Raw genomic sequence first — 57,671 nt, 5'->3', positions numbered from 1 at the left:
TGAGCAGCCACAGCCCGCGTCGAGCCAAGAGGACCACGCGGTCCGCTTGTGCGGGAGTCTAGTCGATCTGCCGCCGCGAGGGGTTGCCCAACATTGAGCAGAGCCCCCTTTCCGGGCCCGGTTAGCGTGGCCGCACCGCGGAGCCGGGTGTGCGGACCGGCCACCGGCCCCATCCGCGGAACCGGGCAGAAAGGAATCCCCCCATGGCGTGGACCGATAGTGCGCCGGCCGCCGAACAGGTCGCCGAGCCGCCCGAGCAGCTCCTGCACACCGGGAATTCCGGGCTGATCATCCACCGGGTCGGACAGCTCACCTACGAATTCCGGACCGAGGGCCGCTCGTTCGCCCGGGATCTGCAGTTCTTCACCAACAAGGCCCTGCACCCGAACGCCACCACATTCGTCTACGAGGAACTCTTCGGCACCCAGGACCGGCTGCACTGGCTGATCCACATGCGGGCCCCCAACGACTACGGCCAGCTGCTGGAAATGGTCGACCACAACACGGAGTTCCAGGAGGTCGCCACCAACGACCGCCTCACCGAGCAGGGCGGCGGCAACTGGGAGCGGATGTTCGTCCAGGGCTCCTTCCAGGAGAAGGTGATCGTGCCCCAGCACGGCCTCACCCACGCCGGCCACGACGAGGACCTCGGCGGCCTCTTCGCCGTGCCGGCCCGCTACCAGAGCCGGCAGCCCGTCGAGCAGCAGCTGAACAGCGCCAACGCCGGCGTCATCGTCCACCGCGCCGGACAGGTCAAGTTCGAGTTCCGCAAGGACGGCCGCAACTTCGCCTTCGCCTGGCTCGACCGGATCAACGAGAAGCTCGCCGGCCACGCCACCGTCTTCCTCTACGAGGAGCAGTGGGGCACCCAGGACCGCATCCACTGGATGATCCACCTGCGCAGCCTCGACGACTACCGCCTGATCGTCGAACTGGAGCAGACCGACCCCGAGTTCCGCGAGATCCTGACCGGCCCGCGGATCCCGGCCGGCCGCGGCGGCGGCACCTGGGGCCGGATGTTCCTGGACGGCACCCTCCAGGAGACCGTCCTGGTCCCGCACCACGCGCCGGCGGCCGGCTAGATGGAGGTCGGCATCGAGGCGGTCAACGCCTACGTCGGCCGGGCCTCGCTCGACGTGCGGACCCTGTTCGAGGCCCGCGGGCTGGACGTGCGCCGCTTCGGCAACCTGATGATGCGCCAGAAGTCGGTCAACCTGCCCTGCGAGGACGCCGTCAGCAACGCCGTCAACGCCGCGAAGCCGCTCGTCGACGCCCTCACCCCGGCCGAACGGGACCGGATCGAACTGGTCGTCGTCGGCACCGAATCCGGCCTGGACTACGGCAAACCGCTGAGCACCTACGTCCACGACGCCCTCGGCCTGGGCCGCCGATGCCGCTCCTTCGAGACCAAACACGCCTGCTACGGCGGCACCGCGGCACTGCGCAGCGCCGCCTCGATCCTCGCCGTCGGCGCCGACCCCGACGCCAAGGCCCTGGTGATCGCCGCCGACGCGGCCTCCGCCGCCGCCCGCGACACCTACTGGGAGCCCTCCCAGGGGGCCGGCGCCGTGGCGATGATCGTCGGCGGCCGGCCGCGGATCCTGGCCCTCGACCCGGGAGCCAGCGGCTTCCACAGCTTCGAGGTGATGGACACCCTGCGCCCCCGCCCCGACCTGGAGGCCGGCAACTCCGACCTCTCCCTGCTCTCCTACCTGACCTGCCTCGAACAGAGCTACCGTCACTACGCCGAGCGCGTGGCCGGGGCGGACATCGTCACCACCTTCGACCGCCTCGTCCTGCACACACCCTTCGCCGGCATGGTCCGCGGCGCCCACCGCACCCTGCTGCGCACCCTCAAGGGGTACAGCGCCGCCAAGACCGAGGCCGACTTCGAGCAGCGCACCGCCCCCTCGCTCGACTACTGCACCCGGGTCGGCAACGTCTACTCCGCCGCGCTCTACCTCGCCCTGTGCTCGATGATCGACCACGACGGACCCCTCGCCGGGGCCCGCCGGGTCGGACTGTTCTCCTACGGATCGGGCTGCGCCTCGGAGTTCTACAGCGGCGTGGTGCCCGAGGGAGCCGGCGCACAGCTCGCCGCCCTGGGCATCGACGCGGCCATCGAGGACCGCTACCCGCTCTCGATGCCCGAGTACGAGACGATCGCCGACGGCGGCGCGCTGCGCATGGCCGGCGTCCGCGACCAGGCCTTCGACCCGGCCGACTACGGGCCCGTCTACGAGCAGGCCTTCGCCGGCCGGGGGCTCCTGGTCCTCGACGAGATCAGCGGATTCCACCGGAGGTACCGGTGGAGCTGACCACGCCCGCCACGGGCGGCCCGCGCACGCTGCGCCTGGAACGGGACCGCGGCCGGCTCACGGTCACGCTCACCAGGCCCGCCGAGCGCAACAGCATCACCCGCGAGCTGATCACCGAACTCGGGGCCGCCCTGGACCTCGCCGAAGAGGCCGAGGACTGCCGGGTGGTCGTCCTACGGGCCGAGGGCGACACCTTCTGCAGCGGCATGGACCTCTCCGGCGTCGCGGAGGCCGCCCGCCCGGACGCCGCGGACACCCGGCAGGGCGGGGACGACTACTTCGCGCTGCTGGAACGCCTCACCACGATCGGGCGGATCGTGGTGGCACAGGTGGACGGCCAGGCGGTCGGCGGCGGCGTCGGCCTGGCCGCGGCCAGCGACTTCGTGCACGCCACCGGCCGCAGCCGCTTCAGCCTCCCCGAGGCGCTGTGGGGGCTGCTGCCCTGCTCGGTCCTGCCGTTCCTGATCCGCCGGGTCGGCTTCCAGCGGGCGTACGCCATGTCGCTCGGCACCCTGCCGGTCACCGCGGCGGAGGCCGCGGCCCACGGGCTCGTGGACGAGCTCGCCGACGACCCGGCGCCGGCGCTGCGCCGGCTGCTCTTCCGTGCCTCCAAACTGCCTCCGGACACGGTGGCCGACCTCAAGAGCTACATGCGCCGGCTGTGGATCCTCGACGACGGCACCCAGCGGACGGCGGTCGACGAGTTCGTCCGGCTGATGACCACCGGCCAGGTCCGCGAGCGGATCGCCGGCTACACCGCCGGGACGGGCCCCGCCGCGCCGCTGCCGCCGCGCTGAACCCGGCCCCGGCGGGCGCGGCACGGCGCCGGTCCGAGGCTCTGCCCGTCCGAGGCTCTGCCCGTCCGGGGCTCTGCCCGTCCGGCGCCGCACCGGCCGGGTGCTCATGCGGCTCCAGCGACCCCGGCGGCTGCTGTGACCCCGACGGCCGCTGTGACCCCGACGACTCCGATCGACTCCGACGACGAGAGGACACCCGTGCGCGCCTGGATCTTCCCGGGACAGGGATCGCACCGGCGGGGCATGGGCGCCGGGCTCATCGAGCGCTTCCCGCAGCTGCTGGCGACGGCCGACACCGTCCTGGGCTTCCCGCTCGCACCGCTCCTCCTGGACGACCCGGACCAGCGGCTGACCGACACCCGCTACGCCCAGCCGGCGCTCTTCACGGTGGAGGCGCTCACCGTGCTGGCCGCCCGCGCCGACGGCGAGCCCGGGCCCGACGTCCTGGCCGGCCACAGCCTGGGCGAGTACGCGGCGCTGTTCGCGGCCGGCTGCTTCGACTTCGAGACCGGGCTGCGCCTGGTCAAACGGCGTGGCGAGCTGATGGCCGGCGCCGCGGAGGGTGCCACGGGCGGTGGTGCGGCGGGTGTTGCGGACGGTTCCGCGGGCGGGCGGGAGGACGCGGGGATGCTCGCCGTCGTCGGCCTGCCCGCCGAGCAGCTGGCCGAGGCCCTGGCCCGGTACGGCGCCACCGCGGTGGACATCGCCAACCACAACGCGCGCACCCAGCTGGTCCTCTCCGGCCCGGCCGCCGAGCTGAGCGCGGTGGCCGCCCGGCTGCGCGAGGACAAGGCCGCCAGGACGGTGCCGCTGGCCGTCCGCACGGCCTTCCACTCGCGGTACATGCGCGACGCCGCCACCGCGTTCGCCGCCCACCTGGCCGGCTTCACGCTGCGCCCGCCCGCCGTGCCGGTGATCGCCAACGTCACCGCCGCCCCGTACGGCAGCGACGTGGCCGCGCTGCTGGCCCGTCAGATCGCCGAACCCGTCCACTGGGCGCAGAGCATGGCGCGGCTGATCGACCTCGGAGTGCGGGAGGCGCGCGAGTGCGGGCCGGGCACGGTGCTGACCGGGCTCTGGCAGACGGCCCTGAAGGACCGCGGGGCCACCGCGACGCGGCCGCCGGAACCCGCGCCCCCCGCCGGCCCGCGGTCCGCCCGCCCGGCGCCCGCCGGCCCGCGGTCCGCCCGCCCGGCGCCCGCCGGCCCGCGGTCCGCCCGCCCGGCGCCCGCCGGCCCGCAACCGGCCCCGGCCCGGGTGGAGTTCCGGCCGGAGAGCCTGGGCAGCGCCGAGTTCCGCGCGGACCACCGCGTGCGGGCCGCCTACCTGGCGGGCTCGATGTACAAGGGCATCTCCTCGGCCGACCTGGTGCTGCGAATGGGCCGGGCCGGCCTGCTGGGCTTCCTCGGCACCGGCGGCCTGGGCCTCGACCGGATCGAGCGGGATCTCGCCCGGATCGCCCGGGAGCTGGGCCCCGACCGCCCGTACGGCGCCAACCTGCTGCACACGCCCGCCGACCAGGCCAGGGAGTGGGCGCTGGCCGGGCTCCTCGTGCGCTCCAGGGTGCGCTGTGTGGAGGCGGCCGGCTTCACCCGGATCACCCCCGCGCTGGTCCGGGCCCGGTTCAGCGGAGCCGGCCGCGACGCCGCTGGCCGGCCCCGGGCCGGTCGCCACGTCGTGGCCAAGGTCTCCCGGCCGGAGGTCGCCCAGGCCTTCCTGGCGCCGCCGCCCGCCGCGCTGGTCGGCCGGCTGCTGGCCGAGGGCGCCCTCACCGAGCCGGAGGCGCAGATCGCCCGGGAGCTGCCGGTCAGCGGAGACCTCTGCGTGGAGTCCGACTCCGGGGGCCACACCGACGGCGCCGTGGCGCTGGCCCTGCTGCCCACCGTCGCCCGGCTGCGGGACCGGGCGGGCGCCGAGTACGGCTACCACCGGCGGGTGCGGGTCGGGGCGGCCGGCGGGCTGGGCACCCCCGAGGCGGTGGCGGCGGTGTTCCTGATGGGCGCCGACTTCGTCCTGACCGGCTCCGTCAACCAGTGCACCCCCGAGGCGGGCACCGCGGACGCGGTCAAGGACATGCTGGCCGGGCTGGACGTCCAGGACACCGCCTACGCGCCGGCCGGCGACATGTTCGAACTGGGCGCGCGGGTCCAGGTGGTCCGCAAGGGCACGCTGTTCCCGGCCCGGGCGAACAAGCTCTACCAGCTCTACCGGCAGCACGACGGCCTGGACGGTCTGGACGCCGCGACCCTGCGCTCGCTGGAGGAACAGTGCTTCGGCCGCCCGGTCGAGGAGGTCTGGCGGGAGACCGAGGCGCACCTCGCCCGCACCGCTCCCGAGGAGCTGGCCCGGGCCGCCCGCAGCTCCCGCCACCGGATGGCGCTGGTCTTCCGCTGGTACTTCGTCCACTCGACCAGGCTGGCCCTGCACGGCACCCCCGACCAGCAGGTCAACTACCAGATCCACTGCGGCCCGGCGATGGGCGCGTTCAACCAGCTCGTCGCCGGCACCGAGCTGGCCGACTGGCGCCGGCGCCATGTGGACGTCATCGCCGGCCACCTGATGACGGGCGCCGCCGCGGTGCTGGCCGACCGGACGGACGAACTCCGGCGTGCGCAATTGTGAGCAGGAAATCGGCACCCCGCTGAATAGTCTCTGACAGGCGAATTCCAGAATGCTCGGGAATTCGCTCGCATTCGATCAGGAGGGCCCCATGTCGACATCGGAGACCGGAGCACCGGAATCCATTGGAAACGCCCGGGCGGCCGTGCCGCCGGCCGGCGGCCAGACCGTTCTGGCGCCGGAGCACATCCTGCACTCCGGGAACTCCGGAATGATCGTCGAACGCACCGCCCAGGTACGCGGCGAATTCCACTCGGAATCCCGTGAGTTCGCCCGGGAACTCGCCGAGTACATCAACACCACCCAGCAGGGCGTGGCGAGCGTCTTCGTCTACGAGGAGACGTTCGGCACCAAGGACCTCGTGCACTGGCTGATCCACCTGAAGTCGATGGACAGCTACGAGACGCTGGTCCGCATGGGCAGCCAGGACGAGGGCTACCGCAACCTCTTCGGCAAGATCAGGATCGGCGAGGAGAAGGGCGGTGGCAGCTGGGCCCGTATGTTCGTCGACGGCACCCTGCGCGAGGCGGTCCTGCTGCCGCAGTTCTGGGGCATGTACGGCACCGCGGTGGACGGCACCCTGGAACGCCAGAGCTCCGTCTTCAAGGACACCGGCACCGCCGTCGTGCTCCCGTCGGCCCGTCACCAGACCGGCCAGGGCGACGACCAGCTGCTGCACTCCGCCAACGCCGGGCTCCTCATCCACCGCACCGCCCAGATCGAGTACGACTACCGCTCCGAGGCCCGCCAGTTCGCCCGCGAGGCCGCGGCCGCGATCAACGACAACCTGGCCGGCGAAGCCACCGTCCTCCTGTACGAGGAGGCCTTCGGCCCGGCGGACCGCATCCACTGGCTGATCCACCTGCGCTCGCTGGGCACCTACCAGCGCCTGCTCCAGCTGCACGTCCAGAACGAGAGCGTCCGGGAGATCTTCTTCCGGGAGCGGGCACCCGAGAAGGGCGCCGGCGGCACGTGGGCCCGGATGTTCGTCCAGGGCACCATGCAGGACGTCGCCCTGACGCCGCACCACTGGGGCCTGTACGCCACCCAGTACCCGTCCGCGGGCTGACCCGCCCGCCGAGGACCAGGAGGTGTCGGCCATGAGCGGCCGGACGCTGCACGAGATCTTCCAAGACCGGGCCCGCGAAGCGCCCGACCGGATCGCCGTCACCGCGGCCTCCGGGCAGCTGACCTACGGCGAACTCGACGCCCGCGCCGAGGAGCTGGCGGCCCGTCTGGCGGCGCGCGGAGTCGGCTCCGGCGCGCTCGTCGGGCTCGCCGCCCACCGCGGCGCCGACCTGGTGGTCGGCCTGCTCGGCATCCTCAAGGCCGGCGGGGCCTACGTCCCGCTCGACCCCGACTACCCCGAGGCCCGGCTGCTCCACCTCGTCACCGACACCGGCGTCGAGGTGGTGGCGGCCACCGGCCAGGCGGCCAAGGCTCTGCCGGACGCGCTGACCGCCCAGGTCGTGCCGATCACCGCCGAGGCCCCGCCGGCCGGCACCGGAGCGCGCGAGCGCACCCCGGTGGCCGACCGGGACCTCGCCTACGTGATCCACACCTCCGGATCGACCGGCCTGCCCAAGGGCGTCCTGGTCGAACACCGCCAGGTGGTCCGCCTGTTCGACACCACCCGGGACTGGTTCGGCTTCGGGCCCGACGACGTCTGGACGCTCTTCCACTCCGCCAGCTTCGACTTCTCCGTCTGGGAACTCTGGGGCGCCCTGCTGCACGGGGGCCGGCTGGTCGTGGTCGACAAGGACGTCACCCGCCGGCCCGCCGAGCTGCACGCACTGCTGCGCGCCGAGCGGGTCACCGTGCTCAACCAGACCCCCTCCGCCTTCCGCCAGCTCGCCGCCGCCGACGCCGAGGCGCCGGGGCCGGACGCCCTCGCGCTGCGCCTGGTCGTCCTCGGCGGGGAGCGCCTGGACGTGCGCGACCTGGCCGGCTGGCTGGAGCGGCACGGGGACGCGTCGCCCCGGCTGGTCAACATGTACGGCATCACCGAGACCTGCGTGCACGCCAGTTACCGGCCGATCACCGCGGCCGACCTGGCCACGCCCGAGCACAGCCCGATCGGCGTGCCCCTGCCCGACCTGGACTTCGTCCTGGCCGGCCCGGACGGCGCCCCGGTGCCCGACGGCACCCCCGGCGAGATCCTGATCGCCGGCGCCGGTGTCACCCGCGGCTACTTGAACCGCCCGGAGCTGACCGCCGAGCGCTTCACCACGGAGTCCTTCGGCGGCGGGCCCGTCGCCCGGCACTACCACTCGGGGGACCTCGCCGTGCGCGCCCCCGACGGGCAGCTGCGCTACCTCGGCCGGATCGACGACCAGCTCAAGGTCCGGGGCTTCCGGATCGAACCGCGCGAGATCGAGCACCGGCTGCTCGGCCACCCCCTGGTGCGCGCGGCCGTCGTCCTCGCGCACGACGTCGACGGCGACGTCCGGCTGGCCGCGTTCGTGGTGCCCGAGCCCCGCCGCACCGCCGACCCGGCCGTCGACCCGGCCGCGCTGCCGGACGACCTCGCCGGGCACGCCGCCGCCGGCCTGCCCGCCCACCTGCGGCCCGCGCTCTACCGGGTGGTCGACGAGCTCCCGCTCACCCCGCAGGGCAAGACCGACCGGGACGCGCTGCGCGGGCTCCTCGACACCGCGCCCGCCGCCCTCCCGGACCAGGACGCCCCCGGCGGGCCGACCGTCCTGGACGCCGTGACCACGATCGTTCACGAAGTCCTGCGCGGCTCCCGCCCGCCCGCCCCCGAGGCCGACCTGTTCGACACCGGGGCCACCTCGCTCGCGTTCACCCGCATCCTCGCCCAGCTGAACCGGCGCTTCGCACTGCGCCTGACCGGCGCCGAGCTGGACGGCGAGGCGAGCATCGCCCGGCTGGCCGCCGCCGTGGCCCAGCAGACCGGCCGCCACCCCGGGCAGAACGCCGGCGGCGACCACGACAACCCCGTGAAGGAGCAGGCATGACCCGGGCAGCAGACGGCCGCGCGTTCGCGCTGTCGGCCGAGGAGCTGGAGAGCTTCCGCACCAACGGCTTCTTCGGGCCTTTCAAGGTCTACGAGCCGGAGGAGATGACCGCCCAGTGGCGGCGCGAGCGGCTGGCGCTGATGGACCGCTCGATGGCCGTCTACGGCGACGAGGCCTCCTCCTCCGGCAACACCAACATCTCCAACTACGACCGCCACCTGGACTCGCCGTTCCTGGCCGACCACATCGGCCGGGCCGAGATCGTGGACCGCGTGGTCGGCGCCCTGGGCCCGGACGTGCTCTGCTGGCGCACCGAGTTCTTCCCCAAGTACCCCGGCGACGAGGGCACCGACTGGCACCAGGCGGACACCTTCGCCAACGCCTCCGGCAAGCCGCAGATCCTGTGGCCGCCGGAGTTCAAGGAGTTCGGCGGCACCATCACGGTCTGGACCGCCTTCACCGAGGCCACCGTCGACAACGGCTGCCTGCAGTTCATCCCCGGCTCGCACGAGCAGATGAACTACGACGAGGCCAAGAAGATGCACTACGACCCGGACCGGATCAACCAGCAGGACAAGGACGGCGTGCGGCGCGGCTTCTTCGGCTACGACTACCGCGAGCTGCGCAAGGACGAGAACTTCGTCCCGGACGAGACCAAGGCCGTCTCGATGGTGATGAAGCCGGGCGAGGCGATCATGTTCTGGTCCACCCTGATGCACGCCTCGCACCCCAACGACGGCCCGGAACAGCGGATGCGGATGGGCTTCGCCTCCCGCTACGTCCCCACCTCGGTGCGGGTCTACCCGGGCACCGAGGTGATCGAGGAGTACGGCGGCCAGGTCTCGCTTGACCGCTACGGCGCCGTCCTGGTGGCCGGCCAGGACGTCCACGGGCACAACCGGCTGACGGACCGTACCACCCGGGGCCATGTCTTCCCGGTCTGCTGACGCCGGCGCCGGAGCGGGCCCCGCGCCCGCTCCGGCGGCCCGGCTCGCCGAGGCCGTGCTGTCGCTGCGCCCGCTGCTCGACGTGCTGGCACCGGTGACCGTCCCGGCCGGGCCCCGCGCCCGGTCGCTCGGCCCGCTGCTGGCGGCCGTCACCCGCCGCCTCGGCGCCCCGCCCGTCGCGGTGGCCGCCGAGACGGCGGAGACGGACACCTTCGCCCGGGTGGTCGCCGCCCGGCTGGACCTCGCGGGCCTGGCGGTCACCGCGGACGGCACGGCCGACCCCACGGCCGACCCCACGGCCGACGCCGTCGTCGACGCGGCGGTCGACGAGGTCGTCGCGGCCGACTTCGAGGGGTTCTGCACCCGGCTGGACGCCACGGCGCCCGACGGCGTGCCGCTGCGGGTGCTCACCGCGGGCCGGCCCTCCGAGCGGGCCGTGGTGCTGGCCCTGGCCCCCGGGATGCCCGCCCGGCTGGCCGAGCGGTGGATCCGCGAACTCGCCCGCACCCACTACGTGGTGACCTGGGAGAGCCGCGGCCTCTTCGCCGGCCAGGACGGCCCGGCACCGCCCGGCTACGACGTCACCGCCCAGGCCGGCGACCTGCTGGCCGCCCTCGACCGCGCGGGCGCCGTCCGCGCACACGTGGTCGGCCTGTGCGGCGGCGCCGTGGCGGCGGTCACCGCCGCCGCGCTGGACCCGGCGCGGATCACCTCGCTCAGCCTCTGGCACGGTGACCTCCACCTCGGCCCGGACAGCCCCCGGACGGACCACCAGCGCAACCTGCACGCCCTGCTGGAGATGGCCTGCGAGGACCAGGACCTGGCCGGGACGATCCACGCCACCCTCTGCCGCTCGATCGGCGACAGCGTTCCGGCCGACCTCGCCCACCTGGTGCTCTACCCGTACGCGACGGTCGAACTGTTCGGCCGCTACTGCGCGTTGAACAACGCGGTGATGGGCACGGACCTGCGCCCGCACCTCGCCCGGGTGAGCGCGCCCGCGCTCGTGGTGACCAGCGCGGACGACGACACCGCCCACCCCGGCGCGTCCGCCCTGGTCGCCGCCGCGCTGCCGGGCTCGGTGAGCGTGGTGCGGCCGCACGGCGACCACCTCTCGCTGTTCCGCGGCGAACCCGCGCTCTTCGAGACGCTGGACGCCTTCCTCGCCGAGCACCCGATCTGACGCCCCGCCTGTTCTGCGCCCGCCCCGCCCCGTGTCTGCCCCGCGCGTGCTCTGCTCTGCGCCTGCTCTGCCCTGCGGCAGCGCCTGCGTCTGCATCTGCATCTGCGTCTGTCCCGTGTCTGCCCCCGCCCCGCTGCGCCGCGCCCTGCCGGGCCCGTCAAGGAGGAACCCATTGAACCGCGACGAGATCGCCGCAGCGGTCACCCGTCTCGTCGATGAGGTCGGGCCCGCCGGAGCGCCACGGCCCGCCCCCGACCTGCCGCTGCGCGAGCACGGGCTCGCCTCGCTCGCGGCGACCCGCCTGGCCATCGGCATCGAGGCCGTGTGCGGGGTGAAGATCGCGGTCGACTGGATCGGCGGTGGTGCCACGACCCGGCAACTCATCGACAGGATCGACGAGTTGACGGAAGGGTTCGACGGCGGCCGACGGCCGGTGCCGGAGCCGGCCGCCGCCCCCGGCACGCCGGGGCACGACGAACCGTTCCCGCTCACCCCCGTCCAGCAGGCCTACCTGGTCGGCCGTGACCCGGACCTCGGCACCGACCCGGTCGGCTGCCGGATCTACCGCGAGTTCGCGCCGCCCGCACTCGACCCGGCACGGCTGACGGAGGCCTGGCAGCGCGTGGTGGCCCACCACGACATGCTGCGCATCCTGGTCGACGAGGACGGCCGCCAGCGGATCGCCGCCGCCACGGCGCACCCGGCCGTCCCGGTGCACGACCTGACGACCGCCGCCCCGCAGGCCTTCGCCGACCACCTGGGCGCCGTCCGCGACCGGCTGGCGGACCCGGCCTGGCAACGGGACACCGGCTGGCAGCCGCACCACGTCGAGGTGTCGCTCGGCCCCGACGGCGTCGGCGTGGTCCACCTGGACATCGACGCCATGCTGACCGACGGCCAGGGCCTCCACGTGCTGCTGGACCACTGGTGGCAGTGCTACCAGCAGCCCGGCCACCCGCTGCCCGCCCCGGCCGTACCGCTGCGCGAGGCCGTCCTGGCCCTGCACGGGCGGCGTTCCACCCCCGCCCACCAGGCCGACCTGGACCACTGGTGCGCCCGCCTCGCCGGGGCGACGGCCGCCCCTGCGGCCGCCCTGGTCCGGCCGCAGGCCCGCCCCGGCGGCCACCCGCGCCGCTCGCTCGGCGCGGCCCTGACCCCGGCCCAGTGGAACGCCCTCAAGGCGCACGCGGCGCGCCTGGGGGTGTCGCCCACGGCGCTGGTGCTCACCGCCTTCGCCGAGGTCCTGGCCGCCGACGCCCCCGGCCGGCCGTTCACCCTGGTGCTGACCACCACCGACCGGGTCCGGCTGCCGGCCGGCACCGAGCAGCTCGTCGGCCCGTTCACCTCCACCGCGCTGCTGGCCGTCACGCCACAGCCCGACCACTCCTTCGACGACGCCGCCCGCGCCCTGCACGACCGGCTCTGGGCGGACCTCGCCCACACCGGCGTCTCCGGGGTGGAGGTCCTGCGCGAGCTGCGCGCCCGCGACAGGTCGGCGCCGCCGGCCGCGCTGCCGGTCGTCTTCACCAGCCTGCTGGACACCGGCACCGGCACGCCGGACGGCCTCTCCGCCCACCTGACGCACGCGGCCGGCCGAACCGCCGGCATCGCGCTCGAACACCAGATGTGGGAGACGGGCGGCGCCCTGCACTACCGCTGGGACGTCGCCGACACCCTGCTCGCCCCGGGCGCCGCCGACACCCTCTTCACCGCCCTCGGCAACACCCTGCGCGACCTGGCCTGCGGCGCCGGCACCGACGAGGAGTCCCGGCCGCTCAACCAGCTCCAGCAGGCGTACTACGTGGCCCGCGCCCAGGGCGCCGCCCCCTGGGACGGCTGTCAGGTCTACCACGCCTTCGAGCTCGACCAGGTGGACATCGGCCGGCTGGAGGACACCTGGCACGCCATGACCGAGCGGTACGACGTGCTGCGCAGTCACCTGTCCTCCGACGGCGAACTGCGGGTGCGCCGCACAGCGGGCCCGCGCCGCCGGATCCCGGTCATCGACCTCCCCGCGGACGGCATCGACGGCCCCGACGGCACGGACGGCCCTGGCAGCCCCGGAGGCCTCGGAGGCCCCGACGGCGGGGACGTGGTGGACGCGCTGCGCGACCGGATGGCCGGGACGGCCTTCGCGCTCGGCCGCTGGCCGCAGTTCGACCTCCGGGTGACCCGGGCCGCGACGGGCCGGGCGACCCTGCACTGCGCCATCGACCTGGCCGTCGTCGACGGCCGCAGCCTCCATCTGCTGCTGCGCGAGCTGGTCGCCGGATACGCGGGGCGGACCGCCGTCCGGCCCGCCCCGCCGGCCCCCGCCGCCGAAACCGCGGCGCCGGACCAGGCCGCCGTCGCCTACTGGCGCGAGCGCTTCGCCGCGCTGCCCGCCGGCCCGGTCCCGGCCGGGGGAGCCGACCGCCGCCGGATCCGCCACTCCGGCGTCCTGACCGGCTGGCGGCGCACCCGGGCGGCCGCCGAGAGCCGCGGCCTGAGCCCCGACGCCGCGCTGCTCGCCGTCCTCACGGAGGCTCTGGCGACCCGGGTGGACGGCGACTTCACGGTGGTCGCCGCCCGCTGGCACCCTGACGACGAACACCGCCGCCCGGGCGAGCACACCCGGCTCAGCTGGCTCGACCACGGGCCGGCCGCACTCCCGCTCGCCGAGCGGGCCGCCGCCCACCAGGCGCGGATGGACCGGGACGACACGCTCGGCGCCGGCGCCGACGGGCTCGCCGAACTGCGCCGCGTGGTCATGCGGGAGCGGGCCGGCGCGGGCCTGGCCTTCCCCGTCGTCCACACCGGCCTGCTCGAACTCACCGAACACGCGCCACCGCCCGGGGCACGCACCGCGCGGTGGATGACCTACACCCCGGACGTGAGCCTGGACAGCATCTGCGTCGAGGACGGCGACGAACTGCACTACCACTGGGACGCGGTGCCGGGGGACTTCGCCCCCGCCGGGCTGGAGGCCATGTTCGCGGCCTACCGGCACCTGCTGGCCGGCCTCGGCGAGGCCCTCACGGCGTCCGCTCCCACGGCTTCCGCGGCGGCGTCGGCCACGGCGACAGGGCCGGCCTCCGCGACGGGGCCGGTCTCCGCGACGGGGCCGGTCTCCGCTACCGGTCCGTCGGTCGAGCCGGCGGCCGGGCCGGAGCCCGCTCCGGCCCGGGCGCTCAGCGCCCAGGAGCGGGAGCTGGTGCTGCACACCTGGAACGACACCGCCGTGCCCGTCCCCGACGAACGCCCCGTCCACCTCTACGTCGAGGACCAGGCCCGGCGCACCCCGGACGCGCCCGCCGTGCTGCACCCCGGCGGCACCGTAAGCCACCGCGAACTCGACCGCTGGGCCAACGGCATCGCCCACCGCCTCCGCGCCCTCGGCGTCGACACCGGCCAGGTGGTGGCGATCGGCGCCCGGCGCGGCCCGGCCCTGGTCGCAGCCGTCCTCGGCATCCTCAAGGCGGGCGCCGCCTACCTGCCCGTCGAACCCACCGCCCCCGCCGAGCGGACCGCCGGCATGCTCGCGGACACCGGTGCCACCCTGCTGCTCACCACCGCGGACACCGGGCCGCTCGCCCTCCCGGACGGCGTCCGGGTGCTGGAGATCGACCACGACATCGTCCCCGCCGCCACCGCGCCCCGGCCGACCGCCCACCTGGACGGCACCGCGTACGTCATCTTCACCTCGGGCAGCACCGGTCGGCCCAAGGGCGTCGCGGTCTCGCACCGCCCGGTGGCCAACCTGCTGCACTGGTGCCGGCGCACGTTCGGCCTGGGGCCCGGCGACCTCGGACTGATGGTCACCTCGCTCGGCTTCGACCTCTCGGTGTTCGACATCTTCGGCCTGCTCGGCAGCGGCGCCGCCGTCTACATCGCCGACGAGGCCCAGCAGAAGGACCCGGCGCTGCTGCTCGACCTGCTGCTGGAGCAGCCGATCACCTTCTGGAACTCGGCGCCCACCACGCTCGCCCAGCTGATGCCGCTGCTGCCCGCCCCGGCCGGCGACGGCACCGGCGGCCCGAGGGGTACGGACGACCTGCGGCTGGTCTTCCTCAGCGGCGACTACACCCCGCTGTCGCTGCCCGACCAGCTGCGGGCGGTCTTCACCCGCGCCGAACTGGTCAGCCTGGGCGGCGCCACCGAGGCGACCGTCTGGTCCAACTACCACCGGATCGGCACCGTCGACCCGGCCTGGCGGAGCATCCCGTACGGCCGGCCGATCGACAACGCGCGGTACTACGTCCTGGACGAGCGGCTGGAGCCCTGCCCGATCGGCACCGAGGGCGACCTCTACATCGGCGGGGACTGCCTGGCGCTCGGCTACCAGAACCGGCCGGAGCTCACCGAGGAGCGGTTCCTGCCCGACCCGTTCGTGGCGCGCCAGGGGCAGCGGATGTACCGCACCGGCGACCGCGCGGCCTTCGGCCCGGACGGGGTGATGACCTTCCTCGGCCGGGCCGACACCCAGGTCAAGATCCGCGGGCACCGGGTCGAGCTGGGCGAGATCGAGCACCGGCTGCGCAGCCACCCCGCCGTCCGGGAGGCCGTGGTGCTGGTGCGCCCGAGCACCTCCGGGGACCAGAAGGTCGTCGGCTACCTGCTGGCCGCCGGTGACCCGCCGTCGGCGTCCGAGCTGCGGGCGTACGCCGCGCTGGCCCTGCCGGACTACATGGTCCCCAACCACCTGGTCCTCCTGGACACCTTCCCGGCGACCGCCAACGGCAAGCTGGACCGGGCCGCGCTGCCCTGGCCGCTGCCGGCCGCCGCACCCGTCGCGGCCCTCGTTCCTGTTGCCGTCCCAGGTCCCGTCCCCGTCTCCGCTGCGGCCCCCGCACCCGCCGCTCCTCCCGCTGCTCCTCCCGCCCCTGCCGCGTCGGCGTCCGCCGCCGGGCTCGCCGAGGAGATCGCGCAGATCGCCTCCGGACTGCTCGACGGCCTGCCGGTCGACCCCGGGCAGGACCTCTGGGACCAGGGTGCGACCTCGTTCACGATGGTCAGGATCTCCCGGACCCTCCAGCAGCGGCACGGGGTGCGGATCCCGGTCAGCGCGCTGCTGGACACCCCGACCGCGGCCGGGATCGCCGACCGGCTCGCGCGCGAACTCGGCGCCGCCCCGTCGCCCGCCCCGCAGGCCCCGGCCGGGCCTGCCCCGCACGCCGTGCCCGAGCCCGCGGCGCAAGCCGTGCCCGAGCCGGCTCCCGCCCCGTACGCCGTGCCCGCGCCGGCTCCCGGACCCGCCGCCCCCGCACCGGTACCCGCGGCGGCTCCGCAGTCCGTGGACGTGCTCTCGCCCGAGGAACGCGCCGCCTTCAAGGACGGCCGCTGGAACCTGCGCCCGCCCTCGCCGGCCGAGCCCGCCGTGCCGCTGCCCGCCCCCGACGCCCCCGCCGAGCGCCACCTCGCCCGCGCCAGCCGGCGGGAGTTCGGCCCCGGTCCGCTGCCGTTCGCCCACCTCTGCGCGCTGCTCGACCGCCTGCGCGCGAGCGAGGCGGACGGCCGCGAGCGGCGCGGTTACCCCTCGGCCGGTGACACCTACGCCGTCCAGACCTACCTGTACGTGCGCCCCGGCGCCGTCGAGTCGCTGCCCGGCGGGGTCTACTACCACGACCCGGTCACGCCCGCGCTGCGCCTGGTCAACCCGGCCCCCGCACTCGACCGCTCCGCGCACTTCTTCTACAACCGGCCGCTGTTCGACCAGGCGGCGTTCGAGCTCTACCTGATCGGCCAGCCCCGGGGCATCGCGCCGCTCTACGGCGCGGACGCGGGCCGCTTCCTGCTGCTGGAGGCCGGCTACGTCGGACAGCTCCTGATGGAGGCCCAGCAGGAGACCGGGGTCGGCCTGTGTCCGATCGGGAGCGTGGCCTTCGACCGGGTCCGCGCCGAACTGCGGCTGGACGACGGCCAGCAGTTCCTGCAGTCCTTCCTCGGCGGCCTGGCCGCCGACCTGCCCGCCGCCGCGCCCATGGCACCCGGGCCCGTGCCGGTGGCCGCCGCCCCGGCCGAGCTGCCGGGCCCGGCCGGGCGGCGCGCCGGTGTCACCCCCGCCGCCGTGATCGGCCTCGCCGGCCGCTACCCGCAGGCCGGCTCGCCCGAGGAGCTCTGGCACAACCTCCTCGACGGCCGCCGCTCGATCGCCGCCGCGCCCCCCGCCCGCGCCGGCGACACCGGCAGCGTCCCCGGCGGCTACCTCGACGACATCGACGGCTTCGACCACGCCCTGTTCCGGCTCTCGCCCGCCGAGGCCGGCACCCTCGACCCGCAGCTGCGCCAGCTGCTGCACGCGGTGCACCAGTGCCTGGAGGACGCCGGGCACACCGCGGACTCGCTGCGCCGGGCCGCCCCCAGGGTCGGCGTCTACGTGGCGACCATGTGGAACGACCACCAGCACGTCGGCGCCGCGCGCTGGGAGCGCACCGGGCGCGCCGAGGTCTCGGCCGTCGCCGCCGACATCCCCAACCGCATCTCGCACCTCTTCGGGTTCCGCGGGCCCAGCGTCGCCGTCAACACCTCCTGTTCCTCCTCGCTCACCGCGCTGCACCTGGCCGTGGAGGCCCTGCACCGGGGTGACTGCGACGCCGCCGTGGTCGGCGCCGCCAACCTGGTCGCGCACCCGTACCACACGGCGCTGCTGGCGGGCCTGGGACTGGTCGCCCCCGAGGGCGTGCGGGGCGCCTTCGACGCCGCCGCGAGCGGCTGGTCCCCCGGGGAGGGCGTGGGCGCGCTGCTCCTGCGCCGGGTCGAGGACGCGCGCCGCGACGGCGACCACCTGCACGGGGTGGTCGAGGGCAGCTGGATCGACTTCGCCGGCGGCTCCCACCGCTTCGGCGCCCCCGACGTGGCCGCCTTCCAGGAGTCGATGGCCCGCGCGCTGGACCGGGCCGGGGTCACCACCGAGGAGGTCGCCTACGTCGAATGCGCGGCCACCGGGGCCGCGTTCGCCGACGCGGCCGAGGTGGAGGCGCTCGGCGGGCTCTTCCGGGACCGCCCGGGCGGTCCCGTGCTGCTCGGCACGCTCAAGCCCGCCATCGGCCACCTGGAGGCCGCCTCCGGACTGGCCCAGCTCACCAAGGTCCTGCTCCAGCTGCGCCACCGCACCATCGCCCCGACGCCCACCGCCGAGCAGCTCAGCCGCCTGGTCGACTGGGACGCCCTGCCGGTCCGGCTCGCCGACCGCCGGCTGCCCTGGCCCGCACCCGAAGGCGCCGCGCCTCTGCGGGCCCTGGTCAACGCGGCGGGGGCGACCGGCTCGCTCGGCCACGCGGTCGTCCGCCCGGCGACGGCCGCGGAACGCTCCCCGGCCGGCGGCGACACCCCGCGCGGTCCGCTGCTGGCGGTGCTCTCCGGGCGCGACGAGGCCGCCCTGCGCGGCGCGGCGGCCCGCCTGGCCGAGCGGCTGCGCACCACCGACCCCGACCCGGCCGACCTCGCGTACACGCTGCAGACCGGCCGCACCCACCACGCGCACCGGCTCGTCCTCGACTGCGCCGAGGGCCTGCCCGCGCTGCGGGCCGCGCTCGCGCACTACCTGGCGGGTGGTCGGCCCGCCGCGCCCTCCGACGGACCCGGCGCCGCCTGGCTGGCGGGCGCGGAGGTGGACTGGCCCGCGCAGTGGGCGGTGCCGGCCCGCCGGGTGCCGCTGCCCACCGAGCCGTTCCCGGTCGCGCCGGTCGCGCCGGTCGCCCGGGAGGCCGGCGCGGCCCCGGCACCCGCCGTGCCCGCCGCCGCGGCCCGGCCGGCGCCGTCCGGCGAGGACGTCGCCCGTGTCGAACGGCGCCTGGTGGAGCTCTACGCCCAGGTGTCCGGCCTGCCGCAGGCCTCGATCGACCCGCACACGCCGCTGGACCAGTACGGCCTCACCTCCTTCCTGGTGGCACGGCTCAACGCCGGCCTGCGCGCGGAGTTCGGGATCACCTCGGCCACCCTCCTGTTCGAACAGCGCGACCTGGCCGGTGTCGCCCGCAGCGTCGCCGCGCTCGCCGCCCCCGCTCCCGCCGCCGGGGCCGCGTCGGGCCCGGCACCCGGCGCTGCGGACGGGGACGACCTCGCCGTGATCGGCCTCGCCGGCCGCTACCCGGGCGCGGCCACCGTGCAGGCGCTCTGGGAACAGCTGCTGGCCGGCGCGGACCTCGTCACCGGCCTGCCCGCCGGGCGGCGCACCGGCCGGCCGGGGGAGGAGCTGATGCAGGGCGGTTTCCTGGACGGGGTGGACCGCTTCGACCCGCTGCTGTTCGGCATCACCCCGCACGACGCCGACCTGATGGACCCCCAGGAGCGGCTGCTGCTGGAGGTGGTGTGGGAGACCCTGGAGGACGCCGGCTGGCCCAGGGAGCGCCTGCGCCGGGCCCACGGCCCCCGGATCGGTGTCTTCGTCGGCTCGATGCACCACGAGTACCCGTACTTCGGCGTCGAACGCACCCTCACCGGTGCGCCCGTCGCCGCCGGCTCGACCCCGGCGGGCATCGCCAACCGGGTGTCGTACTTCCTGGACGCGCACGGCCCCAGCCTGACCGTCGACACCATGTGCTCGTCCTCGCTGACGGCGATCCACCTCGCCGCGCGCAGCCTGCGCGACGGCGAGTGCGAGGTGGCCCTGGCCGGCGGGGTGAACCTCTCGCTGCACCCGAACAAATTCGTGCAGCAGCGGGCGATGGGCATGACCTCCTCCGACCACCGCTGCCGGGCCTTCGGCGCGGGCGGCGACGGCTTCGTGCCCGCCGAGGCGGTCGGCGCCGTCCTGCTCAAGCCGCTGGCCCGGGCGGTCGCGGACGGGGACCGGATCCACGGCGTGATCAAGGGCACGGCCGTCAACCACGGCGGCCGCACCAACGGTTACACCGTGCCCGACCCGGCCGCACAGGGCCGGGTGGTGGCCGAGGCGCTCGCCCGCTCGGGCGTGGAGCCCGGGACGGTCGGCTACCTGGAGGCGCACGGCACCGGTACCGCGCTCGGCGACCCGGTGGAGATCGCCGGACTCCAGCAGGCGTTCGGCGCCCTGGCCCCGGGCCAGGTGGCCGTCGGGACGGTCAAGTCCAACCTCGGGCACGCCGAGGCGGCGGCCGGCATCGCCGGGCTGACGAAGGTGTTGCTCCAGCTCAGGCACGGGCGGCTGGTCCCCTCGCTGCACGCCGACGAGCTCAACCCCGCGATCGACTGGGCGGCCTCGCCCTTCCGGGTGCAGCGCTCGGCCGCCGACTGGCCCCGCCCGTCCGGCGGTCCGCGCCGGGCCGGGGTCAGCTCCTTCGGCGCCGGCGGGTCCAACGCCCACCTCGTGGTGGAGGAGTACCCGCAGCCGGTGCCCGCCACGGCGGCGGCGGCCGACCCGGCGGGGCCGCAGCTGGTGCTGCTGTCCGCACGCACCGAGGAGGCACTGACCGGGCTCGCCGGCCGGTGGGCCGACCACCTGCGGAGCACCCCCGTGCCGGCGGACGGCGCAGCGGAACTCGCCGATGTGGCCCATACCAGCCGGGTCGGCCGGGAGGAGCTGCGCGAGCGGCTCGCCCTGGTGGTCTCCTCGCCGGCCGAACTGGCCGAGCGGCTGGCCGCGTTCGCCTCCGGCCGGGGCACGGCCGAGCTCCGCGGGCGGGTGAGCGGCCCCTCCGGGCCGGGCCTGCCCGCCGAGCGCGTCGACCCGGCCGGGTACGAGCTCACCGAGCTCGCCCGGCGCTGGGTCACCGGGACGGCATGGGACTGGCAGGCCCTGCCAAAGACCGCCGGACGCCGGATCGCCGCGCTGCCCGGCTACCCGTTCGCGGGCCGGCGCTGCTGGCTCCCGGAGCCGGTCGGCCGTCCGGACGCGACCCCGCCCACGGAGCCGCGGACCGCCGCACCGGTGGTGGCGCCCTTGCCCGGCCCGGTAAGCACGGTGGCCGTCCCGTTGCGCGAGCGCCGGTGGACGGCCGGCCCGCAGCCGGCCCCGGGCACCGTCCCGCCCGGCACGGTGGCGGTGCTCGCCGGCCCCGGCAGCGAGGCCCTGGCCGCGCAGACCGTCGCGCTGCTCGGCGCCCGGGCCGACTGCGTGCTGCTGCGCGAGGGCGCGGACCGGGGCGACGGCGTGCCGGCCTTCCACGACGAGGCCTCCGCACGGCGTGCCCTCGCCGGGCTGCCCGCCCTCGCCGGGGTGCTGGACCTCACCGACGTGGGCCGGCCGGCTGACCCGGGCCCGTGGACGGCGCGGATCGCCCTGCTCCAGGAGCTGATCCGCGCCCACCGCGGCGAACTGCGGGTGCTCCAGGTGACCGAGGGCCTCCAGGACGTCCCGGGTGCCCGCCCGTCGCCGGCCGGCTCCCGGGTCGCCGGGTTCGTGCGGATGCTCGGCGTGGAGTACCCGAGGGTCCGCGCGACCCACCTGGACACCGACCTGCCCCGGGCCGAGGCGGTCGCCGCCGAGTGGGCCGCCGGGCAGCCGCCCGCCGAGGTCTGCCACCGGGGCGGCCGACGGCTGCTCCCGCAGTGGAGCACCGTCGAGGCGCCGGCGGCGGTGCCGTTCACGGCCGACCCCGCCCGGGCCTACCTGGTCACCGGCGGCACGCGCGGACTCGGGGCGACGGTCGCCCGTCACCTGGTGGCCCGCGGCGCCCGCCGGATCGCCCTCGCCTGCCTGCGCGAACTACCGCCCCGGGAGCGCTGGGACGACCCGGAGCTGCCCGCGGCCACCACCGAGGCGGTGAGCACGGTCCGCGACCTGGAGCGGGCGGGCGCCCGGGTGCTGGTGTTCACCGGCGCGCTCTCCGACCGGGCCCGGCTGTCGGCCTTCCTGACAGAGGTCCGCACCGGACTGGGCCCGATCGCCGGGGTGGTGCACTGCGCCGGGCTCGGCTCCCGGGGCCCGGCGGCCTTCGTCCACAAGCGGTGCGACGACATCCGGGAGGTGCTGGAGCCGAAGACGGACGGGCTGGAGACCCTCGCGGAGCTCTGCGCCGAGGACGGGCCGGACTCCCTCGTTCTCTTCTCCTCGGCGTCCTCGGCGCTGCCCCGGCTGGCGGCAGGGGTGAGCGACTACGCGGCGGCCAACGCCGCCACGGACTTCGAGGCCGGCCGGCTGGCGCGGCTCGGCCGCGGCCGGGTCCGCGCGGTGCAGTGGCCGGTGTGGGCGGACGGCTCCGCCGGGGACGAGGCCCGGGCGGCGGCCCGGGCCGCCGGGCTCGGCGAGCTGTCCACCGCCGACGGGCTCGCCGTCCTCGACTGGGCGATGGCCTCCGACGGCCCGGCGGTCGTCCTGGCGGCCCCGCCGGTGGCCGGGGCCCCGCAGCCGACCGCCCCCGACCGCGTTGCCGCCCCGGCCTTCGCGGCGGGTGCGGTGCCCGGGTGGCTGGCCGAGGTGTTCGAGACGGTCGCCGGCGTCCCGCGCGGGGAGCTCGAACCGACCGCGTCCTTCTCCGAACTCGGCGTCGAATCGGTGATGCTGGGCGAGCTGGTGGTGGAGATCGAGCGCCGCACCGGCCGTCCGCTCGAACCCGCGGTGCTGCTGGAGCACGACACGCCGCAGGCGCTCGCCGCCCACCTGGCCCGGGTGCTCCCGCCCTGGCCCGGCCCGGCTGCACCGGCGGCACCGGCCGCACCGGCTGCAGGGCCCGCCCCGGCAGCTCCGCCCTCCCTGGTCGGGCCACCTGCCGCCGTCGAGCCGTTCGCTCCGGTCGAGCCGTCCGCCTCGGGCGAGCCGTCCGCTTCGGCTCCCGTCGAGCCGTTCGCACCGCCCGCGGCCGCGGAGCCCGTAGCCGGGGGGCGGCCGGACCGGATCGCCGTCGTCGGGATGGCCTGCCGCTTCCCCGGCGCCCCCGGGCTCGCCGCCTTCTGGGAGCAGCTGGCCACCGGGGCGGACGCGGTCACCGAGGTCCCGCCCGGCCGCTGGGACACCGCGCGCCTCTACCGCCCGTCCTACGAACCCGGCCGCAGCATCAGCCGGTGGGGCGGTTTCCTCGACGCCATCGAGGACTTCGACCCCGACCACTTCGGCATGACCGAGGAGGAGGCCACCGGCCTCGACCCGGCGGTGCGGCTCTTCCTGGAGGGCGCGGAGAGCGCCCTGTGCGACGCCGGCTACCCGCAGGAGGAGCTGGCCGGCCGCCAGGTCGGTGTCTTCGCCGGCGCCCGGATGTCCGGCTACCGGCACCGGGCCGGGGCGGGCGGCCCGGCCGGGCTCGGCGGCGACCAGAACTTCATCGCGGCCCGGGTCGCCCACCAGTACGATCTGCGCGGCCCGGCCATGGTGGTGGACAGCGCCTGCTCGTCCGCACTGGTCGCCGTCCAGCTCGCCTGCCGAAGCCTTCTCGCCGGAGAGTCCGAACTGGCCCTGGCCGGCGCGGTGGAGGTGCTCCTGGACGAGGAGCCCTACCTGGAGTTCAGCGCGGCCCGGGCCCTTTCCCCGTCCGGTCGCTGCCGGACCTTCGACGAGCGGGCGGACGGCTTCGTCCCGGGCGAGGGCTGCGGGGTGCTGCTGCTGAAGCGCCTCGACGCGGCGCTGCGCGACGGCGACCGCATCCACGGCGTCATCGACGCGGTGGCCGTCAACAACGACGGCCGGACGATGGGCCTGACCACGCCCAACCCCAGGGCCCAGGCCGCCGTGGTCCGCCGGGCGCTGGCCGACGCCGGCCTGCGGGCCGGGCAGATCGGCATGGTCGAGGCGCACGGCACCGCCACCCTGATCGGCGACCCGATCGAACTGCGGGCCCTGACCGACGCCTTCGCCGACGGCACCGCCCAGGCCGGCCACTGCGCGATCGGCAGCGTGAAGTCCAACCTGGGCCACCTGCTCAGCGCGGCCGGGATCGCCGGGCTGATCAAGGCGCTGCTGGCGGTGGAGCACGCGGCGATCCCGCCCACCCTCGGCTGCGAACGGCCCAACCCGCGCTTCGACCTGGCCGGTTCGCCGTTCCGGGTGAACACCGAACTCTGCGCCTGGCCGGCCGGGCACCGCCGGATCGCCGGCGTCAGCGCGTTCGGCCTCGGCGGGACCAACGCGCACGCCGTGGTCGGCGAGCTCGACCCGGGCTTGCGGGCAGGCCACCAGCCCGTCCGGGAACCGCTGCCGCAACCGGAGCTCAAACGACGCCGGTTCTGGCTGGAACGCGAACCGGACGCCTGGCCGCCGCACGGGCCGATGCCTGCCGGGGCGGTGCCTGCCGGGCCGGTGCCTCCCGGGCCGCCGCCGGGCTCCTCGGGGCCGGTGGCCTCGATCCTCGACCTCCGCTTCGCCGGTGACGACGACGCGATCGCAGAAAGCCTCGGGCAGAGGGGAACACGGCCGTGACGGACCGACCGATCGAGTGCCGGGTGGTACTGACGGCCACCGACTTCATCATGCGCAACCACCACGTGCACGGGGTCTCGGTCATGCCCGGGGTGACGTTCCTGGACATCCTGCTGCGCATCCTGCGCAGCCAGGGCCTCGACCACGAACAGGCCGTGCTCACCCGGATCCTGTTCACCGAGGCGGTGGCCACCACGGAGGGCCGGGACCGCGAGATCCGGATCACCATCGGTGCGGCCGGCGCCTCCGGGCAGCGTCCGGTGCGGGCCGACAGCCGCTGGGCCGGCGTGCCCGGCTCGCCGTGGCGGGAGAACCTGACCGCCCTCCTCGGCTTCGACGCCGCACCCGTCGCCACAGACCCGGCGCGGCCGGCCGTCGCCGCAGCGCCCGCGGCCATCGACCTCGACGCCCTGCGCTCCGGCGCCGTCCGCCGGTACGACATGGCCGAGCTGTACGCGCGGGCCCGGGACGAGAACATCCGGCACGGTCCGGCGATGGCCTGCCACGGCCTGCTGCACGTCGGTGACGGCTACCTGCTGGCCGAGTTGACCACCGGTGCCGAAGCGCCCGACCCGGCCGCCTTCCACCTGCACCCCGCACTGCTCGACGCCGCCACCATCGCCGCGTACGGGCAGACCGAGGCCGTCTCCCGTGAGCCGTTCATCCCGGTCTACATCGACCGGTTCCGGGCACCCCAGGCGCTCGGCCGGACGGTCCACCTCTATGTGCCCGGCGTCGAGCGGCTGGCCGGCTCCGGCGACGTGATCCGCAGCGACTACGGCCTCTACGACGAACAGGGCCTCCTGCTGGCCGAGTTCGGCGCGCTCACCTGCAAGCGGATCCGCCGTCCGGAGCTGATCACCCGGCTGCTCGACGAGCCCACGGCCCGGGCGACGGTGGCGGCACCGGAGACGGCCGAACCGGCCACCCCGGCCGGTCCGGCCGTCGCAGCCGGCCCTGCCACCCCGGCCGGCCCGGTCGGGTCGGTGGCGGCCGGGCCCGAGGCCGTCGCCGCCTACACCGCCCGGCTGCGGCAGCTCGCCGGCGAGGCGCTCGGCCGCGAGCCGGCCGAGGTCGGCAGCGGCACCGGCTTCTACGAGCTCGGCCTGGACTCCGCCGACCTGGTCCGGATCAGCGCCCTGCTGGAGGAGACGGTGGGCAGCCCGCTCTACCCCACGCTCCTGTTCGAGTTCACCGACATCGACAGCCTCGCCGCCCACCTCGCCGAGACCCACCCCGCGGGCGCGACGGCCGCCGCCGCACCGGAGCCGTCCGCCGCCGCGGCCCCCTTCGCCGCCGCCGCCCCCGCCGCCGGACCCGGGCCGTCCGCCACCGCGCTCTTCCGGCCGCGCTGGTACCCCGCGCCGGCCCCGGCTGCCGCGGGGTACCGGCCCGAGGGCGACGTCCTCCTCTTCGCCCCCGACGGCGGGCCGGACGGTCTGGCGGCCGAGCTGGCCGCCCGGTGCGAAGGCGCCACGGTCGTCACGGTCGGCCCCGGGCCGGTGTTCGAGCAGGCCGGAGTCACCGGCTACCGCCTCGACCCGGCCGACCCCGGCCAACTGGACCAGCTCTGGTCGGCGTTGGAGGCCCGGGGGATCCGCCCGGCCGCCCTGGTGGTCCCGGCCGCCGCGGAGCCCGCCCCGGCGTCCGACGGCCCGCACGGCCCGGCCCTGACCGTGCTGCGCCTGGCGCGCTCCGTGCTGGGCCGGCGTCCTGCCCGGGCAGCGCAGCTCCTCTTCGTCCACCCCGCCCCGGCCGGTGGCGGCGCGCCGGAGCACCTGGCGGTCGGCGCACTCGCCCGGTGCGTCACGGCCGAGGCCCCCGCCCTCGCCTGCCGCTGCGTCGGCGTGCAGCACTGGACGGCCGGCGCCGTCGCGGAGGCCGTGCTGGCCGAGCTCGCCGCCGGCGCGGCGGCGCCGCAGTCCCGGCACCTGGACGGGCGCCGCGAGCTGCGGGGCCTGGCGCCCGCCGCGTCACCTGCCGAGCTGCCCGCCGCCCTGCCCTCCGTCCTGCCCGCCGCCGGCCCGGACGCGGCCCTGCCGCTGAAGCGCCACGGCGTCTACGTGGTGACCGGCGGCGGCGGAGCCCTGGCCACCGTCCTCGCGGACCACCTGGCCAGGCGCCACGCCGCCCGGATCGCGCTGGTCGGCCGCCGCCCGATGAGCGCCGAGCAGGCCGCCCGGGCCGAGGAGTGGCGCGCCGCCGGCGCGGAGGTCGTCTTCCTGACGGCCGACGTCACCCGCCGGGCCGACGTCGAGGCGGCGCTCGCCCTCGTCCGCGAGCGGTTCGGTCCGCCGGACGGCGTGTTCCACACCGCCGGTGTCACCGCGGACTCGCTGGTGCGCAACAAGCCGGACGGCGCGCCGCCGGCAGTGGTGGCGCCCAAGGCCCTCGGCGCGGTGCACCTCGACCGGGCGACGGCCGGGGACCGGCTCGACCTGTTCGTGCTGTACTCCTCGCTGTCCGCCTCCCAGGCCAATCCGGGGCAGAGCGACTACGCCTTCGCCAACGCCTACCTGGAGCACTTCGCCGAGGCCCGCGCCGCCCGCGCGGACCGGCCCGGGCGGACCTACGCCATCGGCTGGCCTATGTGGGCCGACGGCGCGATGAAGCTCACCCCCGACGCCCTCGACCACGCGCGCCGCACCAGGGGGACGTGGCCGATGCCCACCGCCGACGCCCTGGACCTGCTGGAGCGCGTCCTGGCCGGCCCCGGGGGCACGACGGTGGCGGTGCACGGCGCACCGGACCGGGTGGCCGCGCCGTTCGCCGGCGCGGATGCCGCCCCGGCCGCCGATGCCGCCCCCGCCGCCGGTGCCACTTCGGCCGCCGATGCCGCCCCGGCCGGCGCACCGGCCCGGGCGCACGACCGGCCCGATGCCCCGGCCGCAGAGCCCGCGCAGCCGGCCGAGCCCTCGCACGCCGCCGAGACCGAGGACGCCGTCGAGACCGACGACGCCGTCGCGATAATCGGGCTGGCCGGCCGCTACCCACAGGCCCCGGACCTCGACGTGTTCTGGCAGAACCTCGCCGAGGGCCGGGACAGCATCACCCCCGTCCCCGAGGAACGCTGGGACCACAGCGCCCACTTCGCCCCCGAACGCGGCCGGGCCGGCTCCACCTACAGCCGCTGGGGCGGGTTCCTCGACGGCGTGGACCTCTTCGACCGCGAGTTCTTCGGCATCTCCCGGCGCGACGCCGAGCGGATGGACCCCCAGGAACGGCTCTTCCTGACCATCTGCTGGCGCGCACTGGAGGACGCCGGCCGCCCGGCGCCCACCCTGGCGGGCGAGACGGTCGGCGTCTTCGCCGGCGTGATGTGGAACCACTACCAGCTGTTCCAGGACCAGGGCGTGGCACCGACCGCCCTGCACGCCGCCGTCCCCAACCGCGTCTCCTACACCTTCGGCCTCACCGGGCCCAGCCTGGCCGTGGACACGGCCTGCTCGTCCTCCCTGACGGCGATCCACCTCGCCGTCGAGAGCCTGCGCCGGGGCGAGAGCACCCTCGCCCTGGCGGGCGGGGTGAACGTCACCGTCCACCCGCAGAAGTACCTCCAGCTGGCGCAGGGCCAGTTCCTCTCCGACGACGGCCGCTGCCGCAGCTTCGGCGCGGGCGCCACCGGCTACGTGCCGGGGGAGGGTGTCGGCGCGGTCCTGCTCAAGCCGCTGCACCGGGCGCTTGCCGACGGCGACCACATCCACGGCGTGATCCGCGCGTCGGCCGTCAACCACAGCGGGCGCACCAGCGGCTTCACCGTCCCGAGCCCGCACTCGCAGGCCGAGCTGATCCGCACCGCCCTTCGGCGCTCCGGCGTCGACCCGCGCACGATCGGCTGCATCGAGGCCCACGGCACCGGGACGTCACTGGGCGACCCGGTGGAGATCGAGGGTCTGCGCCAGGCGTTCGCCGGCAGCGCGGCGACGCCCGGCAGCTGCGCGGTGGGATCGGTGAAGTCCAACATCGGGCACCTGGAGAGCGCCGCCGGGATCGCCGGCCTGACCAAGGTGCTGCTGCAACTGCGCCACGGCCGGCTCGTCCCGTCACTGCACGCGGACGAACCCAACCCGCACCTCGACCTCACCGGCTCGCCGCTGCGCATCCAGCGCGAGGCCCAGGAGTGGACCGGGCCGGCGGACGGCGGCCCCCGCCGGGCCGGGATCAGTGCGTTCGGCGCGGGCGGCGCCGGCGCCCACCTGGTGGTGGAGGAGCACCCGGCCCGCGCCGAGCCGGCGCCCGGCCCCGGCGGGCCGCTGCTCTTCGTCCTCTCCGCCCCGCACCGGGCCGCCCTGCACACGCAGGCGCGGCTGCTGCGGGCCCACCTGGACACCGGCCACGCCGGGGGGACCGGCGCGGCCGCCGGGGATCCGCCCACCGGGACGCTGGTCGGGCTCGCCGCCGACCTGCTCGGCGTACGCACCGACCAGATCGACCCGGACGCCTGGCTGGGTGATCTCGGGCTGGACCCGTCCAGCCTGTTGGAGCTGGCCCGCCGGATAGGGCAGGAACTGGCCTGCGACCTCCCGCCGGCCGCCCTCGCCCCGGACGGCTCGCTGCGCCGGATCGCCGAACTGGTGGCCGCCGACCGGCCTGCACCCGGCGCCGGCACCGGCCCCGATCCGGCCGACGTGGCGTACACCCTGCAGGTCGGCCGGACGGCGCGGCCCCACCGGCTGGCCGTCGTCGCGGACGACCGGGCCACCGCGCTCGACCGCCTGCGGGCGGGCCTGGACGCCTTCCTGGACGGCGCGCCGTCCGAGGGCGCCGATGTCGTCACGGGCGCCCCGGACCAGCCGGGCACCGGCCCGGCGACACCGCCCTCGCCCGAGGCCTGCGTGCGGCTCCTGAGGCAGGGGCGCCTGAGGGAGCTGGCCGCCGCCTGGGCGGCGGGCGCCGAGGTGCCCTGGCACGAGGCGTACGGCCCCGAAGGCGGACCCGCCGGCCGGCGGATCCCGCTGCCCACGCACCCCCTCACGGAGGAGAGCTGCTGGCTGGGCCGGTGGCGCGGCGCGCCGCAGGAGCCGGCCGCCGCCGGGAGGGCCGACGCAGAGACGGAGCAGCCGAGGGTGCGACAGCGGACGGCACAGCAACGGACGGCACAGCAGCGGACGGCACAGCAGCGGACGGGGGATCAGACGGTGGCGCCGACGGGCCTCCCCGGGGCCGATGGCCCCGCGGTCGAACTGCGGATCCTCGATCCCGGCATCGCCCTGGTGGTCATGCACGGCGACACCAACATGTTCACCGAGGAGACCGTGCGCGGCCTGGAGGCGGCCTTCGCCGAGCTGCGCGCGGACGAGGGCGTCAAGGCCGTGGTGCTGACGGGCGGCGGTCCGGCGTTCAGCATGGGCGGCACGCCCGAGGCCCTGGAGCGCCTGGCCGGCGGCCGGGGCAGCTTCACCGACGTGCCCTTCCTCTACGAGGGCCTGCTCTCCTGCGACCGCCCGGTGATCGCCGCGATGTCCGGGCACGCGGCCGGCGGCGGCCTGATGTTCGGCCTGCACGCCGACCTGGTGCTGATGGCACGCGAGGGGACGTACGCGGCCAGCTTCCTCAAGTACGGCTTCACCCCCGGCATGGGCGCCACCTACGTGCTGGAACGCCGGTTCGGGCGGTCGCTGGCCACCGAGATGTTCTACACCGGCAGGCCGTTCGGCGGCGCCGAGCTGGAACGGCGCGGGGCGCAGGTCACCTTCCTGCCGCGGGACGAGGTCCTCCCCGCCGCGCTCGACCTGGCCCGGGCGATCGCCGCCCAGCCCGTCCTGCCGGTGCGCGCCCTCAAGCGCGAGCTGGCCGGCCGCACGCTCGCCGAACTCGGCACGGTGGTGGCCCGCGAGGCCGAACTGCACCGCCTCGTGCTCGGCCGGGACGCGGTGAGCCGCGTGCACGAGCACAGCGCGAAGGTGCGCGGCTACGCCCACCCGGCGAGCGCGGCGCCGCCGGCCCCGGCAGCCCCGGCGGTCACCGCCCGGGTGCCCGCCGACGCCCCGCCACCGGACCGGGCTCCCGACCCGGCTCCCCACCTCACACTCGCACCGGCGCCTGACGCGACGCCGGAGACGGCACCGGTGCCGGCTCCGGAGGCCGAGGGCCCGGACCGTGCCCGTGCCGAGGTCGTCGCCGTGGTCATGGAGACGCTCTGCGGTCATCTGTACCTCGACCGGGACGAGATCGACCCCCGGCTGACCTTCAGCGAGATGGGCGTCGACTCGCTCGGGGCGGTCGAGATCGTCCGCGACCTCAACCAGCACTTCGGCCTCGACCTGGACTCGGTGGCGGTCTACGACCACCCGACGCTGGACCGGCTGGCCGACTTCGTCGGCGCCGAGTCCGCCCGGGGCCGCGCCCTGCACGCCGCCGCCGTCCGCCCGGCCGCCCCGCCGGCCGCCGCGCAGGCCGCCGGGCAGGCCGTTCCCCCACAGACCCCGGCCGACCGGTCCGGTGACGGGCCATCGCAGGGCCGGTCGGCCGGCTCACCGCCCCCGCTGCAGCTCCGTCCCACGGGGGCGCCGGGGCCCCAGGACGCACCCCAGGACGCACCCCAGGGCGCGCCGCAGGAGACACCCAGGCCCCCGGCCGAGCCCGGGCAGGTGGTCCTCGCCCCGGTCCCCGGCAGGACCGCACCCGCAGGCGCATCCGCACCCACGGCCGGCCCCGCTGCCGTCCCGTCCGTCCCGTCCGTCCCGTCCGTCCCGTCCGTCCCGTCCGTCCCGTCCGTCCCGTCCACCGTCCCGCCCCTCGCCTCGTCCGCCGCCCGGCCCGTGAGCGCGCCCGTGACCGCGCCCGTGAGCGCCCTCGTCACCCTGCCCGCCGTCCGGCCCGGGCCGGCGGGGCCGGTGGACATCGCGGTGATCGGTATGTCCGGCCGCTTCCCCGACGCCCCCGACCTCAGCACCTTCTGGTCCAACCTGGTCGCCGGCCGCAGCAGCATCCGTGAGGTCCCCGCCGAACGCTGGGACGTCGCCGAGCACTTCGACCCCGACCAGCGCGCCGAGGGCCGCACCTACAGCAAGTGGGCCGCCCTGATCGACGACGTCGACCTGTTCGACGCCTCCTTCTTCCACCTCTCCCCGATGGAAGCCGAGCTGATGGACCCCCAGCAGCGGCTCTTCCTCCAGGAGGCGTGGTCGGCCCTGGAGGACGCGGGCTACGCGCTGCCCGGCACCGAACGGGCCCGCTGCGGGGTGTTCGTCGGCTCCGGCGCGGGCGACTACCTGCGGCTGCTGGAGGAGAACGGCCAGGACGGCACCGGGCAGGCGTTCCTCGGCAACTCGCCCTCCATCCTGGCCGCCCGGATCGCCTACCACCTCAACCTCGGCGGCCCGGCCGTCGCCATCGACACCGCCTGCTCCTCCTCCCTGGTGGCCGTGCACCAGGCCGTGGCGGCCATCCGCGCCGGCGACTGCGACACCGCCGTCGCGGGCGGCGTCGCGGTGATGCTGACCCCCCGGATGCACGTCTGGACCAGCCGCACCGGCATGCTGTCGCCCACCGGGCGCTGCGCCCCCTTCGACGCCTCGGCCGACGGCATCGTCCTCGGCGAGGGCGTCGGCGCCGTGGTGCTCAAGCCGCTGGAGCGCGCACTGGCCGACGGCGACACCGTGTACGCGGTGATCAAGGCCACCGGCACCAACAGCGACGGCCGGACCAACGGCATCACGGCGCCCAGCGCCGACTCCCAGGCCGCGCTCCTGACGGACGTCCACCGGCGGGCCGGCCTCGCCCCGGAGGACGTCGGGTACGTGGAGGCGCACGGCACCGGCACGGTACTGGGCGACCCGATCGAGGTGAAGGCCCTCACCCGGGTCTTCCGCGACCGGGCCGGGCAGGCCGGCGTCTGCTACCTGGGCTCGGTGAAGTCCAACATCGGGCACACCACCCTGGCGTCGGGCATCGCCGGATTCATCAAGGTGGTGCTCGGGCTCCGGGCCGGGGTGATCGCGCCGTCGCTCAACTTCGAACAGGCCAACCCCGTGATCGACTTCGACGGCGGGCCGTTCCGGGTCGCCACCGCCGCGGTGCCATGGCTCCCGGGCCCGTCCGGGCGGCGGGTCGGCGCGGTGAGCAGCTTCGGCTTCAGCGGGACCAACGCGCACGTGGTGCTGGCCGAGGCGCCGCCGCAGGCCGCGCCCGCTGTCGGCCCGTCCGGGCAGGCCGCCGTCCTGCCGGTCTCGGCGCGCACGGACGGCGCCCTGCACGACCGGGTGCGCGGGCTGGCCGGGTGGCTGACGGAGCAGCACGACCTCGAGGACACCGCCCGCACGCTCGCGCTCTCCCGCGCGCACTTCCCGGCCCGGGCCGCCTTCGTGGTCCGGAGCACGGCCGAACTGCGCGAACAGGCCGAGGAGTTCCTCGCCGGCGGGCGGCCGGCCACCGACGGGCACGGCGAGCGGCTGCGGCGGCTCGCCGAGGAGTACCTGGCGGGCCGCGACGTGGACTGGGCCGCCGTGCACGCCCACCGGCCGCGCCGCAACGTGCCGCTGCCCGCTTACCCCTTCGCGCGGACCAGCCACTGGACCACCGCCCCGGCGTCCGTCACGGCCCGGGCGGGCGTCGCCTCCCCGGCGTCCGTCACCTCCTCCCGGGTATCCGTCACGGCCCCGGTCCCGCCCGCCGCGCAGGCCCCCGGGCGCGCTCCGGGCGCGCCGGAAGCGGTGGCCGCGCCCGCCTCCGCGGCCGCCCCGGACTACCCGCTGCTGGTCTGCCGGCCGAGCTGGTCCGAGGACGCCGGACCGGGCGAGCGGCCGCCGGCCGGGGGCGGCAGGCGGGTCGCCCTGGCCCACGCCGAGGGGGACGGCCCGCTCGCCGACGCCCTGGCCGCGCTGCACCCGGACGACGAGGTGGTCCGCATCCCGCTGGGCGGCGCCGCACCCGTCCCCGGCCCGTTCGACGTGCTCTACGTGCTCGCCGGCCGCGCGGGCGCAGTCCCGGAGCCCGCCGACACCGCACCCTGCGGGGACCCGGTCACCCTGGCCGCGTTCTACCTGCTCAAGCAACTGCTCCGGGTGGGCCAGGCGGCCCGCCCGCTCGCCGCGACCTTCGTCGTGCACGGCGTCCTGCCGGTCACCTCCGGCGACCGGGTGCGGCCGCACGGCGCCGGCCTGGTCGGGCTCTCCCGCACGGTGGCGGCCGAACACCCGCTCTGGCAGGTGAACTGCGTGGACGTCACGCCGGACGTCCTCGCCGCCGACCCCTCCCGCACCGCCCGGCGGATCGCCGCCGAGGACGGCACACACCCCGTGGTCGCCCTGCGCGGCGAGCACCGCTACCTGCGCCGCTTCGAGCCGCTCGCCGCGCCCGTACCCGGGGAGGCCGCCAGCGGGGATGCCGGTCCGCGTCTGCGCAAGGGCGGTGTCTACCTGGTCGCCGGCGGGACGGGCGGCCTGGGCGGTGCCGTGAGCCGGCACCTCGCCGCCGTCCACGGCGCCCGGCTGGTCTGGCTCGGCCGCCGGCCTGCCGACGACCCGCGGGTGACGGCCCGGGCGGCCGAGATCGCCCGGCTGGGCGGCGATGTCCGCTACGTCCGCGGCGACGTCACCGACCCGGACGCCGTCCGGGCCGCGGTGGCCGAGGCCCACGACTCCTTCGGCGCGCTGCACGGCGTCCTGCACGCCGCCGGCGAGCTTCGCGACGTCCCGCTCGCCCGGATGACGGAGGTGGAGTTCACCCGGGTGTTCGCCCCGAAGGCGGCCGGCGCCAGCGCCCTGGTCGAAGCACTCGACGGGCAGCAGCCGGACTTCTGCGTCTTCTTCTCCTCCGCGGCCTCCTTCGTGTCCTCGCCCGGGCAGGCCAACTACGCGGCGGCGGCGACCTTCGAGGACGCCTGCGTCTGGTCGGCCCGCAGTCGCTGCGCGTTCCCGGTGTCGGTGGTGAACTGGGGCTTCTGGGGGAGCGTCGGTGCCGTGGCCACCGCGCACCACCAGCGCTCGTTCGCGGCCCTGGGCGTCGGCTCCATCGACCCGGCGGAGGGCGCCTCGGCACTGGAACGCGTGCTCTCCGGCGGGGCCGGGCAGGCGCTGGTCATCAAGGCGGACCCGACCCGGCTGGCCGGGCACGGCATGCCGCTCACCGGCGCCCCGGCGCCCGTGCTTCCGGCGCCCGTGGTCCACGCGATTGCGCAGGCGCAGGCGGTTGCGGCGCCGGCCGGCGCGGACCTGGAGCGCCGGGCCCGGGATCACCTCAAGCGGGTCTTCGCCGGGGTCCTCAAGTGCGAGGAGGACGAACTCACCGACCGGGACACCCTGGAGACCTTCGGCATCGACTCGCTGATCGGCGCCGAGATCGTCGAACGGCTCGCCGCCGACCTCGGCGAGCTCCCGGCGACCCTGCTGTTCGAGCACGCGACGATCGAGCGGCTCGCCGCCCACCTCCTCGCCGTCCGACACGAGCCGCTGACGGCCGTCCTCACCCGCACGGAGGCCGGCCCCGGGCCCCTCGCGACGGCGGCCCCCGCCGACGCGCAGCCGGCGCCGGAGGCCGGCTCAGCGGCGGAACCGGTCGAGGCAGCGGCCGGAACGGCGACGGTCCACCCGGCGTCCACGCCGCATGACCAGACCCGCGAGGAGCAGGCCCGCGACGGCGCCCTCGACATCGCCGTCGTCGGCGTCACCGGCCGCTACCCGGGCGCCCCGGATCTCGACACCTTCGCCCGCAACCTCGCCGCCGGTGCCGCCCACATCACCGAGGTCCCGGCCGACCGGTGGGACTGGCGCGAGCACTTCGACCCCCGACGCGGCCGGCCGAACCGCAGCTACGGCCGGTGGGCCGGATTCCTGGACGGTGTGGACGAGTTCGACCCGCAGCTGTTCGGCATCCTGCCGCGCGAGGCGGCCGCGATCGACCCGCAGGAGCGGCTGTTCCTGGAGACCTGCTGGAACCTGCTGGAGGAGACCGGCTACCTCGGCGCGCACACCCGCGTCCCGGAGACCGGCGTCTTCGTCGGCCTGATGTACGGCTCGTACGGCCAGCTCGCGGCGGCTTCCGGCTGGCCCCGGGGCGAGTTCGGGGCCGCGCACTCGGCGTACTGGTCGGTGGCCAACCGGGCCAGCTACCACTTCGACCTGACCGGGCCCAGCTTCGCGGTCGACTCGGCCTGCTCGTCCTCGCTGACCGCCGTTCACCTGGCCTGCGAGAGCCTGCGCCGGGGCGAGTGCCGGATGGCCGTCGCCGGCGGCGTCAACCTGATCCTGCACCCCGCACACCTGGTCGCCCTGTCGGCCCGCGGCATGCTGGCCGGCGGCGACGCCTGCCGGACCTTCGACGCCGACGCGGACGGTTACGTCCCCGGCGAGGGGGTGGGCGCCGTCCTGCTCAAGCCGCTGGCGGACGCAGTGGCCGACGGCGACCGGATCTGGGCCGTCATCAAGGGCAGCCGCGCCAACGCGGGCGGCAAGACCAGCGGCTACACCGTCCCGAACCCCAATGCGCAGGCCGACCTCGTGGCCGGGACGCTTGCCGCGGCCGGGGTCGACCCGCGCACCGTCGGCTACCTGGAGGCCCACGGCACCGGTACCGCGCTGGGCGACCCGATCGAGGTGGCCGCGCTCGCCCGGGCCTTCGGCGCCGGGCCCGACGTGCCCTCGGCCACCGGCTGGGACGGCCCGCCGGTCGCGATCGGCTCGGTCAAGGCCAACATCGGCCATCTGGAGGGCGCGGCCGGGATCGCCGGGCTGACGAAGGTGCTCCTGCAACTCAGGGACGGGCTGCTCTACCCGAGCGCCAACCTGGACCGGCTCAACCCGAGGATCGACTTCGACGCCTCGCCGTTCCGGCCGCTGACCGAGGCCGCCCCGTGGCCCCGGCCCGTGGCGGACCAGGCGTACCAAGCGGACCGGGCGGACCAGGACGGGCGGGCGGGTGCGCAGCCGCGCCGGGCGGGCGTGAGCTCGTTCGGCGCCGGCGGGGCCAACGTCCACCTGGTGCTGGAGGAGTACCTGGGCGCCCCCGAGCCGCTGAGCGCCCCCGAGTCGCTGGGCACCCCCGAGTCGCTGAGCGCCCCCGAGCCCGCCGGGATCGAGGAGGTCTTCGTGCTGTCCGCCCGGACGCGCGAGCGGCTGGCCGTGCTCGCCGGCCGGGTCGCGGACCACGTGGCGGCCGCGACCGGGGCCGGCGACGATGCACCGACCCTGCGCTCGCTCGCCTGGACCAGCCAGACCGGACGCCGGGAGCTGACGGAGCGGCTGGCCGTGGTCGCCGGCAGCCTGCCCGCCCTGGCCGAGGGCCTGCGCGCCTTCGCCGAGGGGCGCCCGGCCCCCGGCGTCCACACGGGCACCGCCGCCCGCACCGCCGCACCGGTGCGGGACGGCGCGGACCGGGCGGCGGCGGTGGCGGCCTGGCTGACCGGGGCGGAGGTGGACTGGCGCACGCTCTGGGCCGGCCCCCGGCCGCGTCGCGCCGCCTTCCCGACGTACCCCTTCGACCGCGCCCGCTACTGGCTGGCCGAGCCGCCCGCCGACGAGGCGGCGGGGGAGGCCGGGGAAGACCTCACGACGGACGGCGCGCCGCAGCCGGGCCTCGGCGAGGAAGCGCCGCAGGCCCCCGACATACAGAGCGCCCCCGAACGGCCGGAGGAGGCGGCCCTGTTGCGGTTCGCCCGCCCGGTCTGGGAGCCGGTGCCCGCGCCGGAGCCGCTGACCGGTGCCCCGGCGCCGCGCGTGGTGCTGGTCGCCGCCGATGAGCCCGGGCCGGCCGGGGCACTGGCCGGGCGGCTCGCCGCCGACGGGGTGCAGGTCGTCGCCCTGGCCCCCGCCCCGGAATTCGCCCGAACCGATGACACGGGCGGCTACCGTCTGGCGCTCACCGACCGGGAGCAGTGCCGGCGGCTCGTGGCGGACCTCGCCGAGCGCGGCCTGGAGCCGGACGGCCTGGTGTTCTGCGCCCCCGAGGGCGCGGCCGGCCACGGCGGTGACGACCTGACGGCCGGTCTCGACCGTGGCTTCCACGCCCTGGTCGCGCTCACCACCGCCCTGCTCGCCCGGCCGGGGGCCCCGCGCGACCTGCGGGTGGTCTACGGGTACACCGCCCCCACCCCGTCGTCCCGGCCGCACGACGCGGCCGTCGGCGCCGCGCTGCGCAGCCTGGCGCTGGAGCACAGCCGGCTGGGCGCCGCCCGGGTGGCCTTCGAGGGGGCCGACGCGGTGGCGCCGCCCGAGCAGCGGGCCGCCCGGCTGGTGGCGGAGCTGGCCGGGTGCCGGCCAGGCGCCGCCGTCGAGGTCCGCTACCAGGGCGGCGAACGGCAGGTGAGAGGCCTGCTCGAGCACGTGCCCGCGCCCGCCGACCGGCTGCGGCCGCGCCCGGACGGCGTCTACCTGGTCACCGGCGGCGCCGGGCCGCTCGGCCTGCACACCGTCCGGCTGCTGGCCTTCCGCGCGCGGGTGACCGTCCTGCTGGTGGGCCGCTCCGCACTGGACCCCCGACGCCAGGCCCTGGTGGACGAGCTCGACCGGGGTGCCGGCACCGTCCGCTACCTGCGCGCCGACGTCGCGGACGCGGACGTTATGCGCCGGCTGGTCGGCGAGGCCGTCGCGCAGTACGGCCCGCTGCGCGGTGTCGTGCACGCGGCCGGGGTCACCCGCGACGCCCGCGCGGTGACCAAGAGCCGGGCGGACCTCGATGCCGTGCTCGCGCCGAAGACGGCCGGCGTGCTGGCGCTCGACGAGGCGACGCTCGGCCAGCCGCTCGACTTCTTCGCCCTCTACTCCTCGGTGGTCGCCTACAGCGGCAACCCGGGCCAGCTCGACTACGCCTACGCCAACGCCTTTCTCGACGAGTTCGCCGAGCAGCGGGCCCAGCGGCACGCGGCCGGCCTGCGCGCCGGGCACACGGTGTCGATCGCATGGCCGCTCTGGGAGGACGGCGGTATGAGCGTGGACGCCGCCACCCGGGAGCTGCTCGCGCGCCGCTGGGACATGGCGCCGATGAGCACCGCCAACGGGCTGCGGGCGCTGGACGTGGCCCTGGGCGGCCGGGAGACCCGGGTGACGGTCGTCCAGCGGCCGTCCGCCGCGTCCGTCGCGTCCGCCCCGAGCGCCCCGTCCGCCCAGGCCGCTCAGGAACCGCAGGTGGATCTCCCCGAGGCCGCCTCGCCGACGCCCGAGCAGCAGCTGACGCCCGAGCAGGAGCCGACGCCCGAGGAGGTGCCGGCGTCGGAGGTGGAGCGCGAACTGCGGGCGATGGCCGCCGGGTTCCTCCTGGTCGAGCCCGAGGACGTCAACGTGGACGACCAGCTGCTGGAGCTCGGGTTCGACTCGCTCACGCTGACCGAGCTGATCAACCAGGTGAACGAGCTCTACGGCCTGGACCTGCTGCCGACCGTCCTCTTCGAGTGCCCTGACCTGGCCTCGTTCGCGGCCCACCTGGTCCGCCACCACGCCGCCGAGGTGGCGGTTCACCACCGTCCGCAGCCCCTCCCCGCCCCGGCAGGGCCGCAGCCGGCTCCGGAGCGCGGCGAACCGCCGCAGCCGGCCGGCGAGCAGGCTGCCGAGCCCGCTGCCGCATCGCAGCCGACAGCCATCGCCGAGCCCACGGCCATCGCCGAGCCCACGGCCACCTCCCAGCCCACGGCCACCTCCGGGTCGCCGACCCCCACCCCCGCGCTACAGCCCTCCAGCGGCCGGCCGCTCCCGGTGGCGGTGGTCGGCATGGCGGCGGTGCTGCCCGGCTCGGCCGGCACGGCGCAGTTCTGGGACCACCTGATGGCCGGCCGAAACCTGGTCACCGACGTGCCGCCGGACCGTGCCGAGCTCGGCCGGGCCGCGGGGGCGGCCCCCGTCCGGGCCGGGTTCCTCGCCGACGTGAGCCGGTTCGACGCCCGCTTCTTCGGCATCGCCCCGCGCGAGGCCGCCCTGATGGACCCGCAGCAGCGGCTGTTCCTGGAGACCGCCTGGCGGGCCGTCTGGGACGCCGGCTACCGCCCGTCCGACCTCGCGGGCACCGCGACCGGCCTGTTCGCCGGTGTCTCGACCTCCGACTACGCCGACCTGCTCGGAAAGGCGGCCGTCACGGTGGAGGCGCACAGCGCCACCGGAGTCGCGCATGCCGTCCTCGCCAACCGGGTCTCCTACCTGATGGACCTGCACGGGCCGAGCGAGTCGGTGGACACCGCCTGCTCCAGTTCGCTGGTGGCGATCCACCGGGCGGTCGGCGCGCTGGCGGCGGGCGAGTGCGAGCAGGCCCTCGTCGGCGGGGTCAACGTGCTGCTCAGCCCGGCGCTGTTCAGCGCCTTCCAGCAGTCCGGGATGCTCAGCGCCGACGGCCGCTGCAAGACCTTCGACGCCGGGGCCGACGGCTACGTGCGGGGCGAGGGCTGCGGGGTCGTCCTGCTCAAGCCGCTGGAGCGGGCGCTCGCCGACGGTGACCACGTCTACGGCGTGGTCACCGGGTCGGCGGTCGGCCACGGCGGCCGCGCCGGCTCGCTGACCGCGCCCAACCCCGAGGCACAGGCCCGGGTCCTGGTGCGGGCGCACCGCGCGGCCGGTACCGATCCCGACCGACTGGGGTACCTGGAGGCACACGGCACCGGGACCAGCCTCGGCGACCCGGTGGAGATCGAGGGCATCAAGCAGGCCCTCGCGACGCTCTACGCCGACCGGGACCGGGAGCTGCCCGACCATCCGCACATCGCGGTCGGATCGGTGAAGACCAACATCGGCCATCTGGAGGCGGCGGCGGGCATCGCGGGGGTGATCAAGGTCCTGCTCGGCCTTGAGCACCGCCAACTCCCGCCCCACCTGCACCTGGAGCGGCTCAACCCGCACATCCGGCTGGCCGGGACACCGCTGCGGATCGTCGACGGTCCGCTCCGGTGGGAGGGCACGGCCGGCGCCGACGGCGTGCCCGTGCGGTGCGCGGGGGTGAGCTCGTTCGGCTTCGGCGGCACCAACGCCCACGTCGTCCTGGAGTCGCCCCGGCCCCGGCCGGCCGCCGCCGACGACGGCAGCCCGCGGCTGGTGGTGCTGTCCGCGCCCACCGATGCACAACTCCAGGAGTACGCCGGTCTGTTGGCCGACCACCTGGAGCTTCGTGAGCCCGTGCTCGCGGAGGTCGCCCGCACGCTGCAGACCGGGCGCGAAGAGTGGCCCGAGCGTCTCGCCCTGGTGGTGCGCGACCGCGCGGAACTGGTGCGCGGGCTGCGTGCGGCGGCCGGGGGCACCTGCCCGCCCGGTGCCCACCGCGGCACCGCGCGCCGGTCCGCCCCGGCGGTCCGCGACCACGAGAACGCCGCCGGCCCCGTGGACCGCGACCACGCGGACCGCGACCACGTCGACCTCGACAGCCCCGCGGACCTCGACGGGCAGGCCCGTGCCTGGGTGGAGGGCACGGCGGTCGACTGGGCCCGTCTCTGGGCCGGGCCGCTGCCGCGCCGCACCCCGCTGCCCGGTGTTCCCTTCGCCGGGGCCCGTCACTGGTTCGCCCCCGGCGCACCGCACCCGAGTCTGGAGGCCACCATCGAAGCGTCACCGTCCTCGTCCACGGCGCCGTCGCCCGTGCGGGCTCCGGCCGTCCGCCGCACGCCGGCGACCGCTGCGGTCGCCCGCGAGCGGGTGAAGCTGCCCTCGCTCGGCGCGTCCGCCGGCCCGGAGCCCGCGCCCCGCAAACCCGTACCGGCCCCTGCTGCCGGCCCCCTACCTGCCGTGGCCCCCTCTGCTCCCGTGGCCCCCATGGCGCCCACCGCGCCGCCCGGCGTCGGGCTCCCGGAGATCCGGCGGACGGTCACCTCGCTGCTCTCCGACATCCTCGGCATCCCCGAGGCGGAGCTCCCCGCCGACCAGCCCTTCGGAGAGCTGGGGTTGGACTCGGTCTTCCGGATGGACCTGGCCCGGATGCTCAACGAGACCTACGGCCTGGACCTCAAGGCGGCCGAGCTCTACGAGCAGGACTCCGTCGAGCTGTTGAGCGCCGGTGTCGCCGCCGCGATCGCCGCGCTCCCGGCCGTCCCCGCCACCTCGGCCGTCCCTGCTGCCCCCGCTGCCCCCGCCACCTCGGCCGTCCCCGCTGCCCCCGCAGCCCGTACCGTCCCCGTCACCCCCGCCACCCGCGTCGCCCTGCCACAACCTCACGCCGGCGAAGGTGATCTGACGGACGATCAACTCGCCGGCTTCATCGAGGCGACGGTCGAGCGGCCCGTCGATCCCGGGGCGGACTTCGCCGGCCAGGGCTTCACCTCCTTCGACATGCTGAGGGTCGTCGCCGCCCTGGAGCGGCGGTTCGGCCCGCAGCGCAAGTCCCTGCTGTTCGACCACCCCACGGTGGGCGCGCTGGCCGGGCACCTGTCCGCGGCGCACGGCGCCGCAGCGGCCGCCCTGCTCGCCGCGCCGGCCCCGGCCCGGGCCGGCGGTCCGGCGCCGGACCTCGCGGCCGAGCCGGCGGCGGGCGGCCCGGTGGTGGTGCGCAAGCGCGAGCTGGCGGACCGTCCGGAGATCGCCGCAGCGATCGCGGAGCTGGACCGCCGGCACGCCAAGGAGGGCGGCCTGCCGGGCCGGGACATCGCGCCGCTGGTATTCCTCGGCTCGGCCCGCAGCGCCTACTTCAACTTCTCCCAGCGGGACGGCTCGCTGCTGGCGTGGAGCTACGTCGGCTCGGAGCAGGACCTCCCGGAACTGACCCGCGAGTACACCGAGCACGCGGAGCGCCACGGGCTGAAGCCCAACCTGCTCTCCATGGTGCGGCTGACGGAGGTGGGCGGGCGCGCGTACTCGGCCACGCCCTTCGGTGTGGTCCAGCGGATGGAGTCCATCCAGGAGTTCAGCCTCTCGGGCGCCCGGATGCAGCGGCTGCGCTACATGGTGCAGCGCTTCGCGCGGATGCCCGGGGCGGGTGTGCACGAGTACCGGGTCGGGTCCGATCCGGCCACCGACACCGCGATCGCCGGGCTCATCGACGGCTGGTGCGCCACCAAGGACATGGTCAATCCGTACGTGGCCACCGTGCGGGACGAGATCAGCCGCGGGGTGCTCGCCGAGCGGCACCGGATGTTCCTCACGCACTCCGCCGGACAGCTGTGCAGCGCGGTCATCGTCACCCGGATCCCGTCGGAGAACGGGTACCTGCTGGACCTGGAGTTCTACTCCGAGCAGACCCCGAAGGGCGGTCTGGAGTACACGATCGTGCGGATCGTGGAGCTGCTCGCGGAGGAGGGCTGCACGATGTTCAGCTTTGGGGCGAGCCTGGGCGTGCGGCTCTGCTCCTCGCCGAACGCCGAACCGGCGGCCGAGCAGGCGCTGGCCGAGCTGCGCTCCGCCGAGGTGTTCACAGGGGAGGGGAACTTCCGCTTCAAGAACAAGTTCCGGCCGGTCAACCTGCCCGTCTACCTGTGCCGGCCGGCCGACGGGGAGCCGACCGACGTCGGCGAGCTCATCCTGATGATCGCCAACCCCGAGGTCGCGGCGGGCCGCCCCCCGGCAGCCCGGGCGGCCGCCCGTCCGGCCCCCGTGCCCACCCGGATCCCCGCGCCCACCCCGCTTCCGGTACCCACCCCGGCGTCCGCCCGCCCCCCGGCCCCGGCACCCGCCCGCCCCGCACCCCCGCAGCCCGTCGCCGCCGCCGGGGCCCCTCCCGCCGGGACCCGTCCCCTCGAGGCCCCCGACACCGAGGCCGTCGCCGTACGGGCGCGGCGCCTGGCCGCCCACGGCCACAACCCCCTCCTGCTGGACTCCGGCGAGGCCGACATCGACCTCGTCACCGACTCCTGGACGGAGCTCGACACCGCCTACGTCGCCGAGGGCATGGCCGCGCTGCGCGCGCAGACCGCGGCCCGGCCCGGCCCGGCCGAGGACCTCGCGGCCCTGCTGCCCTTCCGCTACGTTGTGCCGACCCTGCGGGGCCGGTCCGCCGAGGCCCTGCTCTGCCGGGCCTGGCCCGGCCGGCGCGGACTGGTGGTGCAGAACGCGCTCTTCCCGACCTGGGCGCTGAACCAGATCGACCACGGCTTCGCCCCGCTGGCCGTCCCGGCCGTCGCCGCCTCGAACGGGGCACAGGCGCTCTGGGGGGATGTGGACGCCGACGCGCTGGAGCGGGCGCTCGCCGCCAACCCGGGCACGGTCTCCTTCGTCTGCGTGGAGACCAGCACCAACGCGCTCGGCGGGCTCCCGCTGTCGCTGGCCAACCTGCGCCGGGTCCGGGCCGCCGCGGACGCCCACGGGGTGCCGCTCGTCCTGGACGCGACGCGCGTGCTGGAGAACGCGGCCTTCGTCGCCGAGCACGAGGACGGCGAGCGGGGCCGCAAGGTGTGGGAGGTCGCGGAGGAGATCCTCGCCCTGGCCACCGCCGTCACCCTCGGCCTGTCCAAGGACTTCGGCATCGACCACGGCGGTCTCGTCGCCACCGACGACAGCCGGCTCGCCGAACTGCTCCACGAGGACGTGCTGCGGCGCGGCCGGGAGCCGGGCGTCGCCCAGCGCCGGCTGATGGCCGCGGCCCTGGCCGACCGCGAGCGCTCGGCCGCGGCCGTGGCCGAACGGATGGGCGCCGTCCGGGAGTTGCGGCGGATCCTCGCCGACGCCGGTCTGCCGGTGGTGGCGGCCGGCGGGCACTGCGTGCTGATCGACGCGGCCCGGCTGCCCGGGGCCGACCGCTCGCCCAACCCGGCGGCCGACTGGCTGGCCTGGAGCTACCGGCACACCGGTGTACGGGCCGCCCCGCACCTGGCCGCCGGCCCGACGGCGGGCGCCGCGCTGGTCCGGCTGGCCGTGCCACTCGGCCTCGGGGCCGAACGGGCGGCGGAGGCCGGCCGCCGGCTGGCGGCGCTGCACCGCGACGGGGGCCCGGCCCCGCTGCTCGTCCCGGCCGACGGCCCCGGCGCCGCCGCGCACCCGGCGACCGCCGCGTACCACCCGGCCGCGGCCCTCCCGGCCGACGTCCGCGCCGCACTGGACGAGGGCCACCGGCCACTGAGCGACAACCACGCCGTCCTGCGCGAGCACCAGCCGGACGTGCAGCGTCACCTGGTCGCACTGAGCGAGGGCGACGTCGAGGTGTTCACCGCCGGCGGGGGCAGCCCGCTGGTCCTGCTGCACCCCTTCAACATCGGCGCCGGCTTCTTCGGCCCGCAGTTCGCCGCCCTCGCCGACCGGCACCGCGTCATCTCCGTCCACCACTCGGGCGTCGGCGCCACGACGGCCGCCGCCGACCTGTCGGTGGAGGGCCTGGCCGAACTGCTGCGCCGCACGCTCGACGCCCTGGACGTCCGGGGCCCCGTCCACCTGGCCGGCGCCTCCTTCGGCGCGCTGCCCGCGATGTCCCTCGCGATGCGCCACCCGCACGACGTCGCCTCGCTGACCCTGATCGGCGGGTCCTACCGGATCGGCAACCGGCAGGGCGAGATGAACCGCCTGGCCCTCGTCGCCCGGGAGGACTTCGACCACCTGCTGGCCCAGCCCGGCACCAAGCCGATCGCCGGCCACCGCCGGCGCTACGAGGAGCTGCTGCTGCGCTGCGAGAGCCTCGACGCCCGGATCGGGCTGCGCTACCTCGACGAGTTCGACCTCGCGACGAACCTGCTGCCCGGGCTCCCCGGCCTCACCGCGCCCGCGCTGATCGTGCACGGCCGCCACGACACGGTCGTCCCGCTGAAGACCGGTCATCTGCTGCACGGCACCCTGCCCGACGTCCGCTTCCACGAGTTCGAGGACGCCGGACACTTCCCCAGCCTCACCGCCGCGGGGCGCTTCAACCAGGTCCTCGCCGACTTCCTGGCCGGCATCGACGCGGCCGGCCGACCGGAGACCACCCGATGACCCCGACGCCCGCCCACACCCCGGCCCCCGCCCCCGCCCACGCGCCCTTCCAGGTGCTGGACCCCGGCACCGTCCGCCGCCGGGTCACCGTCTCGCCCGCGATGTGCGGCCACAACTCGCTCTTCCTCGGCCAGGTCGGGGACTGGACCTGGGAGACCGTCGGCGCGCTCTGCGACACCGACGTCCTCGCGGCCAAGGGCGCCGGCGGAGACCCGGCCTACCTCGCGTTCTTCTACTACCGGGTGCGCGGCAGCCGGGAGTTCCACCTGCGCAGCCCCACCTTCGGCGACGAACTCGACGTGCTCTCCCGCTCGTTCGACTTCGGCAGCGAGTCGGTGCTGACCGTCCACCGGATCTCCTCGACCGCCGCCGCCGGGGACCCGCCCGAGCCCTGGGACCCGGCCGCCTTCCACCGCGGCCCGGCGCCCGGCACCCTGCACGTGGAGAACTTCAACCGCTGGGTCAGCCGCCGGCACGCCGACAGCAACCGGGGCCTGGTCCCGGCCTCGCCGCCGGACTTCCACCACACCCGGCTGCCGGCCCTGCCCGAGGAGTACTCGCCCCGCCCGGTCTACGGCCGCGCCCGGCGCGCGCTGACCTTCCGGGAGGACACGGCGGGGGAGTACCGCACCGTCGCCCAGGGCTTCACCACCCGGTACGGCATCGACATCACCCGGGACCTCAACGGCGTCGGACTCGTCTACTTCGCGTCCTACTTCTCCTTCGTCGACCAGGCGGTTCTGCGCCAGTGGCGCGCGCTGGGCCGCAGCGACCGCTCGTTCCTTCGGCGCCGGACGGTCGACCAGCAGCTGTGCTACGTCGGCAACGCCGAACCGGACAGCGAGTTCGAGATGGCCGTCACCGTCCGGGCCGCGGTGGCCGACCCGGCAGAGGAGCTCGTCGACGTCGTGGTCCGCGACGCGCACAGCTCGGACCTGATCGCCGTCAGCACCCAGCGGGTGCTGCGGGACCTTGAGGAGGCAGAGTGAACAGCGAGCAGGACGGCGCCCGGCGCGCCGCGCAGGAGGCGGCCCGGGCCCGGGCCGAGCAGGCGCTGCACGAGGTGATCCGCGGCATCCTGCCCGCGCTGGACCCACGGGAGATCACCGGGCACAAGCACCTGAAGGAGCTGGGCGCCGACTCGGTGGACCGCGTCGAGATCATCATCGGCGTCACCCGGCTCCTGGGCATCGACGAGCCGATGTCGAACTTCAGCGCGATACCGGACATCGACGGTCTCGTCGCGCACCTGGCCCGGGGGGTGCGGGCGTGATCGGGATCGAGGCGCTCAACGTCTACGCGGGCCTGGCCGGCATCGCCCTGACCGACCTGTTCGACGGCCGCGGCCTGGACCACGCCCGGCTCGGCAACCTGATGATGGAACGCCGCTCGGTCGCCCTGCCCTTCGAGGACCCGGTCACCAACGCCGTCAACGCCGCCAAGGCGCTGGTCGACGCGCTGGACCCGGCCGAGCGCGGGCGCATCGAGCTGCTCGTCACCTCCACCGAGTCCGGGGTGGACTACAGCAAGTCGGTGGCCTCCTACGTCCACGAGTACCTCGGCCTGCCCCGCTCCTGCCGGGTGATGGAGGCCAAGCAGGCCTGCTACGCGGCGACCGGCGCGGTGCAGCTCGCCGCCGGCTACCTGGCCTCCGGCCGCTCGCCCGGCGCCAAGGCCCTGGTGATCGCGACCGACGTGGCCGTGGTGGACGAGTACGCCGCGTATGCGGAGGCCGCCACCGGCCACGGCGCGGCCGCCGTCCTGGTGAGCGACCGGCCCCGGATCATGGCCATCGACCCGGGTGCCTACGGCCTCCACAGCTACGAGACCCTCGACTCCGCCCGCCCGCTGCCCACCCTGGACATCGCGGACGCCGACCGCTCGCTCTTCGCCTACCTCGACTGCCTGGCGAAGAGCTTCGCCGACTACGCGGACCGGGTGGAGGGCGCCGACTTCGCGACCACCTTCGACCGCCTGGTGATGCACACCCCGTTCGCCGGGCTGGTCCGGGCCGGCCACCGCAAGATGATGCAGGAGCACGCCGACGCCCGGCCCGCCGAGATTGACGCGGACTTCGCCCGCAGGGTCGCACCGTCCCTGGTCTACCCGAGCGTGGTCGGCAACCTCTGCTCCGGCTCGCTCTACCTCGCGCTCGCCGCCACCATCGACAGCGCCCCCTGCGAACGCCCCGAGCGGGTCGGCCTGTTCGCCTACGGCTCCGGCTGCGCCTCGGAGTTCCTGAGCGGGGTGATCACCCCGGAGTCGGCCCGCACGCTCGGCGCCCTGCGGATCGGCGAGCGCCTGGCGGCCCGTCGCGACATCGGCTTCGAGGAGTACACCCGGCTGCTGAAGCAGACCAGGTCCTGCCTCGTTCCCGAACGCGAGCGCCGGGTCGACACCGAGGACTGGGCCGAGTACCTCGACCACGCCGGCCGGCCGGGCGAACTGCTGGTCCTCACCGGCGTCCAGGACTACCACCGCCGCTACGCATGGCGCTGAGCGGCGCACCCGCCCCCGGGGCCGGGGGAGACCGCGTGAACGGTCCCTCGGGCGGCCGCACAGCAGGGACACCGACACCGACGCCGACGCCGACGCCGAAACCGACACCGGCAGCCGGCCGGCCGTGCCGGCGGACCGGCCCGGCGAGAGGAGCTGAGGACCGATGACCGGACGCTGGACCGCGGCGGCGCCGGGCGCGCCGGACGCCGGGCTGCGCCTGTTCTGCTTCGCCCACGCCGGCGGCGGACCGACCCTGTTCCGTTCCTGGCAACGGGAGTTCGGCCAGGACGTGGACATCCGGCCGATCCTCCTGCCGGGCCGGGAAGCCCGCGCGAAGGAACAGCCGTTTCGCCGGATGACGGATATCATCGGTCCGATGTGCGACGGCCTTCTGCCGTCGCTGGACCGGCCGTTCGCGCTGTTCGGGCACAGCCTGGGGGCGGTCCTCGCGTACGAGGCGGCCCGGGAGTTCGCGGCCCGCGGCTGGGGAGAACCGCGCCACCTGGTCGTCTCGGCCCGCCGGGCCCCGCACCTGCCGTCCCGCCGGGCGCGGCTGCACGACCTGCCGCAGGACCAGTTCACCGCGGCCGTCGCCGGCATGGGCGGCACCCCGGCCGAGGTGCTCGCCCACCCCGGGCTGCTCAACGCGTTCGCCCCCGGCCTGCGGGCCGACTTCGAGGTGAACGAGACGTACACGCCGCTGCCCGGCGGCCTGCTGGCCTGCCCGGTCTCCGCCGTCGTCGGCCGCTCGGACCCCGAGGTCGACCCGGACGAGATGGCCGGCTGGCGGGACACCACCCGGGGAGGCTTCGACCTGCGGGTGGTGGACGGCGGCCACTTCTACCTGAAGGAGGAACCGGGCGAGCTGCTCGCCCTGATCCGCGAGCGCCTCGGCGTCCCCGCCCCGACCTGACCCCCGGGGCCCCGACCTGACCCCCGGGGCCCCGACCTGACCCCCGGGCCCCGGCCTCCGGCCCCGCGGCCGGGCCTCGGCCGCCGACCCCGGCCCCGCGGCCGACCCCGCCGACCCCCGACCCCGGACCGGGCCCGTCCCGGACCGTCCCGCTCCGCCCCGCCGCCGCGCACCCGCGCGGCACACCCAGAAGGAGAACACCATGGAAGAGCTCGACCTCTCCGGCTGCCACCCGCTCTTCGTCCGCCAGATCGACTGCCTGGACAACAAGGACATCGACGCGCTCATGGAGACCTACCACCCCGACGCGGTGGTGGTCCGGTTCCAGGGCATCCTCACCGGTCACAAGGAGATCCGCGAGACCTTCAGCCGCTACATGGACATCCAGGCCAAGTACGAGCGGCTGCTGGAGTACACCCACACGGGTGACACCCTCTTCATGCGCGCCCTCATGAGCGTCCGGGGCGAACGTGAACTCGGCTTCGGCGCGTACGTGTTGAAGGATGGCCTGATCTGGCGTCAGGTCGCCGGAATCGAGGGCGGAATGCGCGACTGGTTCGCGGCCCAGGCCGAATCAGGGCATGCTGGTGAGCCGGGCGGTGCCGCCTCCGCGTGACATCGCGCCACCTTGCCGACCCTCTCCGAGAAGGACACAGGATGAGCAACGCCACCGGGACCCGCGCCCTCAAGAGCTGGGACGAACAGGACATCACGGAGACCGACGGGCGCAAGCTGACCCGCTCGGCCGTCGAGTACTCCTACACCGGCGACATCGAGGGCCAGGGCGTCCAGGAGTACGTGATGTTCTACCGGAGCGACGACTCCACCACCTTCGTCGGCCTGGAGCAGGTCTCCGGCCGGCTGGGCGGGCGCTCGGGCAGCTTCGTACTCCAGCACACCGGTGAACTGACCGGCACCACCGCCGAGGTGACCTGGACGGTCGTCCCGGGCTCCGGCACGGGCGAGCTGACCGGTCTGACCGGCAGCGGCGGCTTCACCGCCACCCACGAGGAGGCCGGCAACGCCCGGTACCGGCTGGAGTACGACCTCGGCTGATCCACCCCGGGCTGATCCGCGTTCTCCGTGATCTGCCGGCCAGCACAATACTGAGCAGACCCTCCGAGCGCCGACGACCAGGATGGCTGCCGGGCAATCCCGCCCGGCAGCCGCCCCGTTGGACGAGGAGGACACGCCCCTTGGACGCCCCGACCGAGCCGTCGTCGTACCCGGTGCCCCGCACCTGCCCGCTCGACCCCGCCCCCGTCTACCCGCGGTTACGGGCGGAACAGCCGCTCCACCGCTCCACCCTGGACTTCGACGGCAGCGACGTGTGGCTGGTCACCGGCCACGCCGACGCCTGCGCCGTCCTGGCCGACGACCGCTTCAGCTCCGACTTCTCCCGCGACGGCTTCCCGGCCCGGATGACCGTCCGCCCGCCCGGCCCGGGCACGTTCATCCGGATGGACCCGCCCGACCACACCCGGCTGCGCCGCACCATCGTCGGCGAGTTCCGCAAGAAGCGCCTGGAGGAGCTGCGCCCCGCCGTCCAGGGCATCGTGGACGAGCTCGTCGACACCATGCTGTCCGGCGGCGGCACCGCCGACCTGGTCCAGGCGATCGCCCTCCCGCTGCCCACCCTGGTGATCTGCGAACTCCTCGGCGTCCCCTACCGGGACCGTGCGTTCTTCCAGGAGTGCACCCAGGTCATCGGCGACCAGAGCGCGCCGCCGGCCCGCCGTCAGGTGGTCCGCGACGAACTGCGCGAGTACCTGGACCGGCTGGTCCGCGAGAAGACCGCCGAACCCACCGACGACCTGCTCGGGCGGGCCGCCGCCCGGCTCGACGAGGACGGCATCACCCACGACGAACTCGTCGGCATCGCCACCCTGCTGATGATCGCCGGGTTCGAGACCATCGCCAACCAGATCGGCGTCGGCACCCTCGTCCTGCTCCAGCACCCCGAGCAGCTCGCGGAACTCGTGAAGGACCCGGCCCGCGTGCCCGGCGCCGTCGAGGAACTGCTGCGCCACCAGACGGTCATCGACTACGGGCTGCGCCGCGTGGCGACCGAGGACGTCGAGGTCGCCGGGAAGACCGTCCGGGCCGGCGAGGGCGTGGTCGTGGTGCTGTCCTCGGCCAACCGGGACGAGCGTGTGTTCCCCGACCCGGACCGGCTGGACATCACCCGCCCGGAGGCGGCCGAGCACCTCGGCTTCGGCTACGGCCTGCACCAGTGCCTGGGCCAGCTGCTGGCCCGGCTCCAGCTCCAGGTGCTCTGGTCCACGCTGTTCGCCCGGGTCCCGACGCTGCGACTGGCCGTGCCGCTGGACGACGTGCCGTTCCGCAGCGACATGTTCGTGCACGGCGTCCACGCGCTGCCCGTCACCTGGTGAACGGGTGCCCGCCGGCCACCCGTCCCTGATCACCGACGTCCTCCGAGCGCCGGACCACCGGGCACCCGACCACCGCGTAGCCCACCACCGACCACCTGCCGGCAACGGACCAGCAGCACCGCACCACCGGCACCGAGCACCGAACCACTGACCACCGGCGGGCCCGGGCGCACCGAGCGCCCGGGCCTCCGCGGACCGAAAGGAGCCGGAGTGACCCGGCCGCAGCCCGAAGACCACCCCGCCGACACCACCGGCCCCATCGACACCGCGGAGCTCGCGGACACCGCCGAGCGGTGCCCGTTCCCGTTCCCGATCACCTCCGCACTGGACCCCTCGCCCGAGTACGCCCGCCTGCGGACCGAACAGACGGCCTGCCCGGTCACCCTGCCCAGCGGCGACCCCGCCTGGATCGTGACCCGCTACGAGGACGTCCGCACCGTCTTCAGCGACCCGCGCTTCAGCCGCCAGGCGGCCACCAGACCCGGCGCACCGCAGTTCATGCCGGGCGTCGAGGGCGACCCGGACTCCATCGTCAGCAAGGACGCGCCCGACCACACCCGGCTGCGCAAGCTCGTGGCCCCGGCCTTCACCGTGCGCCGCATCGAGGCCATGCGCCCCGGCATCCAACGGACCGTGGACGAGCTGCTGGACACCATGGAGCAGGGCGGCCCGGGCGGGGACGTGGTCTCCGCCCTGTCCGCACCACTGCCGATCATGACCATCGGCGACCTGCTCGGCGTGCCGCGCCAGGACCAGCCCCTGTTCCGGCAGTGGTCCGACCAGATGTTCAAGACCGCGCCCGACCAGCTCCAGGAGGCCGTCGCCGCCCGCCAGGCCCTCATCGGCTACCTGGCGGCCATGGTGCAGGAGCGCCGCGCCGCCCCGGCCGACGACCTGCTCGGCGTCCTGATCGCCGCCCGCGACAACGACGACCGCCTCAGCGAACGCGAACTCGTCTCCTTCGCCGGCGGACTGATCGTGGCCGGGTACGAGACCACCGCCAACCGCCTCGCCAACGCCGTCCTGGTCCTGCTGCGCAACCCCGGGCAGCTGGCGCTGCTGCGGGCCGAGCCGCAGCGGATCGGCGACGCCGTCGAGGAGCTCCTGCGCTACATCCCCGGTGGTGCGGCGGGCGGCCTGATGCGGGTCGCGACCGAGGACGTCAAGATGGGCAGCGTGCTGATCCGGGCCGGCGAGGGCGTCATCGCCGTCACCAACTCGGCCAACCGCGACGCCCAGGTCTGGGAGGACCCGGACACCTTCGACATCACCCGCCGCCCGGGCTCGCACACCACCTTCGGGCACGGCATCCACCACTGCGTCGGCGCCCAACTCGCCCGGCTGGAGATGCAGATCGGCATCAACACGCTGATCCGGCGGTTCCCCGGGCTGCGGCTGGCCCTCCCCGAGAGCGAACTGCCGTGGAAGCGCAACATGGTGATCCACAGCCTGGAGGCCCTGCCGGTCACCTGGTGACGCGCCGCCGCCGGGGCAGGTCCCCGGCGGCCCTGGCACGACGGACGAGCGGGCCGGGAGGTCGCCCCCGGCCCGCTCGCGGCTTCCCGCACCCTTCCGTGCCGTCAGCTGAGCTTCTGACTGAAGAACCACTCGTGGCCCTCGTGGTCCTCGACCTTGAAGACCCGCATGCCCTGCGGGGTGTCGGTGGGCGGGAAGACCAGCGTGGCGCCGGCCGCCTCGGCCCGCTTGAACCGGGCGTCGACGTCGTCGGTGTCCACCGACACCATCGCGCTGCGCTGGCCCGTGGTGGCGGGGGAGCGGTAGTCCCCGCCCGGGCCGGCCAGGTAGACCGGGTCGCCGGCCGGCGTGAGCATCTCCGCGTGGAACACCGGGCCGTCGGGGTGGGCGAACCGTTGCTGCTCGGTGAACCCGAACGCCTCGGTCAGCCAGTCGAGCGCGTGCGCGACGTCCTCGTACTTGACATAGGGGATAGCAGCCATGCCCGGAACCCTACGGATCCGGGCCCGCGCCGCCTGGCCAAAGTTGCGCATCGGCGGGACGAGTTCCGGGCGGTGCGGCCGGGCGGCGGCCCGGGCGGGAGGTGGGCGGCTCTCAGCCCACCACGAGCTCGAACGCGATCGAGAGCCGCCCGCCGAACCGCTCGCCGGTGGACTGGTACAGGCCGGTCAGCGGCGCGCGCACGTCCACCGGACGCCCGCCGCCGAGCGCCGCCAGGTAGGCCTCGTGCGCCTCCAGCGACGCCACCGCCTGGTCCACCGAGCCGCTCACGTCCACCGCGTGGGTCGGCTCGGGGGAGCCCACCATGGCGACGTACCGCACGCCGCCCCACGGCTCGCCGGCCTCGGGGAAGATCCACCGGTTGCCCGCGTCGCCCACCGCGTCCAGCAGCGCCCGCCCGGCGTTGCGGTGGTCGGGGGTGTTCCAGCGGCGGGTGTGGGTGGTGTCCCGGTGGTTGTAGCCGACCACCAGCTCCGGCCGGTGCCGGCGGATCGCCGCCGCGATGTCCCGGCGCAGCGCCGGGCCGTACTCCAGGACACCGTCCGGATGATCCAGGAACTCGACCTCCGTCACGCCCACGATCCGCGCACTGCGCCGCTGCTCCTCCTCCCGCACCCGGGCCGCCTTCGCCGGCTCCATCCCGTCGATCCCCGCCTCGCCGCGGGTCAGCAGCAGGTATCCCACCTGCTTGCCCGCCGCGGTCCACGCGGCCACCGCGCCCGCCCCGCCGAACTCCATGTCGTCGGGGTGGGCGACCACGCACAGCACCCGGTCGAAGTCGGCCGGCATCTCCTGCAGCTGGTTCGTCATGAGGCGCAGACAAGCACGCGTGGCCGGGGCCGGTCTGCTCCGAAGTGAGCGCCCGGATCCGGCGGACCGTGCGGTCCGTTTGGTTCGTACCGGGCCTTCACCTGGGCATCTCCGATGCTCAATGCTGCGCAGATCTTGGGGATTTGAAGTGGATACCTTCCTCGCGCGCACGGCCCAGCGCAGGCACGCGAACTAGGAGGAACCATGGCGGACCAACGGCTCACAGTGTCGAGACGAGCCCTCTTGAGGGCGGCTGCCGGCATCACGGCGGGCACCGCGGGGGTGGGACTGCTGACCGCCTGCGGATCGGACGCCAAGGCCCCGGCCGCGGACGCCACGGCGCCGCCGAGCCCCAAGCGCGGCGGCAAGGTGCGTGCCGCCTTCATCGGCGGCAGCAACGAGACCGCGAACGTGCTGAAGGCCGCCAACACCCCGATCGACTACGTGCGGGCGCGGGCGATCTACGACGAGCTCTGCGTCGTCGACGCCGAGGGCAAGATCGAGATGCAGCTCGCCGAGAGCATGACGCCCAACGCCGACGGCACCGAGTGGACGCTGCGCGTGCGCAGCGGCGTCAAGTTCACCGACGGCCGCAAGCTCACCATCGAGGACGTCCTCTTCACGCTCCAGACCTACGTCGACACCAAGGCCAACCAGGCGCCCCTGCTGGCCGACGTCGACCTCGCCAAGACCCGGCGCAAGGACGAGCTCACCGCCGTCCTGGTGATGAAGCGCCCGCACGGCTTCCTCGACCAGGTGTTCACGCAGGGCATCTTCGTCGTCCCGGCCGGGACGACCGACTTCTCGGCCGTTCCCGGCAGCGGTCCCTTCATCCTGCAGCAGCACAAGGTCGGCCAGGGCGCCACGCTCAAGCGCAACCCCGACTACTGGGGCAGCGCCGGCCCCTACCTCGACGAGCTCGAACTCGTCTCCATCGCCGACGGCGCCGCCCGGCTCAACGCGCTCAAGGCCGGCCAGGTCGACTACGCGGCGAGCATCTCGCTGGTCGCGGGCAAGGCCGAACGTGCCAACACCGCCCTGCAGTTGCTCACCCCGCCCAAGTGGGAGTGGCCCAACTTCGGTGCGATGCTCAAGCGCAGCCAGGACCCGTTCACCGACGCGCGGGTGGCGCAGGCGCTCAAGTACGGGGTGGACCGCGACCAGATGGTCGAGCGGGTCACGCTCGGCTTCGGCGAGGTGGGCAACGACCTCTTCGGCAAGTACCTGCCGGACTACGCGCAGGACCTCCCGCAGCGCCAGTACGACCCGGAGCGCGCCAAGAAGCTGCTCAAGGACGCCGGCGTGGACAACCTCTCGCTGACCATCCGCACCAGCGACTACGAGTACGGGCTGGCCGAGGGCGCCGCGGTGCTGGCCGAGCAGGCGAAGAAGGCCGGGATCACCATCGGCCTCGACAAGGTGCCGGCCGGCGACTTCTTCGCCGACCCGAAGGTCTTCATCGGCGCCAAGTTCCAGTCCGCCAACCGCAAGCCGCGACCGCTGCCGCTGGACGTGCTGTTCTTCTACGGCTCCGACGCCCTGCTGCCCTTCACCGGCGTCGCCGGCCCGAAGGCGGACGACCTGGTCACCAAGGTCCGCTCGGCGGTCACCGAGGAGCAGCGCAAGACCGCGCTGGCCGACATCCAGCACTACCTCCACGAGGAGGGCGGTGACCTCGTCTGGGCGAAGGCGCCGGTCCTGGCCGCCGCCACCCCGCAGGTGCACGGCGTCAAGTCGCTGGGCTACCCGACGTTCCCGAGCTTCCGAGACGCATACCTGGCATGACCGACACCGCTCTCAAGGCCCCGGCGACCCCCGGCACCGGCCGGGGGTCGCTGAGGTCCCTCCTGCTCCGGCGGCTGTTCACCGGTGTCCTGGTGCTGCTCGCCGTCTCGGCGATCGTCTTCGTCGCCACCGACGCGGCTCCCGGTGACGCGGCCGCCGCCTCCCTGGGGCCGGACGCCGACCCGGCCCAGGTGGCCGCCCGCCGCGCCGAACTCGGCCTGGACCGGCCCGCGCTGGTGCGCTACGGCGACTGGCTGCTGACCGTCCTGCACGGCGACCTCGGCACCTCCTACGTGTCCGGCAGCCCGGTCGCGGACGTGGTCGGGGACCGGGCCGGCAACTCGCTGGTCCTCGCCGGGGTGACGCTCGCCCTGCTGGTGCCGCTCGCCGTCGGCCTGGGCGTCTGGGCCGGGCTGCGCTCCGGCGGCCTCGCCGACCGGCTGATCTCGGCGGCCACCCTGACCCTGCTGGCGGTGCCCGAGTTCGTGATGGGCAGCGTCCTGGTGCTGGTCCTCGCCGTCGAACTGGACCTGCTGCCGGCGGTCTCGCTGATCAGGCCCGGCCAGGGGCTGCTGAGCAGACCCGAGGTCCTGGTCCTGCCGGTGGCCACCCTGCTGGCCGGCTGCCTGGCGCACAACGCCCGGCTGGTGCGCAGCGGGGTGGTGGAGGTGGCCGGCGGCGACGCCGTCGCCACCGCACGGCTCAACGGCGTGCCCGAGCACCGGGTGGTGCTGCGCTACGTCCTGCCCGCCGCCATCCCGCCGGTGATCCCGCTGCTGGCGCGCTACCTGTCGCTGCTGGTCGGCGGGGCGCTGGTGGCCGAGACGCTGTTCGGCTTCCCGGGGATCGCGTCCGTCCTGATCCAGGCGTCGGCGGGGCGTGACGTGCCGACCGTGCAGGCCGTCGCCCTGCTGATCGCGCTGGTGACGGTGGTGGCGAACCTGCTCGGCGACGTGCTCGGCATGGCGCTCGACCATTCGAGGAGGATCGTGCTGTGACCCTCGCTTCCACCCCGGTCACCGAACCACCGGCGCCCGTCGCGCCCGCCCCGGGCCCGACCGGGCCGGCCCGGCGGCGGCCGGTCGCGGCGGTGGTGCTCGCCGTGCTGGTGCTGCTGACCCTCTGCGGCCCGTGGCTGGCGCCCAAGGACCCGCGGGTCGGTGTCGGCATGCCGTTCGCCCCGAGCAGCGCCGATGCCCCGCTCGGCACCGACCACCTGGGCGCGGACGTCCTCAGCCGGGTGCTCTCCGGCGGGCGCACGCTCATCCTGCTCTCCGTCGCCGTGCTGCTGGTCGCCTACCTCGTCGGGGTGGCGGCCGGCATGCTCGCGGCCTACCGCGGCGGCCTGACCGCGACCCTCGTGATGCGGGGCGCCGACGTCCTGATGGGCCTTCCGCCGCTGGTGCTGATCGCGGTCATCGCGACCGGCACCGGGCCCGGACTGGTCGGCGTCGCCATCGCGGTGGTCGCGGTGATGGTGCCGGACATCACCCGTATCGTCCGGGCCGCCACCACCCAGGCCCTGGCCCACGACTACGTCGAAGTGGCCCTGGCCCGTGGTGAGTCGACGCCCTCGATCCTGGCCCGGGAGGTGTTCCCCAACCTGGTCCGCACCCTGGCCGCCGACGCCAGCGTCCGCTTCGCCGGCACCGCCTACGCGGTCGCGACCGCCGGCTTCCTCGGTCTGGGCGCCCAGCCGCCCACCCCCGACTGGGGGCTGATGATCATGGAGAACCAGGGCGGCCTCACCCTCCAGCCGCTGGCCGTGCTGGCCCCGGCGGCCCTGCTGCTCGCCCTGCTGCTGACGGTGGGCCGCCTCGCCGACACCCTCGGCCCGGCCGACACCGCGCGCCGCCGGCGAGCCGGCCGGGGCCTGCGGCGGCCGCGCCCGGCGGGCCCTGCGGCCGGCCCGCGCGCCGTGGCGCTGCCCGGACCGGGCGCGGCGCCGGACGGAGCGGGTGTGGCGCCGGACGGTGCGGCGACCGTGCGGGGCCTGCGTCTGGAGGCCACCGCCACCGGGCGCGAGACCGTCCACGGCGTCGACCTCACCGTCCCCGCCGCCACCGTCGTCGCGCTCATCGGCGACTCCGGCAGCGGCAAGACCAGCACCGCACTCGCCCTGCTCGGCCACACCAATCCGGGCCTGGAACGCACCGCCGGCACCACCCGGCTCTTCGGCACCACCCTGGACGGCCTGAGCCGGCGCGAACTCTCCCGCCTGCGCGCCCGCAGCGTCGCCTACGTCGCCCAGGACCCGCGCACCGCACTGCCGGCCAACCTCAAGGTCGCCGACCAGATCGGCGAGCAGCTGCGCACGCTGGACGTCCCGCCCGCCGAGCGGCTGGAACGCGCCAGGACCGCGCTGCGCGCCCTCGGCCTGCCCGACGACCCGGCGTTCCTGGCCCGCCGGCCGCACCAGCTGTCCGGCGGCCAGCTCCAGCGGCTGTCGATCGCCGTCGCCCTGGCCCGCGAGC

At 75.7% G+C, this 57,671-nt stretch carries 23 protein-coding genes (1 of these 23 running past the window's edge); 21 read left to right on the top strand and 2 right to left on the bottom strand.

The genetic code is table 11. The features are described 5' to 3' along the window. Positions 1–203 precede the first annotated feature (203 nt). From ACZ5WK_RS12955 to ACZ5WK_RS12870, 18 genes are all read left to right on the top strand, one after another. On the top strand, positions 204–1,082 hold the full coding sequence (locus ACZ5WK_RS12955) for a DUF6039 family protein (RefSeq protein WP_331742004.1): 879 nt from the start codon (positions 204–206) through the stop codon (positions 1,080–1,082). After that, positions 1,083–2,318: a hydroxymethylglutaryl-CoA synthase family protein gene (locus ACZ5WK_RS12950; protein ID WP_465547397.1), complete on the top strand. Its 1,236-nt coding sequence runs from the start codon at positions 1,083–1,085 to the stop codon at positions 2,316–2,318. Further along, the gene (locus ACZ5WK_RS12945; protein WP_465547396.1) at positions 2,309–3,115 is read left to right on the top strand and encodes an enoyl-CoA hydratase-related protein; all 807 of its coding nucleotides are present in this window, start codon (positions 2,309–2,311) and stop codon (positions 3,113–3,115) included. Before ACZ5WK_RS12950 ends, ACZ5WK_RS12945 begins: the two co-directional genes overlap by 10 nt. 153 nt (positions 3,116–3,268) lie before the next feature. Further along, complete coding sequence (gene fabD, locus ACZ5WK_RS12940; RefSeq protein WP_465547395.1) at positions 3,269–5,737, top strand: ACP S-malonyltransferase; 2,469 nt, start codon at positions 3,269–3,271, stop codon at positions 5,735–5,737. An 88-nt stretch (positions 5,738–5,825) separates the two neighbouring features. After that, complete coding sequence (locus tag ACZ5WK_RS12935; RefSeq protein ID WP_331742015.1) at positions 5,826–6,803, top strand: DUF6039 family protein; 978 nt, start codon at positions 5,826–5,828, stop codon at positions 6,801–6,803. A gap of 31 nt (positions 6,804–6,834) precedes the next feature. Then, positions 6,835–8,712 (top strand): amino acid adenylation domain-containing protein, encoded by a 1,878-nt coding sequence (locus ACZ5WK_RS12930; RefSeq protein ID WP_465547394.1) that lies wholly within the window; start codon positions 6,835–6,837, stop codon positions 8,710–8,712. Then, positions 8,709–9,659, top strand: a complete 951-nt coding sequence (locus ACZ5WK_RS12925; protein WP_465547393.1) for a chlorinating enzyme — start codon at positions 8,709–8,711, stop codon at positions 9,657–9,659. Before ACZ5WK_RS12930 ends, ACZ5WK_RS12925 begins: the two co-directional genes overlap by 4 nt. Next, positions 9,640–10,842, top strand: coding sequence for an alpha/beta fold hydrolase (locus ACZ5WK_RS12920; protein ID WP_465547392.1), 1,203 nt, complete (start codon positions 9,640–9,642; stop codon positions 10,840–10,842). The genes ACZ5WK_RS12925 and ACZ5WK_RS12920 overlap by 20 nt, the downstream gene beginning before the upstream one ends. A 172-nt stretch (positions 10,843–11,014) precedes the next feature. After that, a complete protein-coding gene (locus ACZ5WK_RS12915; RefSeq protein WP_465547391.1) occupies positions 11,015–24,088 on the top strand; it encodes an amino acid adenylation domain-containing protein in 13,074 nt (4,357 codons plus the stop codon). After that, entirely contained in the window at positions 24,085–44,820 is a 20,736-nt protein-coding gene (locus tag ACZ5WK_RS12910) for an SDR family NAD(P)-dependent oxidoreductase (protein ID WP_465547390.1), read from the top strand. The genes ACZ5WK_RS12915 and ACZ5WK_RS12910 overlap by 4 nt, the downstream gene beginning before the upstream one ends. Continuing rightward, positions 44,817–45,809, top strand: coding sequence for an LnmK family bifunctional acyltransferase/decarboxylase (locus ACZ5WK_RS12905; RefSeq protein WP_465547389.1), 993 nt, complete (start codon positions 44,817–44,819; stop codon positions 45,807–45,809). Before ACZ5WK_RS12910 ends, ACZ5WK_RS12905 begins: the two co-directional genes overlap by 4 nt. After that, entirely contained in the window at positions 45,806–46,093 is a 288-nt protein-coding gene (locus ACZ5WK_RS12900; RefSeq protein WP_465547388.1) for a phosphopantetheine-binding protein, read from the top strand. Before ACZ5WK_RS12905 ends, ACZ5WK_RS12900 begins: the two co-directional genes overlap by 4 nt. Next, on the top strand, positions 46,090–47,319 hold the full coding sequence (locus ACZ5WK_RS12895) for a hydroxymethylglutaryl-CoA synthase family protein (RefSeq protein WP_331742036.1): 1,230 nt from the start codon (positions 46,090–46,092) through the stop codon (positions 47,317–47,319). The genes ACZ5WK_RS12900 and ACZ5WK_RS12895 overlap by 4 nt, the downstream gene beginning before the upstream one ends. 163 nt (positions 47,320–47,482) lie before the next feature. Beyond that, positions 47,483–48,232 (top strand): thioesterase II family protein, encoded by a 750-nt coding sequence (locus ACZ5WK_RS12890; RefSeq protein ID WP_465547387.1) that lies wholly within the window; start codon positions 47,483–47,485, stop codon positions 48,230–48,232. 202 nt (positions 48,233–48,434) lie between these two features. Continuing rightward, entirely contained in the window at positions 48,435–48,848 is a 414-nt protein-coding gene (locus ACZ5WK_RS12885; RefSeq protein WP_331742040.1) for a nuclear transport factor 2 family protein, read from the top strand. Between the two features lie 41 nt (positions 48,849–48,889). Further along, on the top strand, positions 48,890–49,288 hold the full coding sequence (locus ACZ5WK_RS12880) for a DUF3224 domain-containing protein (RefSeq protein WP_331742042.1): 399 nt from the start codon (positions 48,890–48,892) through the stop codon (positions 49,286–49,288). Between the two features lie 140 nt (positions 49,289–49,428). Next, positions 49,429–50,625 (top strand): cytochrome P450, encoded by a 1,197-nt coding sequence (locus ACZ5WK_RS12875; RefSeq protein WP_331742044.1) that lies wholly within the window; start codon positions 49,429–49,431, stop codon positions 50,623–50,625. Positions 50,626–50,835: 210 nt separating this feature from the next. Further along, on the top strand, positions 50,836–52,101 hold the full coding sequence (locus tag ACZ5WK_RS12870; protein WP_465547386.1) for a cytochrome P450: 1,266 nt from the start codon (positions 50,836–50,838) through the stop codon (positions 52,099–52,101). A gap of 104 nt (positions 52,102–52,205) precedes the next feature. Here the strand turns inward: ACZ5WK_RS12870 and ACZ5WK_RS12865 are convergent, their stop codons facing one another. Next, entirely contained in the window at positions 52,206–52,583 is a 378-nt protein-coding gene (locus ACZ5WK_RS12865; protein ID WP_465547385.1) for a VOC family protein, read from the bottom strand. A gap of 112 nt (positions 52,584–52,695) precedes the next feature. Next, the gene (locus tag ACZ5WK_RS12860; protein ID WP_465547384.1) at positions 52,696–53,412 is read right to left on the bottom strand and encodes a PIG-L deacetylase family protein; all 717 of its coding nucleotides are present in this window, start codon (positions 53,410–53,412) and stop codon (positions 52,696–52,698) included. A gap of 243 nt (positions 53,413–53,655) precedes the next feature. Between ACZ5WK_RS12860 and ACZ5WK_RS12855 the strand changes: the two genes are divergently transcribed. The 3 genes in view from ACZ5WK_RS12855 to ACZ5WK_RS12845 are tightly spaced (each overlapping or abutting the next) and all read left to right on the top strand, a layout consistent with a single transcriptional unit that may run on beyond the window. Beyond that, positions 53,656–55,197, top strand: a complete 1,542-nt coding sequence (locus ACZ5WK_RS12855) for an ABC transporter substrate-binding protein (RefSeq protein WP_465547383.1) — start codon at positions 53,656–53,658, stop codon at positions 55,195–55,197. Continuing rightward, positions 55,194–56,195: an ABC transporter permease gene (locus tag ACZ5WK_RS12850; RefSeq protein WP_465547382.1), complete on the top strand. Its 1,002-nt coding sequence runs from the start codon at positions 55,194–55,196 to the stop codon at positions 56,193–56,195. Before ACZ5WK_RS12855 ends, ACZ5WK_RS12850 begins: the two co-directional genes overlap by 4 nt. Next, a protein-coding gene (locus tag ACZ5WK_RS12845; protein WP_465547381.1) for an ABC transporter ATP-binding protein/permease crosses the window boundary here: on the top strand, positions 56,192–57,671 show its 5' portion. It continues 989 nt past the right edge of the window; only the first 1,480 of its 2,469 coding nucleotides appear in the window; the start codon lies at positions 56,192–56,194; its stop codon lies off the right edge, out of view. The genes ACZ5WK_RS12850 and ACZ5WK_RS12845 overlap by 4 nt, the downstream gene beginning before the upstream one ends.

Source organism: Kitasatospora sp. NPDC032757, from assembly GCF_055579305.1.
This window is presented reverse-complemented; position numbering and strand designations above follow the sequence as displayed.

Bases quoted from the DNA above. Each gene is read 5' to 3' on its own strand.
- ACZ5WK_RS12885 (WP_331742040.1), top strand. From the start codon at position 48,435: ATGGAAGAGCTCGACCTCTCCGGCTGCCACCCGCTCTTCGTCCGCCAG.
- ACZ5WK_RS12955 (WP_331742004.1), top strand. From the start codon at position 204: ATGGCGTGGACCGATAGTGCGCCGGCCGCCGAACAGGTCGCCGAGCCG.
- ACZ5WK_RS12850 (WP_465547382.1), top strand. From the start codon at position 55,194: ATGACCGACACCGCTCTCAAGGCCCCGGCGACCCCCGGCACCGGCCGG.
- ACZ5WK_RS12950 (WP_465547397.1), top strand. From the start codon at position 1,083: ATGGAGGTCGGCATCGAGGCGGTCAACGCCTACGTCGGCCGGGCCTCG.
- ACZ5WK_RS12925 (WP_465547393.1), top strand. From the start codon at position 8,709: ATGACCCGGGCAGCAGACGGCCGCGCGTTCGCGCTGTCGGCCGAGGAG.
- ACZ5WK_RS12865 (WP_465547385.1), bottom strand. From the start codon at position 52,583: ATGGCTGCTATCCCCTATGTCAAGTACGAGGACGTCGCGCACGCGCTC.
- ACZ5WK_RS12890 (WP_465547387.1), top strand. From the start codon at position 47,483: ATGACCGGACGCTGGACCGCGGCGGCGCCGGGCGCGCCGGACGCCGGG.
- ACZ5WK_RS12880 (WP_331742042.1), top strand. From the start codon at position 48,890: ATGAGCAACGCCACCGGGACCCGCGCCCTCAAGAGCTGGGACGAACAG.
- ACZ5WK_RS12930 (WP_465547394.1), top strand. From the start codon at position 6,835: ATGAGCGGCCGGACGCTGCACGAGATCTTCCAAGACCGGGCCCGCGAA.
- ACZ5WK_RS12935 (WP_331742015.1), top strand. From the start codon at position 5,826: ATGTCGACATCGGAGACCGGAGCACCGGAATCCATTGGAAACGCCCGG.
- ACZ5WK_RS12920 (WP_465547392.1), top strand. From the start codon at position 9,640: ATGTCTTCCCGGTCTGCTGACGCCGGCGCCGGAGCGGGCCCCGCGCCC.
- ACZ5WK_RS12860 (WP_465547384.1), bottom strand. From the start codon at position 53,412: ATGACGAACCAGCTGCAGGAGATGCCGGCCGACTTCGACCGGGTGCTG.
- ACZ5WK_RS12905 (WP_465547389.1), top strand. From the start codon at position 44,817: ATGACCCCGACGCCCGCCCACACCCCGGCCCCCGCCCCCGCCCACGCG.